Consider the following 41,024-nt stretch of genomic DNA (forward strand, 5'->3'; position numbering starts at 1 on the left):
GTTCCGCTATGCGGTTGTCAATTTGCGAAAGAAATTATGCGTCACCATGAGCAAGACAATAGTTAGGCCCACGCTTTCACTGGGCAACCACATCTATCTGTATCGCCTGCTGCGCGATGCGATTGGATGCGGCAAGCAAACGTTTATGACGCAGGTCGAAGAGGCGCTCGCCGCTGGCGACATGACCGCTTATGACCTGGGCTTCGAATCCACGCGCGAGCTGCTCGAAGAGCTTGACGACTGCATTAAGCTGACCGTCTTTAAGGGCGGTCGCCTGTATGCCACCGTCATCGCCAACGAGGCCTGGGATGCCGCCCTTGCCAAGGGCGAGGACAAGCCCAAGACCGCCAAGGGCGCTAAGCAGTCCTACAAAAAGAAAAAGCGCGGTGAGAAGGACCTCAAGGCTGTGCGCCCCAAGCACGTTAAGCGTCCCGAACCAGAAGCCGCGGTTGAAGCTGTGCCGGAGCCCGAGCCCGAGATAGAGATCGAAGTCGCTATTGAGGTGGCAGCGGAAGCCGAAACCGAAATCGCCGCCATGACCGATCCCGAAGTCATGCCAGAGCAGGAAGCCGCTGTGGAGCTCAACGAGGCATCCAAGTCGACAACCGAAGAGGCGGCTGGCCAGCCCGAGGCGCCCGTGTTCCAGAACCACGATGTCTTTGGCGACAACACCGAGGACAATCAGTCCGACGAGCTCGCGGATCAAGATGCTGCCGAGGCAACACCGGAGCCCGAGGCGCCCCAGCCTGCCATCTCGCTCACGGTTGTCTACGACCCCGAGAACGCCAACGCCGGCATCACCACCATGGTATCCACGCCGGTCGAGGCCAAGCCGAACGTCGAGGCAGAGGACACTCCGCAGGCCGATGCCAAAACCGGGACCGAAGACACGTCCATCTCCGTGGAACCGACAGATTCCATAGCTAAGCCAGAAGCGGCATCTGAGTCTGCACCTGTCATTGAGTCCGCATCCGCACCCGCCTGTGACCAGGCTCCCACACCTGCACCGACTCCGGTCCCCAATTCAGCACCGGCCCCCGCTCCCGCAGCACCGACCATCCCCGGGGACTTCCCCATCGATTTCGCGACCGAGGTCTTCTGCCCTAGCCCGCTGCTGCACCAGCTGTCGACTTATCTCCCCTACGGCGCTGACACCCTCGGCATCGTCGGCGAGTACTACTGGATCGCTCGCGAGCGCGGTACCATCGAGGCCGGCCGTAACCGCGCGAGCTTCCCCCTGCGCTACACACAGGCCGGCAAACGCCACGAAGTCACCGTACGCATTCGCCGCAACACCACCGGCGGCCTCGGAGCCACCTGGGCCATCGACAAGGTCGAAGCCCCGGTCGAGTAAAAAACGGCCTCGGATAGCCAATTGACCATCCGAGGCCGTTTGAATTCAGGCCTTTTAGTTGTCATCGGCGCATATAGACACCAGAGAAGCAAGCTCATCCTCAAGTTGCGGAGCAAAGTATCTAAAAGAAACCTGCGCTCCGGTCGGTATCGACTCAATCATATTCGCAGCATTATCTGAAACTCGGTACGATGCAGTTTCACCTGTCTTCAAATCCTCTATTGAGCAGACAGCGTCTTCAGCATCATTCGACCTAAGCACGCCTTTTCCTTGTAACATCACATCGGCATGCCCGCCAGCTATTTCTAATGAACCTGAGTCTGTCGCAGTCACTTCTCCGGAACCTCCGCGCGATATCTCTTCCTTTGTTGAACAGCCCACCAATGAAGCCATCAGCACCAAAGACAGAGCTAGACGAATCGCCCTACTTCGAAAAAGTCGTTCCATAAGTCCACGCATAATAGCTCTGATCATACTTCAGGAAGGATAAAGATGAATTCCAGCCGTCCGCTATGCCAATCATCTGCCTTGTCTCTCCAGTTTTCTTACCAGTAAGTGTGGCGTAAGCCTCCGCTGTTACAGAATGGGCTGATCCGTTGTACAAACTCGCATGTAAAACATTCGGTCTATTAGAGTTAATCTCATTTTGAATGCTCGCGATAGCCGGAGAGGAGACAGTGCGGGCGATAAGAGCACTTCCTCTGCTTGCGCAGTAATTTGTAAACCCCGTTGCACAGGTTGATATCGGCGTTCCGCCCAAAACAACGCCGGGAACAGTCTGTTCTTCAGCGGAAAGAGCATGGGTATTGGTGTAATTCCATATCTGCATATATTGCGAAGGGTCGCTATATAAATTGGCAATGCCATACAGTTCCGCAACGTTCGAAAAAGCGGTCACCATACAAGCATAGTGGGCAGTAAGCCTCTTAATCTCGCTTTCATCATATGACATAAACTGAGAAATGGAACGAAATCCAGATACTGTGTAATCCTGCATTTGAGTTGCGTAAATTACGACATCGTTCCAGCTTGAAGGTTTATTCGATAAAACGACAGGCCGTCCTTCTATGGAAACAGCCGGGATTGTTCTTCCGCAATTTGTTGTTATTGAACCGTCCAAAGATTGCACACCGAATTCGAATGGATTGATCATTACGACTGGGTTATTGAAAGAATAAGACTCAACACCAAGATCTCCTCCCCGATCCATAGGGCTGACTAAGCCGTCTCCAAAACGATATCCCGTAAGTATTTCATCATCTGAAGCATCTAAAACCAAATAGCCCGCGGCTCTATTGAATGTCACAACCGGAACAATGTAGCCAAGCGGGGACCCATCAACGTCTACAAAAGGAATAGGGTTAGAAGGCGTATACGAAGAGCCGAGGAGTCCCTTTATATATTTATCGGCAAGCTCTTGCGCAATTTCTGAAGTAAATTGTATCTGCTCACCATCAATATTGCCCGTCGAAGCAAAAACCTCTTTCGGACGTGCGGCTAAGGCGACAATTGAAGACGCGACAAGTTGCAGAAAACGACGACGCGAAAGCATATGTTCTTCTTTCTAGAGGAGCGACTTATAAGATACTCCTATTCTATAACCTTTTTTGTAACGTTACAGCACTGGTTATATTTCAATTCGATTTGCTTATGTCCTTGTAACCCAATACGTCTTTACGTTTTAAACGGAATTAGAAAATCACTCATAGCAAAAACGGGCTTTAATCCCAAAGAGATGACTTTGATTATGAATCAACCAGCAGCCAGGGCATAGCTGCAGTGCAATTGCTACAAGAAAGGCCGCCCTTGCTGGCGGCCTTTCTACTTGCTACTAGTCACGCGTGAGCTTGCGGTGAATACGATGCGGCTGGGCTGCGTCCTCGCCCAGGCGCTCGATGCGGTTGGCCTGATAGGCCTCGAAGTTGCCCTCGAACCAATACCAGTTGCCCGGATTCTCGTCGGTGCCCTCCCACGCCAGAATGTGCGTGGCGACGCGGTCCAGGAACATACGGTCGTGGCTAATGACCACCGAGCAGCCCGGGAACTCGAGCAGCGCCGCCTCGAGCGAGGACAGCGTCTCGACGTCGAGGTCGTTCGTGGGCTCGTCGAGGAGCAGCAGGTTGCCGCCCTGCTTGAGCGTAAGCGCCAAGTTCAGACGGTTGCGCTCGCCACCGGAGAGTACGCCAGCGCGCTTCTGCTGGTCCTGGCCCTTAAAGCCAAAGCTCGCCACATAAGCGCGGCTCGGAACCTCGGTCTCTCCGACCATCATGTGGTCCAGGCCATCCGAGACGACCTCCCACAGGTTCTTGTCGGGGTCGATGCCGGAACGGTTCTGGTCGACGTAAGAAATCTTGACGGTCTCGCCCACCTCGAGCTCGCCCGAAGTCAGCGGCTCCAGGCCCACAATCGTCTTGAACAGCGTGGTCTTACCGACACCGTTGGGGCCGATAACGCCCACAATGCCGTTGCGCGGCAGGGTGAACGAAAGGTCATCGATGAGCACGCGGCCATCGAACTCCTTGTGCAGGTGATGGGCCTCGAGCACCTTGTTGCCCAGACGCGGGCCCACAGGGATGCGGATGTCGGTCCAGTCGAGCTTCTGGCTTGCGCGGGCCTCGGCCTCCATCTCCTCGTAGCGAGTCAGACGGGCCTTGTTCTTGGCCTGGCGAGCCTTGGGCGAGCTGCGTACCCACTCGAGCTCGGCCTCCATGCGCTTGGCGAGCTTGGCGTCACGGTTGCCCTGGGCCTCGATACGCGCGGCCTTGGTCTCCAGATACGTGGAGTAATTGCCCTTGTAGGGATAAAGGTGACCGCGGTCGACCTCGCAGATCCACTCGGCAACGTTATCCAGGAAGTAGCGATCGTGTGTGACGGCAAGCACCGCGCCCTGGTAGTTGTGCAGGAAGTGCTCGAGCCACAGGATCGACTCGGCGTCCAGGTGGTTCGTGGGCTCGTCGAGCAGCAGCAGGTCGGGAGCCTCGAGCAGCAGCTTGCACAGGGCCACGCGACGGCGCTCGCCGCCAGAGAGCACGTTGACCGGCATGTCGGAATCGGGCAGCTGCAGGGCGTCCATGGCCTGGCCGAGCTTGGAATCGATATCCCAGCCGTCGGCGGCATCGATCTCGTCCTGGAGCTTGCCCATCTCGGCCATAAGGGCGTCCATGTCGCAATCCGGGTCGCACATCTCCTCGCCGATCTTATTGAAGCGATCGACCTTGGCGATCATATCGCCAAACGCCATGCGCACGTTCTCGATGACAGTCTTGTCGTCGTCGAGCGGCGGCTCCTGCTGCAGGATACCCACGGTGTAGCCGGGGGTGAGCCTGGCATCGCCGTTGGAGACCTCCTCAATGCCGGCCATGATCTTGAGCAGGGTCGACTTGCCCATGCCGTTGGGACCCACGACGCCGATCTTGGCACCGGGGTAGAAGCTCAGGGTCACGTCGTCAAGGATTACCTTGTCGCCATGGGCCTTGCGAGCCTGATACATCTGGTAGATAAACTCCGCCATATGTCTGTCCTATCCTTTCTACCTGCTGTTTCCCTATTCTTGATTCGCTTTAGTGGAAACGAAATGAGAAAACCAGCTCTGAAACTTAACGAAAAAGGGGCATGGTTGCCCACACCCCCTAATACTACCTGGGAAAAGTCCCCCGGAACATACTATGAACTGCGTACGCTAGTTTTCCGCAACCTTAGCGAACGGCTCGCTGCGATTTACGCCACAGCAGATACGAATAGGCGTAGGCAGCTCCGGCCGAACCAAACGCCAGAGCCGCAATCACCGCGGCGACGACTTCACTCGAAAGCACGCTGCCCGCCACGCCCATCACAATCAGGCCAACACCCAGCACCATAAAGCAGGCACCGCCAAAGCGCTGCGTACGGCGCCAGTTCTCGGGATCGGCAAGCGCCCAGGGCGTCTTGATACCGAGCGTATAGTTCTGCTTCACACGCGGCAAGTAGTTGCCTACGCCGATGAACAGCAAACCGACAGCACCGGAAATCAGCACGTTGACCGAACCGACCGCCGGCACCACGCCCCAGACCGTAAGCTCTCCCAGCCAGCTTATGGCGCACATGAACAAGGTGAAGGCAATTACGAAGCCCTGATAGAACTTACCCGAGGTTCGATATGCCTCACCTTTGGGATCGATGCGCGGCACCACGCAGAACATTGCGAGAAGCGCCAGAGGCAGCACGCCGAGCGCGGAGGCCATCCAGCTAGGACCCCAACCGTCGACAGCGCCGTTCGCGCCCCAGTGCGTGGGAATCTGCGCAGGCAAGCTCGGCATCACTATCAGATGCGCTGCGACATTGGCGACGCATAGAGCGACCAGCGCAATCCACACGCGCGACGATACCCCCGTGGAATGAATGCCTTTGTTTTCGTTATTCATCCTTATCACCTTCAGTGTTTGTAAAGCCCATAAACCAACCGATCAAGTCCTGCATGACGGTGGTGTTTAAGCTGTAAACGATGTTTTGGCCATGACGTTCGTCAGTCACCAACCCGGCGTTTTTGAGCGTCGCCAAGTGATGGCTCAATGATGGCTTGCTGATGTCAAAATGCTCGGCAAGCTCCCCTGCCGTGCAATTGCCCTCGCGCAGCAGTTCTAAAATGCGCCGTCGTGTAGGATCGGCCAGCGCTTTAAAACCCTCTCCCGGCATAAGACCTCCTCTCACCATCTCTCATAACGCGCACACTATACTCGATATTTAGATGTTTGTCTAACTATCTAATCGAAATGCTTCAAACCACATCAAAGTAAGCGCCATCGCAACCTATGGGCGATTACCTATAATGGCGATAGCTAAAACACGATTCGCTTCCCCATCGGAGGATGTCTATGACCGAAACCGCAGCCGCAACTCCCAACGAGACACGCGATACCAAGCTCGAGATCATCATGGGCCGCGAGGCACTCGACAAGCTCGCCAACGCCACGGTGCTGATACTCGGCTGCGGAGGCGTGGGCTCTAACTGCTGCGAGGCACTTGCCCGCGGCGGCATCGGGCATTTTGTGATTCTGGACAAGGACATCATCGCGCCCAGCAATATCAATCGCCAGGCCATCGCCTTTCACAGCACCGTCGGCAAGCGCAAGGTCGATGTTATGGAAGCCATGATCCACGACATCAATCCCGCCACCACCGCCATCAAGCGAACTGAATATCTGCTGAGCGACAATATCGACGAGTTCTTTACGAGCGTTTTTGAGCAGACGGGCGGCAAGCTCGACTACGTCGTCGACGCCATCGACACCATCTCGGCCAAGCTCACCATTGCCAAATATGCTCAGGACCACGACATTCGTTTGGTCAGTTCCATGGGCGGGGCCAACAAGCTCCATCCCGAGTGCCTCCGCTTTGCCGACATCTTCGATACGGTACGTGACCCCATGAGCCGCATTATGCGCAAAGAATGTAAGAAGCGCGGAATCAAGAGCCTGCACGTGCTGTTTAGCTGTGAGGAATCGGTTAAAACCCAACCCCGCGACCCGTCCAACATCCACGAGCGTACCGAGTTGGGTACCGCCAGCTTTATGCCGCCCATCATGGGTCAGATGATTGCCGGCGAGGTTATCCGCCAGATCAGCGGGCGCGGCACCGAGCGTGTGCGCGCCGATGGTCAGCGCTTGGACTAGCAGGATGCCTTGCGATGGAACCGCGATTCTTTGACACGCATTGTCATCTTGATTTGATGCTCAGCCCCGATGCTGCAGCCAGTGAGTCGGCGGCGTTGGGTCTGGGGCTCTTTGACTGCGGGGTCGACCCACGCGACTTCGCGGCAGCAAAAAAGCGGGCCAGCCGATACCCAAACATTATCGCGGGCGCCGGCCTCCATCCCTGGTGGCTCGCCGACGGCCGCTGCGGTCCTGCCGAAGTCAATCTGCTTTGCGAAGTTGCTGACCAAGAACGCTATATCGGCGAGGTAGGACTCGACTTTTCCGCGCGCTTTGCCGGAAGCGAACCGCTTCAAATACAGGCACTTGACCGTCTCTGCGATGCACTCGTGCAGTACCCTCTCGCCGGGCGCGTGATATCAATTCACGCTGTTCGTTCGGCAGGAACCGTACTGGACGTCCTTGAGTCATATGGATTACTCACCCCAAGCCCCAACTCCCCCGCCATCATCTTTCACTGGTTTAGCGGCACCTCGAACGAGTTCGTCCGTGCGCGAAACGCAGGCTGCTATTTTTCCGTGAACGAGCGGATGCTCGCTACCAAGCGCGGTCGTGAATACGCCCGACAGATCCCACTCGACCGTCTGCTGCTCGAAACCGACGCTCCAGCCGAACCGCAAGCAGATGCAAGCGCGCGACAGCTCATCACATCGCTAAAAAGCGCCTCCCTGCACATCGCCGAACTTAAAAACTGCGCCGAGGAGAGCGTCGAATCAACCGTTTTAGGAAATTCGCACTCCATATTTGACTTCAACTGACCCCGGTGGGCAAAAAACGCCAAATATGAGTACTGCTGCAAAGCTAGTAGCATTATATTGTGACAAAAGAACGCCTTGATAATGTACAGCTGTTCATTATCAAGGCGTTTTAGCATGGCTAAAGCCATATTTAACAGGTTATAATCGCCCCCAGGCGCTCAACCAGGGCCTTAAAAGCATAATTTCCCTGTTACTAAATTAGTGACAGTACTCATATTTGGCATTTTTTGCCCACAGGGTCCCGAGAAGACAACAATTCGACTTCCCGGGACTGCTCACCTATTCGGAAATCGGCGCTCCATGGCCCCAGGAGCCTTCCATGCCGCATACAGTCGAGGCAAACCCCGCCGCAAAGTCGAGCGCGCGCTCGATGGCCTCAGCGCCATCCTCGCCACGCTTGGCAGAATCGAGATAGCACATCAGGAACGAGGTCAGGAACGAGTCGCCCGCCCCCATGGTGTCCTTCATATCTGCCACAGGCTTGGCATGCTGCCGATAGTAACGCTCGCCGTCGTAGGCAATGCAGCCCTCAGCGCCAGCCGTGGCCGATACAAAACGCGGACCCAAGCCCTGCACCCATGCCAGACGCTCGCGAGTCTCGTCCTCACCCGCGGCATCCGCCGCACTAAAGAAAGCAAAATCGACGTAGGGCGCAATTTGCTCGTAGTACTCGTCGGTGGAATCGTCCGAAAAGTCAAAAGAGACCGTGACGCCCGCTGCCTTCAACTTGGGCAGCTCGCGCTCGGTAAAGCAATAGTTGCCCGAATGAACCACGTCGAACTGCTTCATATACGCAAGGTCAAAGCGATCGAGCACATAGCGCGCATCACCACGGATGCCGCCCTCGTTCGACCCCAGAAACACGCGGTCACCATCGACCACGGTAACACGAGCCGCACCGTTCTCGCCGATGAGTTGTTTACATTTGGCGAGCTCGACGCTCTCGTCCTCAAGGCTCGCGATGATATGCTCAGCCGCGGCGTCGTTTCCAAAGATGCCCATATACGCGGAGCGCGCGGCTCCGCATTTCCTGGCATACACGGCAAAGTTCACCGCATTGCCACCCGGATACATAGTGTGGATATGCTCGTAACGATCGACGACGTTATCGCCAAACCCAAGAGCGCTAACGTTGAATGTCATAGTGCCGCTCCCCTCTCGTCCCAACGAGATCGCTGTAATAGCCGCCGTACCACCCCGGCCCTACGCGAGTTCCAACAAATCGGGCAGCTGGTCGATAATCTTATCCGCAGCATCTTGGCTAAATCCAAAGCGCTCCTCGCGCTTGGCGATTACCGTCAGACCGGCGCGCTTACCTGCGGTAATGCCCGGAACGGAATCCTCAACGCAGCAGCAGCGATTCGCGGGCAGCCCCAGCAGGTCCAGCGCATGCAGGTAGATGTCGGGCTCGGGCTTACTCTCCTTAAACTGCTCGCCGCTCACCACATACTCAAAGGCATCCGACAGCCCGCACGCGTTGAGCACTTCCTCGATGCTACCCATGGGAGACGAGCTGGCAAGCGCCACGCGAACGCCACGGCGTGGCAGCTCTCGAATCGTATCCACGGCGCCTGGGTTAATCAAAGCCTGATAGTCGCGCGGACGCTTATGCGCCCACTCGTCCCAACGGGCCAACGCTTCCTCGCCAGTGAAATGCCCCTTACCGGCGCGCTCAAACCAATCGACCAGCATATGCAGGAAGAACTGATGCGAGGTACCGACTTGCCCATTCAACTCCTCTTGAGTCAGGTTAAGCCCAAGCTCCTTGGCAAACGCGGCAGTCTCGCCCAGGTAGTAATACTCGGTATCGACAATGACACCGTCCATGTCAAAGATAACGGCGTCGAACGGAAATGCGGACACGGCACCCTCCCTAACAAAAGGGCGCCCGCAAGCAGGCGCCCAAACCATGCATTAATCGGCGATTCTAACCCAGCAGCTTATCCAGCGCCACTGCAATACCGTCTTCGTTGTTATTGGCGGTTACCATCTGGGCAACTGCCTTAACCTCATCGACGGCGTTGCCCATGGCAACACCGGTGCCGGCCCACTCAATCATGGACTTGTCGTTCTGGCCGTCGCCAAACGAGACGACCTCGCTGGCATCGATGCCGAGCTTGAGCAGGGCACCCTCAAGCGCACGGGCCTTGTCGATACCGGGCGCCGTGTACTCAAAGTACCAGTCGGCCGTAAACATGCCCGAAAGCGTCTGCTTAAAGGGCGCATACATCTCCTCGTAATGCGCTTGCAGGTAGGCCGGGTTGCCTGCCGTCAGCAGCTTGTCTACGGGATAAGTGTCCACGACCTCATGCAAGCTCTCGACCTCGCGGATCTTAAGGTCGCAGGCATCGCGCTCGTATTTGACGATGTTTTTCTGCGAGCCGTCAGGCAGCGTGATCATGCAATGGTACGAGTCCTCGACGTGCAAATCGCGACCGAGCGAAATCATAGGGATCACGTCGAAATTGCGCAGATGATCAATCAGACGGTGCAGCTCGTCAGCCGGCATGGCCTGGTCAAAAAGGACCTCATCGGTCTGAGCGTCGACCACATGCGCGCCATTAAAGGCAACTAGCAGACCGTCATGGTTTTGAAGGTCGAGCTCCTGCGCCAAGGCGTGCAACCCCCATGCGGGACGGCCCGAAGCCAAGATGAGCTTAATGCCCGACTCCTGCGTCGCGAGCAGCTTCTCGCGCGTACGCGGGCTGATGACCTTTTGGTCGTTGGTGAGCGTACCGTCGATATCCATTGCGATGGCTTTGATTGCCATATATGCCTCCCTGTCATTGAACAACCTTGTCTGAGCCATCATACAGAACACCCACGGCGGCGCTGTTTGCAACGGGAAAAATGTCATATTGTCCCAAACATGAACGGCGCGCCTTCGACGATTGCGATGCCCGTCGAGGCGCCTCCCGATACATTCCATCCTATCCAAATAGCAAGGGGCCCGTATCCCAACGGATACGGGCCCCTTTCAGCCATAAGCCAACTCAGCCGTAAAGACTACTTGCGATGAGCGCGATAGAACTCGATGAGCGCCTGGGTCGAAGCGTCCTGCTCGGCCTTGGCGGCGTCGTCGTGGAAGGCCGGGGTGATCTGCTTGGCAAGCTGCTTGCCCAGCTCGACGCCCCACTGGTCGTAGGAGTCGATGCCCCAGACCGTGCCCTCGACAAACGTAATGTGCTCGTACAGGGCGATGAGCTCGCCAAGCGCGAACGGGGTCAGCGTGTCACCGAAGATCGAGGTCGTCGGGCGGTTGCCCTCAAAGCAACGAGCCGGGACGATCTGTTCGGGCGTGCCCTCGGCACGAACCTCGTCGGCTGTCTTGCCAAAGGCGAGTGCCTTGGTCTGGGCCAGGAAGTTGCCCAGGAACAGCTCGTGCACGTCCTGGCCGCTGTCGGTCGCAGGGTTGGCGGTATTGGCGAAGGCGATGAAATCGGCCGGAACCACCACGGTGCCCTGGTGCAGCAGCTGGTAGAAGGCGTGCTGGCCGTTGGTGCCGGGCTCGCCCCAGAAGATCTCACCGGTGTCGGAGGTCACGGCGCTGCCGTCCCAGCGGACATGCTTGCCGTTGGACTCCATGGTGAGCTGCTGCAGGTAGGCCGGGAAACGATGCAGGTACTGGCAGTACGGCAGCACGGCGTGGCTCTTGGAACCGAAGAAGTTGACGTACCAGACGTTGAGCAGACCCATCAGCGCGACGGCGTTGTTCTCGAGCGGCGTGTTGCAGAAGTACTCGTCGATGGCGTGGAAGCCCTCGAGGAACTGCTGGAAGCGCTCGGGGCCGAGCACGACGATCAGCGACAGACCCACGGCGGAGTCGACGGAATAGCGGCCGCCGACCCAGTTCCAAAAACCGAAGGCGTTGGCGGGGTCGATGCCGAAGGCCTCGACCTTCTCGAGTGCGGTGGAAACGGCGACAAAGTGCTTGGCCACGGCCTCGGCGTTCTGCTCATCGGAGCCGTCGATGGCACCCTGAGCCTTGAGCTGCTCGAGCATCCAGGTCTTGACCTCACGAGCGTTGGTGAGGGTCTCGAGCGTGGTGAAGGTCTTAGAGACGATGATCACGAGCGTGGTCTCGGGATCGAGACCCTTGAGCTTCTCTGCCTGATCGTTGGGGTCGATGTTGGAGATGTAGCGGCAGTCAATACCGGCGTCGGCGTAGGGACGCAGGGCCTCGTAGGCCATGACCGGGCCCAGATCGGAGCCGCCGATGCCGATGGACACCAGGTGCTCGATCTTTTTGCCGGTAACACCCTTCCACTCACCGGAGCGCACGCGCTCGGCGAAGGCATACATGCGGTCGAGAACCTCGTGCACGTCGGCGACGACGTCCTGGCCGTCGACGATGAGCTGGCCCTTCTCGCTTGCCGGGCGGCGCAGCGCGGTGTGCAGGACGGCGCGGTCCTCGGTGGTGTTGATGTGCTCGCCGGAGAACATGGCGTCGCGGCGCTCCTCGAGCTTCACCTCGCGGGCAAGATCGCACAGCAGCTTGACGGTCTCATCAGTCACCAGGTTCTTGGACAGGTCGAAGTGCAGGTCACCGGCGTCAAAGCTCAGCTTGTTCACGCGCTCGGCATCGGCGGCGAACCAGGCCTTGAGGTCGATACCCTCGGCCTCGAGCTTCTCCTGATGGGCCTCGAGCGCCTTCCAAGCGGCAGTCGACGTAGCATCGATAGGTGCGGCAACAGTTGCCATAGAGTCCTCCTCAGCATACGGGCGCACGCCTCCATGCGCCCGGACATTCAGATGCCACTATTCTAGCGCAGGTCAAGACTATAATCAGCGAGCGTTGCCAATCGGCCCCCAAACGGCAACCGACCAAAAAGGGACAGGTTTAATTTGGCAGGTCAAACGCTTTACCAATCAAAAATAACCTATCCCTTTATGCCAAATATTAGGCCGCAGCGCAGACGCTACCGAGCAACTCACGCAGAGGAGACCCGATGCCCTCCAGCAGTTCGGGCGCGATGATGGCAAAAACGGGAACCTCGCCGGCCCCCACGACGGCAGGCACCTTGCCCTCCGAGACGATACATCCATAAGGGACAAAACCGTCTTCGCCGACATCGAACGCCGCCATGCGACGGGCGAGCTCGCGCGCAAAGCCGGCAGTATCGGCATCGCCAATCGCCAAGACAAAGTCCACGCCTTCGTCGGTCGCCAGGGCCACGGCTTCGTCGATCAGCTCGTCTCCTCCGTCGCCTTCAACCGAGCCGCAGCGGAAAAGCACGCGCTCGAGCAGGGCGCGATCGAGCGAGCCCAGCGCCGCCGAAACGAGCTCATCACGCGTGTGCTTGTCGCCTCCCAGCACGACCAGTGCCTTGGTGCCGCCATAGTGGGCAACCAATCGCCCGCACCAGCGAGCCACATCCCCATCCGCAACCAAGCGCGTCGGCATACCAAACCCATAGTTGACCATTATCCCCACAACCCTTCCGTGCTTTATGGTGGTATCAATCGTTAGCCTCATGCTACGAAGCGAGCTTTTCCGAGCTGTTTCGCGCTCTTTAGGGCTGCGTTAAAAACCCGATGCAACCGCACGACCATACCTGCCAAATAGGGACAGGTTTTGACGGTGTCCGGTCGAGCAGGTATTATCGAACAGGTATTCAATAAGAACATGTGTTTGATGGGAGGCTCGGATGGAGCACGAGCAGCACACCTACATCTGCATCGACCTCAAGACGTTTTATGCCAGCGTCGAGTGCGTCGATCGTGGGCTCGATCCGCTCACCACCAACCTGGTCGTTGCCGACGAATCGCGCGGACGCACGACCATCTGCCTCGCCATCACGCAGGCCATGAAAGACCTCGGGATACACAACCGCTGCCGTCTGTTCGAGATTCCCGACGGCATCGGCTACATCAAGGCCATACCGCGCATGCAGCACTACATGGAGGTGTCGGCGAAAATCTACGGCATCTATCTGGAATACGTGAGTCCGCAAGACATTCACGTCTACTCCATCGACGAATGCTTTATCGACGTGACGCCCTATCTGGACCTCTATCACACCGATGCGGAAGGGTTCGCCTGCACGCTGCGCGACGAGGTCTTGGCGCGCACCGGCATCACGGCGACGGTCGGCATCGGCCCCAACCTATTCCAGGCCAAGGTAGCGCTCGACATTACCGCCAAGCACGTACCCAGCCGCATCGGCATACTCGACGACGGGACCTTTCGCAAGGAGATCTGGCCCCATCGCCCCATCACCGACATCTGGGGCATCGGCCCCGGCGTGGCGGCCCGTCTCGAGAAATACGGCGTCTACGACCTGATGGGCGTCGCCGCACTCGACGAGAACCTGCTCTACGACGAACTCGGCGTCAATGCCGAATATCTCATCGACCACGCCTTCGGGCGCGAGCCGACAACCATCGCCGATATCCAAGCCTATCGCCCGCAAGCGACCTCGACCACCACAGGACAGGTGCTCTCGAAGGGCTATGCCTACGAGCAGGCCTACACCGTCTTACGCGAGATGGTCGACAACGCCGTACTGGACTTGATCGATAAGCACGTGGTGTGTGACAGCATCTCGCTCTTCGTGGGCTACGCGAGCGAGCGAGCCGACATACGCCGCCTCGACGCCAGCGGTACAGCGCAATATGTGGACGGATGCGGACACCTACGCTCGAGCACGTCGAGTATCGAACCCACCGCAACCGCCGGCCCCGAACTCGCGCCCCGTGCGCCCAAGCCCGTCCAACGCGATGACGAACGGCACCGCTTGGTGCGCGAGGCGCAGGCAATCGACGGCATCTTTGTGGGGGAACACGGCGGCAAACCGCGCGGTGGCTATGCCGCACTCTTCGCGCACTCCAACGCCTCGCGAAAACTGCCCGAGCGCACCAATTCATTTAAGAAGATCATGGGCTATTTCGATGAGCTCTGGGCGCAGACTGTCAATCCCAAACGACCGGTCAAGCGCATCAACCTGGGATTTGGCAATCTGGTACCCGAAGAATTTGCCACCATCGATCTGTTCAGCGATATCGAGGCCGATGAGCGCGAGCGCGACCTGGCGCGCGCCGTCCTGGCCGTGAAAGGCAAGTACGGCAAGAACGCGCTCGTCAAGGGATTAAGCTTTACCGCCGGCGCCACCGCGCGCGAACGCAACGATCAGGTAGGAGGGCACCGTGCCTAAGCCCCAACAGCAGCCGATGCGGCCACCGACACCTTTTGAACGCCTAGCGGACCCCGAGGGAAGACGTCGCTCCGCCGACCCCAAGCTCACCGCTAACGGCGCCGTCCGTGCCGGCCGTGCCGCGCAGTTTATGCCCTTTGCCGCCCTCACGGGATACTACGAACTCGTGCGCAAGCAGGAAATCACCGTCGAGCCAAAACGTGAGCTCACGGAAGAAAAAGCCCTCGCGCTTTCTAAAAAGCTCGAGGGTCTCAAACGTGGCGACTTGATTCGTGTCACCTATTACGATACATACGGCTATCGCAGCCGCACCGGCATCCTCGACGAGGCGCTCCCCGCCTTCAAGCTCCTCAAACTCCGAGACATCGCCATCGACTTCGACGACATCCAAGACATCGAACTGCGCGGACGAGCCTAGCCAAGGAAGCGCATCCAGGGCGGCGCTTACAGAGTCATGACGTAGTAGCCCGCGTCTTTCACGGCCGTCTCGAGGACACCACGATCAACCGGCTGCTTAGAGCGCACGCGTGCCGTGTGGTCCGCATACGTCACCGTTGCCCACACGCCATCCAGCGCATTGAGGGCATTGGCTACGTTCTGAGCGCAGCCGTCACAGTTCATGCCGCCGATGAGCAGCTCATCGCTATAGGGATAGTGTGACGCATCGGTATCCACCACAACAACCTTTTTGGCCTTCTTGCCGCTCGTACCATCGCTGCAGCAACTCTTCCCGTGTGTCGAAGCGGCAATGCGACGCAGTCCAAAAAACATGCCGACGGCAATGACGGCCAGCACGATGAGATTCGCAGGGTTGAGCAAGTCACTCATGCGCTCCCCTTTCAAGTAGCACTATCTAGATACCCCCATGGGGTGCCCCAATCTTAACCCAAAATCATGTCTGTTCGGTCAATTAGTTTCCATCTTCAAACTTTTTTGTTGACCATGGCTTACTTTCGTGTATAAGTTTTCCTAGGCTAACAGTTTAGATCCGTAAGGAGCGCCGTGACTCGAACCATAGACATCCCAACGTTTCAGGCGGCAGTCGTGCGCAACTGCTCTCCCACGCTCGCGGGCATCAAGCCGGCATCGCTCTTTACCTATCCAGGCACCTACGCCCACGGGGACGGCTCGACCACAACCGAAACCATTGCAGAACGCCGAGCACGCCTGCTCAACGTTATCGCCCAGTGCAATCGCGAGCTTGACCCGCTCGGCATCCACCTGAGTGTTTTGGTCTGGCGGCCCTGCGGAGCGCTCGTGTACGCGTACCGAGCCAAAAGCCTCACCACCTATTTCGCAGACCCTCGCGTCCAAACGGCGCTCACCTCGGAAGGCTACGACACGAGAGACCTTTCGGCATGCCTTGTGCATTTGGCATCACGCATCACGCTCGCGAGCAATAACGTCGCGGAATGCGCCTGCAGCCAGACTCGATGCGCACTACCCCAGCAAGCTAGCTGCAGCAAAGACTGCACCTGCGAGTTTCCGCACGAAATAGGCTACTTCCTTGGATATCCCTACGACGACGTGCACGAGTTTATCGTCCAGCGCGGCGAGAACTACAAGGTCTTTGGAGCTTGGAAGGTCTACACGAATGTCGAGCAAGCGCTTGCGATGTTTGACGCCTACCGCGCTTGCACTCAATACCTCACCTTTGTCTATCAGCAGGGCTGCAGCTTGGCGCAACTTGCCCAGGCAACCCGATAGAACATAGAAGCCGCGGCAACCTGCCGCACAACTGAAAGGACTCAACATGAGCAAGATCGCCGTCGTCTACTGGAGCGGCACGGGCAATACCGAGGCCATGGCAAACCTCGTCGCCGAAGGCGCCACGTCCGCGGGGGCCGAGATTGAGGTCATCCCCTGCGCCGACTTCTCTGCCGACAAGGCCGCCGAATATGATGCCTTCGCCTTCGGCTGCCCCGCCATGGGCTCCGAGGAGCTTGAGTATGACGAGTTTCAGCCTATGTGGGACGAGGTCAAGGAGACCCTCGGCGACAAGAAGGTCGTCCTCTTTGGCTCCTATTCGTGGGCCGAGGGCGAGTGGATGGACAACTGGAAGGCCGACGCCGACGAGGCCGGCGTCAACGTCGTGGACTCCGTCATTTGCTACGATGCGCCCGACGATGAGGGCGAGGCGGCCTGCAAGGCCCTCGGAGCCGAGCTCGCGTAACGAAACCAGGCCTCCAAAAGAGCCTGTATCACAGCGCATCCCCATCCCTACAAAAGAGCGGGGGCTGGATTCAAGTCCAGCCCCCGCTCTTTTGTAACGGCAGTTACATCAACCGGCTACGAGATATTTCCCAAGAACGCCTTGGTGCGCTCGCTCTTGGGGTGGTCGAAGACCTCGCTCGGCGTACCCTCTTCCACAATGACGCCGCCGTCCATAAAGACGACGCGGTCGGCGACATCGCGGGCAAAGCCCATCTCGTGCGTCACGACGATCATGGTCATGCCGTCGCGTGCCAGGTCGCGCATGACACCCAGGACGTCGCGCACGAGCTCGGGGTCGAGCGCCGAGGTGGCCTCGTCAAAGAGCATGACGTGCGGGTTCATCGACAGGGCGCGGGCGATGGCAACGCGCTGCTGCTGACCGCCCGAGAGCTGGCTCGGCATAAAGTCGATACGCTCGGCAAGACCGACCTTGGTCAGCTCCTCGACGGCAATCTTCTCGGCCTCTTCCTTGCTGCGCTTGAGCACCTTCTGCTGCGCGAGCATGACGTTCTTTTTGACTGAGAGGTGCGGGAACAAATTGAACTGCTGGAACACCATACCCAGATGCGTGCGCACCTTGTTAAGATCGACGCCCTTGGCGCACACGTCCACACCCTCAACGACAATCGAGCCACTCGTGGGATGCTCAAGACGGTTGATGCAGCGAAGCATCGTCGACTTACCCGAGCCCGAGGGACCCAGAACTACGACGACCTCGCCCTTGTGCACATCCAGATCGATATCGCGCAGGACCACGTTATCGCCAAAGGCCTTCTGGAGGTTCTTGATGCTGACGACGACCTCGTTCGAGTTATTGGTTTCGCTCATGATAGGACCTCCTTACAGACCGGCGATGTGATCGGCGGGCGTCGCGACGACCTGTCCGGCGCTCTTGGCGGGACGCTTCTTCTTAGTTTCGGCCGTGCCCAAAAGCCTCGCCTCAAGGCCGCTCACCAAGCGAGCGAGCGGCAGGGTGATGACCAGATAGAACAGGGCGGCAACCACGTACGGTGTAATAGAGCCCGTCGTGGCCACGATGGTGCGGGCGTTCATGACGATCTCGACCACGCCCACGGCCGCGAGCAGCGACGTATCCTTGTAAAGCAGGATGAACTCACTGGTCAACGTTGGCAGAACATTGCGGAACGTCTGCGGAATCATAACGTAGAGCAGTGTCTGGAAGGCGTTCATGCCCAGCGAGCGCGCAGCCTCGTTCTGGCCCTTGGGGATCGACTGAATACCGGCACGGAAGATCTCGCACAGGTAGGCGGACGAGTTCATGGCCATGACGATGACGCCCAGCACATAGTCGTCAACCTTGACGCCGGCCAGCGGCAGGCCAAAGAACGCGATGTAGATCTGCAGGAACGCCGGCGTACCACGAATGATATTCACATAGATACCGGCAAGGCAACGCAGGATGCGCGACTTGGAGATGCGCATGAGCGACAGGGCGAAACCAAAGGGAATTGCCAGCGGAAACGCCACGAGCACGATCGAGAGCGACATGAGGAAGCCTTTGAAGACGATCGGCAGGCTCTGGACCAAAATGACCGGGTTCAGGAACAGGCGCAGGAACATGTTGGAATTCCATGCCTCGACCCACGGCTGCTCCTTAAGGTCGGCCAGGAAGTTATCGAATGCCGTCACGCCCTTGATCTCCACCGACGGAATCTTGGAGATCTTCTTGGTCGAACCATCGGCCAAAGTGTAGGTGCCGCTAAAGGCCTCGTCGCCGCCCTCGACGGGGAAGGTCACGCCGTAGACCTCGACACGGAAATAACCGCCGGCGGGCACCGTCTCACCAAAATCGATCTTGAGCGTCTGACCATCGACCTTGCACGTGGGCTTCATGGGCGTACGGTCCATAAGGTCATCGCCCGAGAGCATCGTCAGACGTGTGTCGTCCGCACCAAAGGTCGTGCCATCGACAAACGTCAGCGAAAGACCGCTCAGCTCCTCATCGGCATCGGCCTGGACCTCCCAGGTGATACGAGTCTCGGTGCCACCGACCACGTCGCTACCCGAACCGGTATTGGGTCGGGCGGTGATCTTTGTGGTCTCAAGTGCCTGAGCAGTCGAGGGCACGCAGGCCCCCGCGCATACCAGGGCGAGCGCCACAGCCAGGGCACAGGCCAGCTTTTGGAGCATCGAGGGCAGTGGATGGCTCTTGCCCATGGCTCCTTGGTTCAATCGAGACAAGGTGGCTCCTAACGTTTAAGTTGCCGACATAACGGGGCGGGATGACGCCCATTCAAGAAACGCAAAGGCCCTCTCCGCCAAAACGGAAAGGGCCCGCGTGCAATCAAGTAGCTATTTTACTTGATGTTGTACTTAGCCATAAGGGTGTCAACGGTACCGTCATCGGTCAGGTCCTTGATGGCCTGGTTGACGTCGTCCTTGAGCTTAGTGTTGCCCTGGTTGATGGCGATGGCGTACTCCTCGCCGGTGCTGATCTGCTTGATGGTCTGGCAGGTGTTGAACTGCTCGGCGGTCAGCTGGCTGGCGACGGAGCGGTTGGTCACCACGGCGTCACCCTTATCGGACTGCAGGGCGCTGAAGCACTCGGTGGCGTCCTTGTAGGGAACAATCTTGGCCTTGGGGAAGTTCTCCTGGGCAAAGGCCTCGGCGGTCGAGCCAGACTGGACGATGATGGTAGCGTCGGCGTTGTTGAGCTTCTCGCTGTAGTTGTCGGCCGTGATGTCGGTGTTATCGACCTTGGTCACGATAGCCTGATCGTCCATGTAGTAGGAATCAGAGAAAGTGACTTCCTTCTCACGCTCGGGCGTGTCGGTGATAGCCGCGATGGAAACGTCATACTTGGCGCCCGAAGCGACGCCCGGAACCAGCGTGTCAAAGTCATTGTTGACATACTCGACATCCAGGCCCAGCTTGTCGCCGATAGCCTTGATGAGCTCAAGGTCAAAGCCCTGGTAGTCGCCGTTGTCGTCCTTGTACTCAAACGGAGCGTACTCGGCAGAGGTGCCGACGGTCAGCGTACCGTCCTTGACGAGCGCGTACTCCTTGGAGCCATCGACCTTCTCGACCTTCGCGTCGTCAGAGCTGCTGGAACCGGCATCGGAACCAGAGGTGGCGTTGGACGAGCCGCAACCCGTCAGTGCAAGAGCGAGTGCCATGGCACCCGTGGCGGCAAATGCGCCAAGCTTCTTCAGCTTCATAATCAGTCTCCTTCCGGTGACCCCGTTTGATTCAGAGGTCTGCAAAAACTGTTGGATATTATGCGCCCGTTTGGAAGAATCCGCAATTAGAAAACTGATTGAAACAAACCCATAACGTGAATGGAACACTCCACTTTATGACAGTCATTACTGCTGCAACGACCTTAACAGTTTGATTTCAGCCGCATAACCTGCAAGTTCGTTCGGTGTCTCCAAAATGAATGGCAATGCGCGCAAGCGGCCGTTCGATACAATATTCTGCATAACCTGCATACCGCCGCCAAACTCCTCGCTGCCAAGGTATCCCTTGCCGATGCACTCGTGACGATCTTTATGGGCACCACAGGGGTTCTTCGAATCGTTGATGTGTACGGCACGCAAGCGGTCGATACCCACCACGCGGTCGAACTCGTCGAGAACGCCGTCCAGATCATGGATGATGTCGTAGCCGGCATCGCTCACATGGCAGGTGTCCAGACACACGCCCAGCTTGTCCGATAGCTCTGGACGCCTGGCGGCAGCACCCTCGATAATGCGCGCCAGCTCTTCAAAGCTACGGCCCACCTCGGTACCCTTTCCCGCCATGGTCTCGAGCAGCACCGTCGTCTGCTGGCCCTCAAACATCACCTGGCACAGGGCTTCGACGATCATCTGAATGCCGGCGTCGGAGCCCTGCCCCACATGCGCGCCGGGGTGGAAGTTGTAGTAGTTGCCGGGCAGTGCTTCCAGACGCTGCAAGTCCTCGGCCATTGCCTCCAAGGCGAACTCGCGCGCCCGCTCTTTAGCCGAACAGGGGTTATAGGTATACGGAGCATGAGCCACAAGCGGGCCAAAATCGTTTTGCTCCATAAGCTCGCGCAGGGCCGCCACATCATCCATATCAAGGTCTTTCGCCTTGCCGCCGCGCGGGTTGCGCGTGAAGAACGCAAAGGTATTGGCGCCAATGGACAGCGCCGTCTCCCCCATTGCCCGATAGCCCTTCGTCGTCGAAAGATGACACCCAATCGTTAGCATCTCCAGCTCCCCCTCATCAGTTGCGGTGAAATACGGTCTATTGGTGCCTTATTTTGGCGCAAACAGACCGTATTCCACCGCAAGTTATAAAAGGGTCATGAGGAGCGCGTTTTGCAAAAGGCTTTAAGCGCAGCCGTTACGGGGCCAGGCTGGAAACGTCGGCGCACATCGTCGAGACGCTCGGGAATATCGATGTGCTGCGGGCAGTGACGTGCGCATTTGCCGCACTTGACGCAATTGCTCGCCAGCTTGGGCTCGTTCGTTCGCACCGCACTCGCCGTAAAGTACTGAGACAGCCCCGTAAACCAACTATGCGCGTAGCTCGCGTTGTAGGCGCCAAAGCAGCCGGGAATATTGATGCCCTTGGGGCACGGCATGCAGTAGCCGCACCCCGTACAGGGCACGCGATTCGATTTCTCAAACTCTCCCAGCACACGTGCGATGGTGTCGAGCTGCTCTGTCGTCATCGAATTCGGAAGTGCGCGATCCGCCAATGCCGCGTTCTCGTCCACCTGTGCGGTATCGGTCATGCCCGAAAGCAGCATCGTGACCTGAGGATGGTTCCACACCCACGAAAGTCCCCAGGCGGCAGGAGTGCGCAAATGCGGGTCACGGGCGTCATCGAGCACGGCGCGGGCCCGCGGAGGCAGCTTGCCCGCCAGGCGTCCGCCCAAAAGCGGTTCCATCACAAACACCGCGAGCCCGCGCTCGGCGGCTGCTATAAGTCCCGCCGCTCCCGCTTGGTAGCGCTCTCCAGCGTAGTTGTACTGAATCTGGCAAAAATCCCAGTCATACGCGTCGAGCATCGTCAGGAAGTCCGCCGCACTGCCGTGATACGAAAAACCTATCTGGCGAATACGCCCCGCAGCATTTTGGTGCGCAATCCAGTCCTCGATACCCAACGCCACCACGCGTTCCCACTGGGCGGGCGAGGTAATGTTGTGCATAAGGTAATAGTCGATATGATCGGTCCGCAGGCGGCGCAGTTGTTCGTCGAAAAACCGGTCGAAATCCTCCGCGCACTTGCACGAAGCGTGCGGCAACTTAGTCGCCAGCAACACCCGGTCGCGCAGCCCCAAGCGCTCAAGTGAGGCGCCCACGCACACCTCGTTACCGGGATAGAGATACGCGGTATCCAGATAATTAATCCCCTGCTCCACCGCACGGGAAATGATGGCATCGGCTGTCTTCGCATCGGGGTGTCCCGGCGCACCGGGAAATCTCATGCAGCCCAGACCCAGAGCGGATATTCGGTTACCACTTTTGGGGTCAACGCGATATTGCACGGCCCCTCCTTTCGCCATCAGCGCCCCGGCAAGGCGAAACACAATGGTCACGCGGCCGAAACATCGTGGAATCGCAATCGAGAACGTATCGTAACGCAGCAGAAATCGAGCTGTCACGGCACCGCTTTAACATCAGCAAAAAGCCCGATGAAAGGAGCCGCCCATGCCCGCGCTCGACCTTTGGAACCTCGCCTCCCAGCTCAAAAGCAACGATTATCGCTGGGTCGACCTCACCCACACGCTCTCATGCGACACCCCGCACTGGTTTGGCTTTAAGCCATTTGAGTCCACCAAGCTCTTCGACTACCTGCCCGGCACGCCCGAGGACATGCTCGCGCCCATGCGTTGCTTCCAGTATTCGGTCGCCTCGCAGTACGGCACCCACGTCGACGCGCCGCGCCACTTCCATGTCGAGGGTCGTTCCCTTGGAGAGATTGAACCCATCGAGTTTATGCATCCGCTCTGCGTGATCGACAAGCATGAGGAGTGCGCCGCGAATCCCGACTTTATCCTGACCATCGAGGACCTCAAAGCCTGGGAGGATGAGCACGGTCGCATTCCCGAGGACGCTTTCGTCGCCTTCCGCTCCGACTGGTCCAAGCTCGCCGACCTCGAGAACAAGGACGAGGACGGCCAGCCCCACTACCCCGGCTGGGACCTCGGCGCCATCAAGTGGCTCGTTGAAGAGCGCGACATCGGCGCCATCGGCCACGAGCCGGCTGACACCGACCCGGCGAGCGTGACCACGCGCGAGGACGCCTACCCCTACCCCGGCGAACAGTACATCCTCTCGGTCGACCGCTATCAGATCGAGGTCATGGACCATCTAGACGAGCTTCCCGCCACGGGCGCCGTCATCTTCTGCACCTTCCCCAAGGTGCGTGATGGCGTCGGATATCCCGCACGTGTCTTTGCGGTCTGCCCCGCGTCATAAGTTCCCATGCGTTTGTTCTTCTAAATACGGCCATCCGGTGCACGCGACATGGCCCGGCGGCATACAATCCATCAGGCGCCCCATACGCGGGCGCCTTTTTATGGGGAGATGATTCACATGCAGATCAACAAGGTCGCCTTCATCGGCAAGGGCGGCGTGGGCCTGCTCTACGGCAGCATGATCACCCAAGCGCTCGGCAACGACGCCGTCGAATACGTTATGGACGACGCGCGCTTTGAGCGCCACGCGGGTGATGCGCTCACCGTCAACGGCAAGCCCTGCGCGCTCAAGTCCGTCCGCGCGAGCGAGGCGACGCCCGTCGACCTGGTCATCCTCACGGTCAAGACAACCGGGCTCGATGTGGCGCTCAAAACCCTGGAAAGCGTCGTGGGACCCGACACGCTGATCGCGTCGCTGTGCAACGGCATCACGAGCGAGCAGAAGATTGCCGAGCGCTTTGGCTGGGAGCACACCGTCCTTGGTATCTGCCAGGGCATGGACGCCGTATTCCTCAACGGGGAGCTCACCTATACCAATGCCGGCGAGATCCGCTTTGGTGCGGCAGCGGGCACCGACCCCGCAACCGTTATCGCCATCGACGAGCTCTACACGCGTTGCGGCATCGCCCATACCGTCGAGCACGACATCGCACATCGCATGTGGGCCAAACTCATGCTCAACGACGGCATCAACCAGACCTGTATGGCCTACGGCGGCACCTACGGAAGCGCTACGGAGCAGGGCTCCGAGCAGCTCCGCAGTTTTGTCTCCGCCATGCGCGAGACGCTTGCAGTCGCCAATGCCGAGGGCATCGAGCTCACCGAGGCAGACCTAACGCAGATGGTGCGTCTCATAAAAGGGCTCGATCCCGCCGGCATGCCCTCGATGGCGCAAGACCGCATCGCTCAACGCAGAACCGAGGTCGAGGAATTTGCGGGTACCATCTGCCGCCTCGCGGCCAAGCACGGTATCCAGGTGCCGCAAAACGAATGGCTCTATTCGCGCATCCGCGAAATCGAGGCCAGCTGGTAACGCCGCCGCACCGCATCCAACAGTCTCAATAGCAAAAACCGCCGCAAAGGGCACTCCCCTTGCGGCGGCTTCCTTCTTCATCTATGGGCAAAACCAGCTTCACAACGGCTAGCGCCGCACCTGCGGCGTCTCGTCCTCGTCATCGCGGCAAAGGGTCACGCCCGCACTTCCCAGCAGCGCTGCTGCGATGAGCGCGCCGACCACAATAGGAGCAGCCCCGCACGAGCCCTGCATGCCTGCGACAAACGCAGCTGTAGGGCCAAGACAGCCAAGTACCAATGCGACGGCGGCGATAGCGATATCTCGAGCGTTCATGAGACCACTTCCTCCACGAGAAAGACCTTATTTCTCATGAACCAGTGTGCCCAGCATGCATACGCCCAGCGTACCGCCACGGTAAGGGCTCTGTTAACTCAAACGCACATAAAGAAAGGGCGGCTTTACGTTGCCTAAAAGCTCAGCAAAGACGCCCGCCCATCATGTGCCTATTTTGCTCTGATGGCAGATTACCAACCGGTATAGTAGTCGGTGGTTCCGGCAGCACAGCCGGAGTCATAGACCTTGCACTCGCCCTTGGAACCGGTAAACGTGGAGCCTTGGGCCTTATCGCCCGCGGCAACGACGTAGTAGCCATCGGAATCGCGCCAAAAGCCCTCGGAATCCTGCGTCCATTCGCCCGTGCGGTGGTGATACAACACGTTGCTGCTGTAATAGGTCTCGCGGCGGCCGTTATAGTTATTGACGCCGCTCAAGCGCGTCAGACCCGAGCCGTTCGCGTAATACGCAGCAGACGTGTAAGACGGGCTGGAGCCGGCGTTGCAATACGAAGCCTGGGCGGCCGCGGCCTCGGCCTCGACGGCCTCAAACTCAAGCGCCTCACGCTTGGCATCCTCGAGCGTGGCGCGCAGCTCGTCGAGCTCGGTCGACTTGGCGTCGACCTCCTCCATCGTCAACAGGTTGCCCGCACCGTCGATGCAACCCTGCAACACAGTGCGCTCGTCATCGGTGGCATAGTCACCGTACATGTTCATGATGATCTGGGCGCGGACCTCTAGGGAATCGCGCTTGGCCCCCATAGAGGCGTTCCACTCCTGCATAGAGCCATAACCGTCGCCGCGGTAGTCGACGGGCTGCACCAGCGTCGCCTCGGACGGCGTAGATCCGACCGTATCGGATAGTGTTGCCGCGTGGGCATCAGTTGCGCCGGCGCCCATCAAAAGTGCCACGGTCAGAGCAGCGGAAAGGGCGGCGGCTTTCGGTTTTCGTGAATCGATCCTCATGTAGCTGGAAACCTCCGTAGTGCGTTTTTGCTGCGTTTAAGCTGCGTGTGATTCGATCGTGCTGCATAGTACCCCGAGCAAATCGCGACCTGCGGTTTTTCTCAAAAGGTGCACGTCATTTGCGTAAAACTCACATCCGCTCAACAGGAGTTTTCCACAACTCGAATGCATAAAGCGTGTCAAAAACCCTGTTTTTGCACCCTCTCTATGCAAAAAAGGCGCCTGTGCAACCATTGTTCGCACAGGCGCCTTGAGCAGGCATTTTATGCAGTTATACCTATCGAGACGCAAGGGGTCCTTGCACAAGTCGCCTTACTCGTCCAGCGCGGCGAAGGCCTGCTTCAGATCCCAAATGATATCCTCGGCGTTCTCGGTACCGATGGAAAGACGGATCGTGGAGGGCGTGATGTTCTGCTCGGCGAGCTCCTCGGCAGAGAGCTGGGAGTGCGTGGTGGTAGCCGGGTGCACGACGAGCGACTTGACGTCGGCCACGTTGGCGAGCAGCGAGAACACCTGCAGGTGATCGATGAACTTCCATGCAGCCTCCTGGCCGCCCTTGATCTCAAAGGTAAAGATTGAGGCACCGCCACGGGGGAAGTACTTCTGATAGAGCTCGTGATCGGGGTGCTCAGGCAGGCTCGGGTGATTCACCTTGGCAACGTGGCTGTCGCCGGCAAGGGACTCAACGACCTTCTTGGTGTTCTCGACATGGCGGTCGACGCGCAGCGACAGAGTCTCGGTGCCCTGGAGCAGGACCCAGGCGTTGAACGGGCTGATGCAGGCACCCTCGTCACGCAGCAGGATGGCGCGGACATAGGTTGCGAAGGCGGCGGGACCGGCGGCCTCGGCAAACGAAACACCATGGTAGGAGGGGTTGGGCTCGGCGATCTGGGCGTACTTTCCGCTCGCCTTCCAATCGAAGTTACCGCCGTCGACGATCACACCGCCCAGCGAGGTGCCGTGGCCGCCGATGAACTTGGTCGCGGAGTGGACGACAATGTTGGCACCATGCTCCAGCGGACGGAACAGATACGGGGTGCCGAAGGTGTTGTCGACGACAACCGGCAGACCGTGCTTCTTGGCGATCTCGGAGATGGCGTCGATGTTGGGGATGTCGGAGTTGGGGTTTCCGAGCGTCTCGAGATAGATGACCGTGGTGTTGTCCTTGATGGCACCCTCAACCTCTTCCAGGTTATGGGCATCGACAAACGTGGTCTCGACGCCAAACTGGGAGAGCGTATGCTCCAGCAGGTTGTAGGAGCCACCGTAGATGGTCTTCTGAGCCACCACGTGGTCACCGGCCTGGGCAAGGGCCTGCAGGGTATAGGTGATGGCAGCAGCGCCGGAGGCGACGGCAAGACCTGCCACGCCGCCCTCGAGTGCGGCGATACGGTCCTCGAAGACACCCTGGGTGGAGTTGGTCAGACGGCCGTAGATGTTACCGGCGTCGGCAAGACCAAAGCGGTCGGCGGCGTGCTGGGAGTTGCGGAACACATAGCTCGTGGTCTGGTAGATGGGCACGGCACGGGAGTCGGATGCGGGATCGGCGCTCTCCTGGCCAACGTGCAGCTGCAGGGTATCGAAACCAAAGGTGTGCTCAGGGTTGTTGATGAACTGGCTCATGATGATCTCCTTGATCGAACGAAAGTAAATAAAAAGAGAGAAGTAATTCGCTGTCTCCTGATCACGCCGACGGGCGCAAACAGGAGCCCGGCATTCGTCTTGGTAAGCAATTCATATGCAGGCCTCCTTTCGCGTCCCGGTTCCGTAGTTGGCTTAATTACCTACCGCCTTTGTGTGTTTTGAATAGTACGGGCATTGTCTCCCTCGGTCAATCACTTAAATGCGCTAACTTGTTATCGGTTTTTTAGATAGCTATCGAAAGGACGGGCGCCAATGACCCTCCAGCAGCTTCGCTTTTTGATCGCCGTGGCAGAGTCCGGATCGATCAACGCCGCAGCCCAGCGCCTCTATACGGCACAGTCCAATATCTCCAATGCCGTCAAAAGCCTAGAGCAGGAGCTCCATCTGGAGATCTTTACGCGCTCCAGCCGCGGCGTCACGCTCACCAACGACGGCACCGAGCTTTTGGGCTATGCGCGCCAGGTCGTAGAGCAGGCCGACATGCTCGAGGCGCGCTACGAGGACGGCGGCACCCCGCAAGCCCGCCTCGCCATTTCCGCCCAGCACTACGCCTTTTCGGTCGAGGCCTTTGTCAACGTGGTCGAGCGCTGCCGCGACAGCAAGTTCGAGTTCATCATGCGCGAGACCACCACAGCGCAGATCATCGACGACGTACGCGCGTTTCGCAGCGATATCGGCATTCTGTATCTGGACGACTTTAACGCCCGCGTTCTGCAGAAGGCCTTCGCCGATGCCCGTGCAAGCTTCCATCCCCTATTCGACGCGACGGTCCACGTCTTCGTGAGCGAGCGCCACCCGCTCGCACGCCGCCCGCAGCTGTCCCTTGCCGACCTCACGCCCTATACGCGCTACAGCTTTGAACAGGGGACCTCAAACTCCTTCTATTACGCCGAGGAACCTTTTAGCTATATCCCTTGCGACCGCAACATACGAATCTCGGACCGCGGAACACTTACTAACTTACTTATCACGTCGAACGGTTACACCCTGTCGACCGGTGTCCTCTCCAATGAAATGCAATGGGGTATGGCATCGATCCCGTTAGCAGACGCCCCAACGATGCACGTAGGCTATATCATGCACGACGAGCGCAAGCCCTCTCCCCTCTTGCAGCAATACCTCGACGAGCTCAACCGCATCATCCATGCCAACTAACTGTCGGAAGACGGGGTAGAAATCGTAGATTGCCAGCCCCCGGCGGGCATGGCGCTACAATGGTCACTCACATGAAACGCACTCAACGAAAGGAAGCCCGTGAAGGTCATCATCTATACCGACGGCTCGGCCCGATCAAATCCGGGGCGCGGCGGCTACGGCGCCGTGCTCAAATACACCAACCCCGCCGGCAAGACCTTTACCTCCGAGCTTTCGCGCGGCTACGCCAAGACCACCAACAACCGCATGGAACTCATGGCGGTTATCGTGGCGCTCGAGGCGCTCAACCGCCCCTGCGAGGTCGAGGTCCATTCCGATTCGCAGTACGTCGTCAACGCCTTCAACAAGCACTGGATTGACGGATGGAAAAAACGCGGCTGGAAGACCGCCAACAAGCAGCCCGTTAAGAACCGCGACCTGTGGGAGCGTCTGCTTGCCGCAAAGAGCCAGCATAAGGTGGAGTTCATCTGGGTGAAGGGGCATGCCGGCCATGAGCTCAACGAGCGCTGCGACGAGCTTGCCACCACCGCAGCCGACGGAGCCAACCTCGATATCGACGCCGGCTTTAACGAGAGCGACCTGTAGCGGCGTTTTCGCACGCTTTTGCGTCCCCCTCGCGCTACACTCGTCCTGTAGACCAAACAATGCAAGGGGGACACATGCTGCGCATAGCGACCATCGGCACATCCATGATCACCGACGACTTTATCCAAGTCGTCAATGCAAACGACCAGGCTGTATTCGTAGGCACGCTCTCGCGCAACGCCGAGCGCGGCGCTGCCTTTACCGCTGAGCGCGGCGGCGAGCGCAACTTCACCGCACTTGACGAGCTTGCGTCCACCGACGACGTCGACGCCGTCTACATCGGCAGCCCCAATGCGCTCCACTACGAGCAGGCGCTCGCCTGTATCGCCGGAGGCAAGCACGTTATCGTCGAAAAGCCCTTTTGTGCCACCGAGGCGCAGGCGCTCGAGGTCTTTCGCGCAGCCGAGGCGGCGGGCGTCGTAGCCCTCGAGGCCATGCGCCCGCTTCACGATCCCGCTTTCCACGCCATTGAGGACGCTCTGGGCGAGATCGCCCCCATCCGCCGCGCCTCATTGCGCTTTGGCAAGTATTCTTCGCGCTACAACGAGGTTCTCGTGGGGCGCGCCACCAATATCTTCGACTGCCACATGGCCTCGGGCTCCCTCATGGACATCGGCGTCTATACCGTCGAGCCCATGGTCGAGATCTTCGGCATGCCCTCCGGTCTCACCAGCATGACCACGCTGCTCGATCCCTCAACGCAAGAGCTCACCCATGGCCCCATCGACGGTTGCGGCTCCATTCTCGCCAGCTATGGCGGAGGCCGCATCTCCGTCGAACTTGCGCATTCAAAGATCACCAACGACCTGCTGCCCTCGCAAATCGAAGGCGAGCGCGGCACCATCCAGATTGACCATCTGTCCACGCCCCGCAACGTACGCATCGATTATCGCGGCGACGTCGTGCGCGGATCGGCGACCGAGGCGCCGCGCGAGCAAGGCGACAACGGACGCGCGCTCGACCTTCCCAAATCGAGCAACACCATGGAGTACGAGCTCGCCGACTTTATCACCGCCATCGTCGGCATCGATAGCATTAAGGACGAGATCTGGGAAACGCCTGCCGGGCGCCATGAGCTTGGCCACTATCGCGATGTCACGCTTGTCTCGCTGCGTATCATGGATGCCGTGCGCCAGCAGGCCGGCATTACCTTTCCCGCTGATTCAGTCAAGCAGGCCTAGCGATGGGCTTCTTCGAAACGTTCTTCTCCAGCGTCACCGGCGGCAGTCGAGAGCCTCAAAAACCATCAAACGTCGAGCTCGAGCTGCGCCGCAGGCTTACTGTGCTCGCAAGCGACGAGGCCACTCAAGACACTCCCCTGCGCTATTTCCTACGCTGGGAGGGGCAAGTCCAAGGCGTTGGTTTTCGCTTTACCAACACCAACCTCGCACAGGCACGCGCACTCACCGGCTGGGTGAGTAACATGGAAGACGGGTCAGTCGAGATGGAGATACAGGGAGCTCCGGCAAACATCCTGTCTCATCTCGAGGCGCTTCATGCCTCCTATGAGCGCATGGGAACGCGTTTTCGCCTCGTAGACGCCCAGACCCGAGCCCCATTTGCCCATGAAGACGGTTTCATTCCTCGTTATTAGTATTGTGTGCTAAATACGGTATCATTTACCTACGACCGTTGATAGAAAAGAGGCGAGGCGCATGGCGGTGCAAAGAAGGAATACCAAGCAGCGAAAGCTGGTTCTTGACGCTGTGCGCCAAAGCTATAACCATCCCACCGCCGACGAAATCTACAACGCCGTACGCGAACAGGATGACAAGATCAGCCGCGGCACGGTCTACCGCAACCTCAATCTCTTAGCCGACGCAGGGGAGATTCTCTCTATTAAGACGCCGGGCGGCAGCCGCTTCGATCGCACCATCGAGCCGCACGCACATATCATCTGCACCTCGTGCAGCCGCGTCATCGACGTGCCGCTCCCCTTCGATGCCCAACTCGACGACAAGGCGTCCGAGCAAATCGGCTGGGACGTCACCTCGCACTACACCATCTTCGAGGGCCTCTGCCCCAACTGCCGGTAGATGTTTGGGACATGCCTTAAAATCTCCCTTTCCACCGATGGCGGCAAAAAGTAGATTTCTAGGCATGCCACATATATCTACTCGGCGAGCAGGCGATGCAGTTCCTCTTCGACCGTGCGCACGTAGCGGACGCGGTCGTTGATGCCACGCATAGAGGGATTGCAGTTCTCCATTAGATAGGGATGGCCCACTACATTGAGCATGTCGCGGTCGTTTTCGTTATCGCCAAACGCCATCATCTCATCGGGCGAAATTCCCAGGACACGACCATAATCGGCAAGCGCGGACCCCTTGCCCGAGTCAAAGCCGATAAAGTCAGTCCATTCGGTTCCCGACGTCATCACATCGACTCGGTCGCTAAAGAGACGCTCGAAATACTCCAGGGCCACCGGCTGATCAATTTCGGGCGTCTGGAAGGCAATCTTAATGACATCCTCGTCGATGTCCTCGGGACGGTCGACCACCGCCACATCGCAGTGGACCTCATAGCGCAAATGGTCGACGAACGCATCGTTGCCGCTCATGGTGTAGAGGTGCCCCTCGCACGAAAGGGTCACGTCGGCATGGGGATACGCAACCACGGCATTCGCGATATCCATAGCAAGGCTACGCTCCATGGAACGCTTGACAACGGCATGCCCCTCGCTCATCACCAGGGCTCCGTTTTCGCATACATAGGCGAGCTCATCGGCCACCGGGGCAAACAGGTAGCGCAGGCTCGCATATTGACGGCCGCTCGCCGGCATAAACACAATGCCGCGACGATGTAGCTCATCGATGAGCTCAAACGCCTCGGAACGCGGCTCGCGCTCCCCCGGATGCAGCAACGTGCCATCCAAATCGCAGGCGATCAGCTTGATTCCCTCAAGACCCATATGTTTCCCCCAAAACATCTCATCAACAGCAAGACGGACTTTGAATCGTTGCCTCTCAAAGTCCGTCTTGCATATATGCGCGTTAACCACGCGCCGCCTTTACGATTGTAAAGTCGGGAGCCATACTCACGACAACATCCGCCGCGCTCGACGCAAAGCGCCGACTGGCATCGAGCTCGCGCGTAACCACCGAGAGCCGAACACCCTCGACACCCCGGAGCATGCGGCCCAAAACAGGCTGCACCGGCGTATACATGCGCACGGTATGCTCGTCCGAGTCGCCTCGGAAAAGCGGCGCGTGCATATTGCCGATCTCCCAGCACGCATGCGCGAGCGCAATCGGGTCCATGCGGTCAACTTCGACTAAATAAACCTCGGCGCTGCGCAGGCGCACGACAACCGCCACGGGCGCCATGCCCGAACGGTCAATGGCGAGCACGTCGCCGTCGGCAAGACGACCGCCGTCGGACGCCAGCCGAACATCGACCGTGCGCCCCAGCTCCGTCACGCCCGCAAACGCGCATACATCAGCCTGGTCCCAATCGAGCAGCAGCTCGTCAACTTCAAAGACACCACCCAGCTCCCGGCGAAGCAGGAGTTCATAGGACGGATCGTTGAGATTTCCCAAGCATGTCGTCGAAACCAAGCGTTCAGGCATGCTCTAGCCCTCGACCTCGACGAGCTCGATATCAAAGTTGAGGTCCTTGCCGGCCAGCTCGTGGTTGGCGTCGAGCGTCACAGCCTCGGGCGTCACGTCAATGACGACGGCGGGGACGGGCATACCGCTCGGCGTGGACAGGAAGAGCTTCATGCCCTTCTCGATCTGCTCGATGTTGGGAACCTGCTCGGCCGGGAAGGTCAGGACCATCTCGGGGTTGTGCTCGCCGTAGGCATCGGCAGCCGGGATGTGCACAGTCTTCTTCTCGCCCACCTGCATGTCGACAACAGCAGCGTCGAAGCCCTTGATCATCTGGCCGGCGCCGCAGGTGAACTCCAGCGGCTCGCCGCGATCGTAGGAGCTATCGAACTGCGTGCCGTCATCGAGCGTGCCGCGATAATGAGTCTTAACCTTCTTGCCCTGGTTGGACATGGTAACCTCCGTGATAAGGGCGGCGCACAACGCGGACCGCCATGAACATATGGCGCTAACTATACCCTAGTCATACAATTCAAGGACAGTTTGCAAAGAAACGCTGCAACCGGAGGAACTATGGCATTTCCCGTATTTGACCTACACTGCGACACCGCCGATCGCATCGGCTGGGCCACGCTCGATCTCGACCTGCGCTTTACCGCGGGCACCGACGGGTATTTCCCCGGCGACGAAACGCATCCGCAGGATTTCGACCTCATCGAGGGCAACGCCTGCGCCATCTCGCTCGCAAAGATCGGCAATACGCCGTGGGCACAGTGCTTCGCCACGTTTGTCCCCGACGAGATTCCCACCGCCCACGCCGCGCGCTTCCAGGCGCAGATCATGGCGCACATGAGCGGCCAGGCAATGCTCAACCACGACCGCATGGTCAACGTACGCAGCGCCGCCGACATTCGCCCTGCGCTCAAGGGCGGCAAGGTCGCCTGCATCCACACTATCGAAAACGCCACGTTCTTTGCCGAGGACCCCGCGCTGATCGAGGTGCTCAAGAGCTTGGGCGTGCTCATGTCATCACTCAGCTGGAATGCGCAGGGACCGCTCGCGAGCGGACACGATACCCACGCCGGCCTCACCGCCGCCGGCATCGAGGCGCTTACGCAGATGGAGCACGCCGGCATGGTGCTTGACGTCTCCCATCTTAACGACGAGTGCTTTGACGAAGTTGCCGCCCGCGCCACGCGCCCCTTCGTCGCCAGCCACTCCAACTCCCGTGCGGTTTGCGGCGTCAAGCGCAACCTTACCGACGACCAGTTCCGCACCATTCGCGACATGGGCGGCATCGTCGGCCTCAACTACTGCAGCGAGTTCCTGTCTAACGAAGCAACCGACGAGACCGCTGCAGATGTCACCTTCGACCAGCTGGCGGCCCATATCGAGCACTGGCTCGACCTGGGCGGCGAGGACGTCATCGCGCTCGGCGGCGACTGGGACGGCGCCACGGTGCCCGCTTTCCTCTCCGATGCCAGCATGATGCCCGAGTTCCAGAACATGCTCTCCAAGCACTTTGGCAAGACCGTGATGCAAAAGCTCTGCAGCGACAACGCGCTTGCCTTCTTTGAGCGTTATTAGTTTCACATCCCTTGAGCGGGCCGGCATGCCGAACGGTCGACATGCCGGCCCGTCCCCAACCCAAAGGACCGCTTTTGACGCAGCAATTTACGATTTCCGTATCTCGACCGGATGGGACGGCCTTGCCCGTCATCGTTACCAAAAAACGCGTCAAGAACTTCAACCTACGCGTCACATCGAGCGGTGAGGTCCACGCCAGCGCACCGCTCGGCGCCGGTCGCGAGCGCATCGAAGCGTTTGTGAAGCGCAACAGCGCCTGGATTATCGGCCGACTTGCCCAGCGCGAGCAACGTCAGGCGACGGCGCGAGGGCCGCTCAGCCCCTCGTCCATCATTGCACTTTGGGGCAAGCCCATCACGGTACAGGACGCACTCGATCACAACTTTGCATCGCCCGCACCGCGGCCCAAGCAGGCCACCTTCGCAAGTTTTATGGGTACCGACGAATCGGACGAAGGCCCACAGGCCAAGCGGCGCGCAATCCTCGACGGCCTAACGTCCGACGAGCTCCAAGCCCACATCGACCAGCTCTATACGTCCGAGGTCACATCGGCGCTGCGCGATATGGTGCACGCGTACGAAATCGCAATGGGTGTCGCCGTCTCCCGCGCCTCCGTGCGCAGCATGAAGACGCGCTGGGGCTCATGCACGCCCAAAACCGGCGCCATTCGCATCGCACGCGAACTGGCCGCCTACCCTGTCGAATGCCTCGACATGGTTGTCGCCCACGAGCTCGTTCATCTGCTCGAGCCGAGCCACAATCAACGGTTCCATGCCCTGCTCGACACGTACTGCCCCGACAATAGAGCCCTGTCGCAGCGGCTCAAAAAACCGCCCGCCGACGAGCTCTAGCGTCGCCTAACGCACGCGCTCGATCTCGACACCGCAGCTTGCCAGGGGCAGGCCAACAGGAGCCCACGGCTTATCGAGCTTTATGCGCACACCAAGCAGCGAGGGATAACGGCGCAGCAGCATCTGGGCCGCCCCCTCGGCTGCCGCCTCGATGAGTTTAAACGTATGCTCGCGCAGATAGCCATCGACATCGTGGCACACCGAGCCGTAGTCAATCGAGGCGTCCAGGTTATCGTGCTCCCCCGCTGCACGCAGGTCGGCATAGAGCACCAAGGACACGATGAACTTCTGACCCAGCGCGTTCTCCTCGGGATACACGCCATGGTTGGCAAAAACCTCTAGGCCGTCAATGACAATACGATCGGCATGGCGCAGATCGTCATAGTTCACGTGAGGCACCGCCGTCGCAGTAGAAATTTCACCCCTACCACGACGGGCGAGCTCAGCACCCTCAGTCTTGGTTGCATTCTCGGGCAGCTTCTTGTTACTCATCGCGATCGTCTCCTTCGTTTAGAACCCCGACCGCGCAAATTAACTACACGCGAATCGACAGGTTCTTTTTATCATCGCTCCAGTTGCAAGCATTGCGCGCGGGGCATGCAAAGCAGGCGCGCGACGCTTTGTCGGCTGCATAGAGCAGACGCTCAAGCGGTTGGCTGTTCACGCGCAGCTTTCGATGACCCAGAATGGCCGTCTTAATGGCTGCGGCATCGGCCGACTCAAACGCCACGTCATCGGGCATGCCGGCGAGTATTGCATCAGCGACGCGCTCGCTTGCAACATCATGGGATATACCCGATTCGTACTGTTCATCTTTGCCGATATCGTGAAGAAGTGCCGTGGCGTAAATGACCTCGCGGTCAAATTCGAGCTGCTCCTCGAGATTCTTGATCCACATAATGCGAGCGACATCAAGCAGATGGTCAATACCGTGGCGGCAGAAGATGCGCCCCGATTCCAACTGTGCAATGTTGCCCAGGTGCCGCCGGAACAGCCCGTTGGCACAAATGTAATCAATGCGAGGCATGGCGCCAAAGGGGGCCAGGCCCGAAGCCATAAAGCCGCGACGCGACGTCCCCTCATCGGTCTTCGATGTAAAGTCGTTGACGACTCTCATGGTTAGCGGTCCAGCATCCTAAAGAAACGCTCCTCGAGCGCGGGATCGGTCTCAAAGACGCCGCGGCGAGCGAGCGTCACGGTCTTGGTGCCGGGCTTTTGCACGCCACGCATCGTCATGCACATATGCTCGGCCTCCATCAACACAATCGCTCCCTGGGGAGCGAGATACTCCATGAGGGCATCGGCAACCTGCGCACACAGCTGCTCCTGCAGCTGCAGACGGCGGGCATAAACCTCAACCGTGCGAGCAAGCTTGGAAAGCCCGGCCACCCGACCGTTAGGGATATAACCAATGGCGGCCTTGCCATAAAACGGCAGCAGATGATGTTCGCACAGCGAGTAGAACGTGATGTCGCGCTCGATAACCAAATCGTTCGAAGCGACGGCAAAGGTTTTGGACAGGTGCTCCTCGGCACTCTGGTCCACACCGCCGGCGATCTCGCCATACATACGGGCAACGCGCGCCGGGGTCTCCAGCAGGCCCTCACGAGTTGGATCCTCGCCTATGCCCTCAAGCAACAGCTTAATGGCGGCCTCGACTTTTTCCTGATCGACCATCTGGGCCTCACTTTTCCGATTTCACGTTCGCACTATGGTACCACGCCCTCCGGCATCGACCACAAGCTACATAGTATGGGTCGAATAGACCGGATCATCGCGCCAAAGTTCAACCGCATCACAAAGCGCAACGCCCTCGCGCTCAGCACGGGCGCGCGTAGCGTTCATATCGATCACGCGCTGGTTGCTCGAGCCCCTAAAGCGCAGCGTGATATCGTACAGGTCCTGAACAAACGGGCCGTCCACCAACATGTCGAGGCAGGCAAGAATGCGGTCCGTCACCTCGGTATGATGACGACCACCCGGCATAAGCTCCTCGAGCACGTCACCGGTAAAGCACCAAATGGTCTTCCCCGACCCCACTGGATAGGCCGCGCGAACACGCTCGACAAACTCAACGAGCCCCGCCTGATTCTCGGGCTCCATGGGCTCGCCGCCCAGAATCGTCAGACCATCGATAAAGGGATGATCGAGACTCTTGATAATCTTGTCCTCGACGGCACGATCGAACGGCTCACCCGCAGCAAAGTCCCACGCAACAGAGTTAAAGCAATTCTTGCACCCACGACGGCACCCGCTTACAAACAGAGAAGTACGAACGCCTTCTCCATCAGCAATGTCGAAATACTTAATGTTCGCGTAGTTCATAGGTAACCTTCCTGGGGGTCTGGAGTATATCATCCCGTCCTCAAACATTCTCGGCCTTCGGCCTGCGAAACTGCGGGCGGGACGATATACTCCAGACCCCTCGCGAGCGATACTCAATGAACTCAGCGAACATCGAGTATAGGGTTCGAGGTCCAATAAAAACAATGCTGCAGCTCAACCGTTATCGCAAGCAAAGCGTTGTTGCAAGTCAACTCATTTCCGCTAAAAACTTCGAGGAGTGAGCAGACCGCGTGCTGCATCTCAGCTACATCAACTTGGCTGAGCCGAGAGGGCCGCTTGGGCTTTTGCTCGATATGAGTTCCGCACGCAAAGAAGGCCACTTAATGTGGCCTTCGTCTTGCGCAGGACTGTCCGAAATAGCGAGCAAATGCCCAAGCGGCCCTCTCGGCTCAGTCCCGGAGCGGTATTAGAGATGCAGCACGCGGTCGCGGATCTCCTCGGTTCGACCCTGGTTCCAGAACTGGGTACCGATGTAGCCGCACGTACGACGAGCGACGTTCATTTTCTCCTGGTCGCGGTTGCCGCAGTTGGGGCACTCCCACACCAGCTTGCCATCGTCCTCAACAATCTTGATCTCGCCATCGTAGCCGCACACCTGGCAGTAGTCGCTCTTGGTGTTGAGCTCGGCGTACATGATGTTGTCGTAGATGTACTGCATCACGCGAATGACAGCCTTGAGGTTGTCCTGCATGTTGGGAACCTCGACGTAGGAGATAGCACCGCCCGGCGAAAGCTGCTGGAACATGCCCTCGAACTTGAGCTTGTCGAATGCGTCGATCTCCTCGGACACGTGGACGTGGTAGCTGTTGGTGATGTAGCCCTTGTCCGTCACGCCCGGGATAATGCCAAAACGACGCTGCAGGCACTTGGCGAACTTGTAGGTCGTCGACTCAAGCGGGGTGCCGTACAGCGAGAAGTCGATATCGCTTTCGGCCTTCCACTCGGCGCACTTGTCGTTCATGCGCTGCATGACGGCCATGGCAAACGGCGTGCCCTCCTTCTCGGTGTGGCTGTGACCCGTCATGTACTTGACGCACTCATACAGACCGGCATACCCCAAGCTGATGGTGGAATAGCCGCCCACGAGCAGCTTATCGATCGTCTCGCCCTTCTTCAGACGCGCCAGGGCACCGTACTGCCAAAGAATCGGCGCGGCATCCGAAAGCGTGCCCATCAGACGCTCATGACGGCACAGCAGGGCACGATGGCACAGCTCAAGGCGCTCATCGAAGATCTTCCAGAACTTGTCCATGTCCTGATGCGAGCTCAGCGCGACATCGGGCAGGTTGATGGTCACAACACCCTGGTTAAAGCGACCATAGTACTTGGGCTTGTTCGGGTCATAGTTCAGCGCGTTGGCCACATTGTTAAATCCGTTACCGGAGCGGTCGGGCGTCAAGAAGCTGCGGCAACCCATGCAGGTGTAGCAATCGCCGTTGCCAGCGGTCTCGCCCTTAGACAGCTTGAGCTCGCGCATCTTCTTCTCGGAGATGTAGTCGGGCACCATGCGCTTGGCGGTGCACTTGGCAGCCAGCTGGGTCAGGTAGAAGTACGGGGAATTCTCGTGAACATTATCGTCCTCGAGTACATAGATAAGCTTGGGGAATGCCGGGGTAATCCACACACCGGCTTCGTTCTTAACGCCCTCATAGCGCTGACGAAGCGTCTCCTCCACGATCATGGCAAGGTCGTGCTTCTCCTGCGCTGAGCGAGCCTCGTTGAGATACATAAAGACCGTCACAAACGGCGCCTGGCCGTTTGTGGTCATAAGGGTCACAACCTGATACTGAATCGTCTGGACGCCGCGACGGATCTCGTCACGCAGACGGTCCTCAACGACCTCACGGACCTTTTCGGCAGATGCCGAAACACCGAGCTCCTCGAGCTCGCGGGCAACCTCGCCGCGAATCTTTTGACGGCTCACCTCAACAAACGGGGCGAGATGGGTCAGTGAAATAGACTGGCCGCCGTACTGGGAGGAAGCAACCTGGGCGATAATCTGCGTCGCGATGTTGCAGGCAGTCGAGAAGCTGTGCGGCTTCTCGATCAGCGTGCCCGAGATAACGGTGCCGTTCTGGAGCATGTCCTCCAGGTTCACCAGGTCGCAGTTATGCATGTGCTGGGCAAAGTAGTCAGAATCGTGGAAGTGGATCAGGCCCTCATTGTGGGCATCCACGATCTCCTGGGGCAGCAGCACACGCTGAGTCAGATCCTTTGAAATCTCGCCGGCCATATAGTCGCGCTGGACGGAATTGACGGTCGGGTTCTTGTTAGAGTTCTCCTGCTTGACCTCTTCGTTATTGCACTCGATCAGCGACAGAATCTTGTCGTCGGTCGTGTTCTTCTGGCGCTTCAGGCTCTGAACATAGCGATAGATGATGTAGTGGCGGGCGACCTCGTAGCAGTCGAGACGCATGATCTCGTCCTCGACCAAATCCTGGATCTCCTCGACCGAAACGGTGTGGCCCGCGTTCTCGCATGCCTCGGCGACGTTTTGCGCCGCATAAACCACCTGGCGGTCGGTAAGACGAGAGCTCTCCTCGACCTCCAAGTTTGCGGCGCGGATGGCATTGACGATCTTATCGATGTCAAAGACAACCTCGGTGCCGCTGCGCTTGATGATCTTCATCCTCTTGCCTCTTTCGCGTCGTAGCCTCATTGCGCTTCAGAGCCAAACGATGCCCGGCAGGGCCTGCCCCTGCCTTGCGGCGCCGTCGCGCAATCTGTGTTCTCGATAAACCATAAGCCTCCATGCGGACATTCCCTAGAGCCAATCAAGCGGTTCAAGGACACGTTCAAAAGAGGCAGTTAAGGTCTTCGTTCTCTGTCCGCCATCTATCATACGACAAAGAAGCATCTATATCCTGTATTCTTTTTTTAGGTCAAACACAACATATAGTGTTTCAGCAGGTCAAAGCAATTGGTCATTTTGCAGACGCATTAAAAATGAGGGGTATTTGACAAGTCGGTAAAACGTTACCAACACGGCTACCTGCATGGCAGTTATAAAACCCCCTTAGTCAAGCCGCTGACAAATCCTACCAAAACCAAGCCGCTCACGCCAAAAGAATCCAAAAGATTATGCTTGACCAACATGTTGCGGTCGTGCCTTGCCGAGCTCCATGCAACCGCGGCACGAATCCTTGAAAGATATGTGCATGCAAACGGAGAAGATGGGAGTTTTCTCGGATGACTACTGAGAAGCATTCCGGAAGATCAAAAACTCGATATTTGGTGACGTATTTGGCGACCCATTTGGCGACGTAAAACAAAACAGCCCAGAGGCGTTGCCTCTGGGCTGCGAACATTTGGTGGGCGTTAGAAGATTTGAACTTCTGACCTCTTCCGTGTCAGGGAAGCGCTCTCCCCCTGAGCTAAACGCCCAAATGGAGCGGACAACGGGGCTCGAACCCGCG

43 protein-coding genes and 1 tRNA gene are annotated in these 41,024 nt (G+C 58.6%); 16 read left to right on the top strand and 28 right to left on the bottom strand.

What is annotated here, in order from left to right; genetic code table 11:
- Positions 1-46: 46 nt before the first annotated feature.
- Positions 47-1,354 carry a hypothetical protein gene (locus DXD24_RS09180; RefSeq protein ID WP_117648318.1) on the top strand — a complete coding sequence of 436 codons (1,308 nt, stop codon included), beginning with the start codon at positions 47-49 and terminating at the stop codon, positions 1,352-1,354.
- 54 nt (positions 1,355-1,408) lie between these two features.
- On the opposite strand, the gene DXD24_RS10045 is transcribed toward DXD24_RS09180, so the two are convergent.
- The 5 genes from DXD24_RS10045 to DXD24_RS09200 all read right to left on the bottom strand — a co-directional run bounded on the left by DXD24_RS10045 (position 1,409) and on the right by DXD24_RS09200 (position 6,025).
- Entirely contained in the window at positions 1,409-1,747 is a 339-nt protein-coding gene (locus tag DXD24_RS10045; protein WP_147326362.1) for a hypothetical protein, read from the bottom strand.
- A 31-nt stretch (positions 1,748-1,778) separates the two neighbouring features.
- The gene (locus tag DXD24_RS10050) at positions 1,779-2,906 is read right to left on the bottom strand and encodes a hypothetical protein (RefSeq protein WP_147324150.1); all 1,128 of its coding nucleotides are present in this window, start codon (positions 2,904-2,906) and stop codon (positions 1,779-1,781) included.
- Between the two features lie 279 nt (positions 2,907-3,185).
- Complete coding sequence (gene ettA / locus DXD24_RS09190) at positions 3,186-4,865, bottom strand: energy-dependent translational throttle protein EttA (RefSeq protein WP_117646567.1); 1,680 nt, start codon at positions 4,863-4,865, stop codon at positions 3,186-3,188.
- A 184-nt stretch (positions 4,866-5,049) separates the two neighbouring features.
- Complete coding sequence (locus DXD24_RS09195; RefSeq protein ID WP_117646568.1) at positions 5,050-5,754, bottom strand: SdpI family protein; 705 nt, start codon at positions 5,752-5,754, stop codon at positions 5,050-5,052.
- Complete coding sequence (locus DXD24_RS09200; RefSeq protein WP_022094448.1) at positions 5,747-6,025, bottom strand: autorepressor SdpR family transcription factor; 279 nt, start codon at positions 6,023-6,025, stop codon at positions 5,747-5,749. Before DXD24_RS09200 ends, DXD24_RS09195 begins: the two co-directional genes overlap by 8 nt.
- A gap of 179 nt (positions 6,026-6,204) precedes the next feature.
- On the opposite strand from DXD24_RS09200, the gene DXD24_RS09205 reads away from it, so the two are divergent.
- A complete protein-coding gene (locus DXD24_RS09205) occupies positions 6,205-7,002 on the top strand; it encodes a ThiF family adenylyltransferase (protein WP_117564420.1) in 798 nt (265 codons plus the stop codon).
- Positions 7,003-7,016: 14 nt separating this feature from the next.
- The gene (locus DXD24_RS09210) at positions 7,017-7,799 is read left to right on the top strand and encodes a TatD family hydrolase (protein ID WP_117564421.1); all 783 of its coding nucleotides are present in this window, start codon (positions 7,017-7,019) and stop codon (positions 7,797-7,799) included.
- Between the two features lie 279 nt (positions 7,800-8,078).
- On the opposite strand, the gene DXD24_RS09215 is transcribed toward DXD24_RS09210, so the two are convergent.
- The 5 genes from DXD24_RS09215 to DXD24_RS09235 form a co-directional block, all read right to left on the bottom strand.
- Complete coding sequence (locus DXD24_RS09215; protein ID WP_117564422.1) at positions 8,079-8,942, bottom strand: PfkB family carbohydrate kinase; 864 nt, start codon at positions 8,940-8,942, stop codon at positions 8,079-8,081.
- A gap of 60 nt (positions 8,943-9,002) precedes the next feature.
- Positions 9,003-9,662, bottom strand: a complete 660-nt coding sequence (locus DXD24_RS09220; RefSeq protein WP_370446256.1) for an HAD family hydrolase — start codon at positions 9,660-9,662, stop codon at positions 9,003-9,005.
- 64 nt (positions 9,663-9,726) lie between these two features.
- Positions 9,727-10,569, bottom strand: a complete 843-nt coding sequence (locus DXD24_RS09225; RefSeq protein ID WP_199407912.1) for a Cof-type HAD-IIB family hydrolase — start codon at positions 10,567-10,569, stop codon at positions 9,727-9,729.
- Positions 10,570-10,805: 236 nt separating this feature from the next.
- Positions 10,806-12,500 carry a glucose-6-phosphate isomerase gene (gene pgi, locus DXD24_RS09230; RefSeq protein ID WP_117564424.1) on the bottom strand — a complete coding sequence of 565 codons (1,695 nt, stop codon included), beginning with the start codon at positions 12,498-12,500 and terminating at the stop codon, positions 10,806-10,808.
- A gap of 199 nt (positions 12,501-12,699) precedes the next feature.
- Complete coding sequence (locus DXD24_RS09235) at positions 12,700-13,224, bottom strand: iron-containing alcohol dehydrogenase (RefSeq protein WP_158550178.1); 525 nt, start codon at positions 13,222-13,224, stop codon at positions 12,700-12,702.
- Between the two features lie 223 nt (positions 13,225-13,447).
- On the opposite strand from DXD24_RS09235, the gene DXD24_RS09240 reads away from it, so the two are divergent.
- On the top strand, positions 13,448-14,953 hold the full coding sequence (locus DXD24_RS09240; RefSeq protein WP_117646571.1) for a DNA repair protein: 1,506 nt from the start codon (positions 13,448-13,450) through the stop codon (positions 14,951-14,953).
- On the top strand, positions 14,946-15,371 hold the full coding sequence (locus tag DXD24_RS09245; protein WP_233502380.1) for a hypothetical protein: 426 nt from the start codon (positions 14,946-14,948) through the stop codon (positions 15,369-15,371). The genes DXD24_RS09240 and DXD24_RS09245 overlap by 8 nt, the downstream gene beginning before the upstream one ends.
- Positions 15,372-15,397: 26 nt before the next feature.
- Here the strand turns inward: DXD24_RS09245 and DXD24_RS09250 are convergent, their stop codons facing one another.
- A complete protein-coding gene (locus DXD24_RS09250; RefSeq protein WP_117583897.1) occupies positions 15,398-15,781 on the bottom strand; it encodes a heavy-metal-associated domain-containing protein in 384 nt (127 codons plus the stop codon).
- A 174-nt stretch (positions 15,782-15,955) separates the two neighbouring features.
- On the opposite strand from DXD24_RS09250, the gene DXD24_RS09255 reads away from it, so the two are divergent.
- On the top strand, positions 15,956-16,660 hold the full coding sequence (locus tag DXD24_RS09255) for a DUF3793 family protein (RefSeq protein ID WP_117646573.1): 705 nt from the start codon (positions 15,956-15,958) through the stop codon (positions 16,658-16,660).
- A gap of 46 nt (positions 16,661-16,706) precedes the next feature.
- Complete coding sequence (locus DXD24_RS09260; RefSeq protein ID WP_117646574.1) at positions 16,707-17,126, top strand: flavodoxin; 420 nt, start codon at positions 16,707-16,709, stop codon at positions 17,124-17,126.
- Between the two features lie 116 nt (positions 17,127-17,242).
- Here DXD24_RS09260 and DXD24_RS09265 read toward each other — a convergent pair whose 3' ends face one another.
- The 5 genes from DXD24_RS09265 to DXD24_RS09285 all read right to left on the bottom strand — a co-directional run bounded on the left by DXD24_RS09265 (position 17,243) and on the right by DXD24_RS09285 (position 22,646).
- Positions 17,243-17,995, bottom strand: a complete 753-nt coding sequence (locus tag DXD24_RS09265; protein WP_055251428.1) for an amino acid ABC transporter ATP-binding protein — start codon at positions 17,993-17,995, stop codon at positions 17,243-17,245.
- Positions 17,996-18,007: 12 nt separating this feature from the next.
- On the bottom strand, positions 18,008-19,345 hold the full coding sequence (locus DXD24_RS09270) for an ABC transporter permease subunit (RefSeq protein WP_233502381.1): 1,338 nt from the start codon (positions 19,343-19,345) through the stop codon (positions 18,008-18,010).
- A gap of 140 nt (positions 19,346-19,485) precedes the next feature.
- Positions 19,486-20,346 (bottom strand): ABC transporter substrate-binding protein, encoded by an 861-nt coding sequence (locus DXD24_RS09275; RefSeq protein ID WP_117583895.1) that lies wholly within the window; start codon positions 20,344-20,346, stop codon positions 19,486-19,488.
- 147 nt (positions 20,347-20,493) lie between these two features.
- The gene (locus DXD24_RS09280) at positions 20,494-21,360 is read right to left on the bottom strand and encodes a deoxyribonuclease IV (protein ID WP_117646575.1); all 867 of its coding nucleotides are present in this window, start codon (positions 21,358-21,360) and stop codon (positions 20,494-20,496) included.
- A 95-nt stretch (positions 21,361-21,455) separates the two neighbouring features.
- Positions 21,456-22,646 (bottom strand): aldo/keto reductase, encoded by a 1,191-nt coding sequence (locus DXD24_RS09285; RefSeq protein ID WP_117646576.1) that lies wholly within the window; start codon positions 22,644-22,646, stop codon positions 21,456-21,458.
- 163 nt (positions 22,647-22,809) lie between these two features.
- Here DXD24_RS09285 and DXD24_RS09290 point away from each other — a divergent pair, with 163 nt between their 5' ends.
- Together DXD24_RS09290 and DXD24_RS09295 are read left to right on the top strand one after the other, a co-directional pair.
- Positions 22,810-23,580 carry a cyclase family protein gene (locus tag DXD24_RS09290; protein WP_117646577.1) on the top strand — a complete coding sequence of 257 codons (771 nt, stop codon included), beginning with the start codon at positions 22,810-22,812 and terminating at the stop codon, positions 23,578-23,580.
- Positions 23,581-23,697: 117 nt separating this feature from the next.
- Complete coding sequence (locus tag DXD24_RS09295; protein WP_233502382.1) at positions 23,698-24,612, top strand: ketopantoate reductase family protein; 915 nt, start codon at positions 23,698-23,700, stop codon at positions 24,610-24,612.
- 108 nt (positions 24,613-24,720) lie between these two features.
- Here the strand turns inward: DXD24_RS09295 and DXD24_RS09300 are convergent, their stop codons facing one another.
- The 3 genes from DXD24_RS09300 to DXD24_RS09310 form a co-directional block, all read right to left on the bottom strand.
- The gene (locus DXD24_RS09300) at positions 24,721-24,927 is read right to left on the bottom strand and encodes a hypothetical protein (RefSeq protein WP_117564436.1); all 207 of its coding nucleotides are present in this window, start codon (positions 24,925-24,927) and stop codon (positions 24,721-24,723) included.
- Positions 24,928-25,118: 191 nt separating this feature from the next.
- Positions 25,119-25,892 (bottom strand): hypothetical protein, encoded by a 774-nt coding sequence (locus DXD24_RS09305; RefSeq protein ID WP_117646579.1) that lies wholly within the window; start codon positions 25,890-25,892, stop codon positions 25,119-25,121.
- 312 nt (positions 25,893-26,204) lie between these two features.
- Entirely contained in the window at positions 26,205-27,515 is a 1,311-nt protein-coding gene (locus DXD24_RS09310; RefSeq protein WP_117646580.1) for an O-acetylhomoserine aminocarboxypropyltransferase/cysteine synthase family protein, read from the bottom strand.
- Positions 27,516-27,788: 273 nt separating this feature from the next.
- Between DXD24_RS09310 and DXD24_RS09315 the strand changes: the two genes are divergently transcribed.
- From DXD24_RS09315 to DXD24_RS09335, 5 genes are all read left to right on the top strand, one after another.
- Positions 27,789-28,691, top strand: a complete 903-nt coding sequence (locus tag DXD24_RS09315) for a LysR family transcriptional regulator (protein WP_117646581.1) — start codon at positions 27,789-27,791, stop codon at positions 28,689-28,691.
- 99 nt (positions 28,692-28,790) lie between these two features.
- Positions 28,791-29,276 carry a ribonuclease HI gene (rnhA, locus tag DXD24_RS09320; protein ID WP_117646582.1) on the top strand — a complete coding sequence of 162 codons (486 nt, stop codon included), beginning with the start codon at positions 28,791-28,793 and terminating at the stop codon, positions 29,274-29,276.
- 74 nt (positions 29,277-29,350) lie between these two features.
- Positions 29,351-30,457: a Gfo/Idh/MocA family protein gene (locus DXD24_RS09325; protein ID WP_117646583.1), complete on the top strand. Its 1,107-nt coding sequence runs from the start codon at positions 29,351-29,353 to the stop codon at positions 30,455-30,457.
- A 2-nt stretch (positions 30,458-30,459) separates the two neighbouring features.
- On the top strand, positions 30,460-30,870 hold the full coding sequence (locus DXD24_RS09330; RefSeq protein WP_117646584.1) for an acylphosphatase: 411 nt from the start codon (positions 30,460-30,462) through the stop codon (positions 30,868-30,870).
- Between the two features lie 61 nt (positions 30,871-30,931).
- The gene (locus DXD24_RS09335) at positions 30,932-31,312 is read left to right on the top strand and encodes a Fur family transcriptional regulator (protein ID WP_199407998.1); all 381 of its coding nucleotides are present in this window, start codon (positions 30,932-30,934) and stop codon (positions 31,310-31,312) included.
- Between the two features lie 77 nt (positions 31,313-31,389).
- On the opposite strand, the gene DXD24_RS09340 is transcribed toward DXD24_RS09335, so the two are convergent.
- The 3 genes from DXD24_RS09340 to DXD24_RS09350 form a co-directional block, all read right to left on the bottom strand.
- On the bottom strand, positions 31,390-32,187 hold the full coding sequence (locus DXD24_RS09340; protein ID WP_158550179.1) for an HAD-IIB family hydrolase: 798 nt from the start codon (positions 32,185-32,187) through the stop codon (positions 31,390-31,392).
- Between the two features lie 82 nt (positions 32,188-32,269).
- Complete coding sequence (locus DXD24_RS09345) at positions 32,270-32,845, bottom strand: urease accessory protein UreE (RefSeq protein ID WP_117646586.1); 576 nt, start codon at positions 32,843-32,845, stop codon at positions 32,270-32,272.
- A 3-nt stretch (positions 32,846-32,848) separates the two neighbouring features.
- A complete protein-coding gene (locus DXD24_RS09350; protein WP_035138874.1) occupies positions 32,849-33,277 on the bottom strand; it encodes a peptidylprolyl isomerase in 429 nt (142 codons plus the stop codon).
- 120 nt (positions 33,278-33,397) lie between these two features.
- Here DXD24_RS09350 and DXD24_RS09355 point away from each other — a divergent pair, with 120 nt between their 5' ends.
- A complete protein-coding gene (locus DXD24_RS09355; RefSeq protein ID WP_117646587.1) occupies positions 33,398-34,411 on the top strand; it encodes a dipeptidase in 1,014 nt (337 codons plus the stop codon).
- Positions 34,412-34,533: 122 nt separating this feature from the next.
- Positions 34,534-35,262: a M48 family metallopeptidase gene (locus tag DXD24_RS09360; RefSeq protein WP_233502383.1), complete on the top strand. Its 729-nt coding sequence runs from the start codon at positions 34,534-34,536 to the stop codon at positions 35,260-35,262.
- Between the two features lie 6 nt (positions 35,263-35,268).
- On the opposite strand, the gene folB is transcribed toward DXD24_RS09360, so the two are convergent.
- From folB to DXD24_RS09390, 6 genes are all read right to left on the bottom strand, one after another.
- Positions 35,269-35,754, bottom strand: a complete 486-nt coding sequence (folB, locus tag DXD24_RS09365; RefSeq protein WP_117646589.1) for a dihydroneopterin aldolase — start codon at positions 35,752-35,754, stop codon at positions 35,269-35,271.
- A 43-nt stretch (positions 35,755-35,797) separates the two neighbouring features.
- Positions 35,798-36,379 carry an HD domain-containing protein gene (locus DXD24_RS09370; protein WP_192934622.1) on the bottom strand — a complete coding sequence of 194 codons (582 nt, stop codon included), beginning with the start codon at positions 36,377-36,379 and terminating at the stop codon, positions 35,798-35,800.
- Between the two features lie 2 nt (positions 36,380-36,381).
- On the bottom strand, positions 36,382-36,939 hold the full coding sequence (gene folE / locus DXD24_RS09375; RefSeq protein WP_117564447.1) for a GTP cyclohydrolase I FolE: 558 nt from the start codon (positions 36,937-36,939) through the stop codon (positions 36,382-36,384).
- Positions 36,940-37,005: 66 nt separating this feature from the next.
- On the bottom strand, positions 37,006-37,587 hold the full coding sequence (gene nrdG, locus DXD24_RS09380; protein WP_117564448.1) for an anaerobic ribonucleoside-triphosphate reductase activating protein: 582 nt from the start codon (positions 37,585-37,587) through the stop codon (positions 37,006-37,008).
- A gap of 427 nt (positions 37,588-38,014) precedes the next feature.
- Positions 38,015-40,237 carry an anaerobic ribonucleoside-triphosphate reductase gene (gene nrdD / locus DXD24_RS09385; RefSeq protein WP_117564449.1) on the bottom strand — a complete coding sequence of 741 codons (2,223 nt, stop codon included), beginning with the start codon at positions 40,235-40,237 and terminating at the stop codon, positions 38,015-38,017.
- Between the two features lie 680 nt (positions 40,238-40,917).
- Positions 40,918-40,992 (bottom strand) — tRNA-Val (locus DXD24_RS09390).
- Between the last annotated feature and the right edge of the window lie 32 nt (positions 40,993-41,024).

The sequence above is a fragment of the Collinsella sp. TF12-2AT genome (assembly GCF_003436735.1).
Classification (GTDB): domain Bacteria; phylum Actinomycetota; class Coriobacteriia; order Coriobacteriales; family Coriobacteriaceae; genus Collinsella.

Excerpts from the sequence above, each read along its gene's own strand:
- DXD24_RS09260 (WP_117646574.1), top strand. The coding sequence starts at position 16,707 with ATGAGCAAGATCGCCGTCGTCTACTGGAGCGGCACGGGCAATACCGAG.
- pgi (WP_117564424.1), bottom strand. The coding sequence starts at position 12,500 with ATGGCAACTGTTGCCGCACCTATCGATGCTACGTCGACTGCCGCTTGG.
- DXD24_RS09350 (WP_035138874.1), bottom strand. The coding sequence starts at position 33,277 with ATGTCCAACCAGGGCAAGAAGGTTAAGACTCATTATCGCGGCACGCTC.
- DXD24_RS09215 (WP_117564422.1), bottom strand. The coding sequence starts at position 8,942 with ATGACATTCAACGTTAGCGCTCTTGGGTTTGGCGATAACGTCGTCGAT.
- DXD24_RS09240 (WP_117646571.1), top strand. The coding sequence starts at position 13,448 with ATGGAGCACGAGCAGCACACCTACATCTGCATCGACCTCAAGACGTTT.
- DXD24_RS09325 (WP_117646583.1), top strand. The coding sequence starts at position 29,351 with ATGCTGCGCATAGCGACCATCGGCACATCCATGATCACCGACGACTTT.
- ettA (WP_117646567.1), bottom strand. The coding sequence starts at position 4,865 with ATGGCGGAGTTTATCTACCAGATGTATCAGGCTCGCAAGGCCCATGGC.
- DXD24_RS09295 (WP_233502382.1), top strand. The coding sequence starts at position 23,698 with ATGCAGATCAACAAGGTCGCCTTCATCGGCAAGGGCGGCGTGGGCCTG.
- DXD24_RS09330 (WP_117646584.1), top strand. The coding sequence starts at position 30,460 with ATGGGCTTCTTCGAAACGTTCTTCTCCAGCGTCACCGGCGGCAGTCGA.
- DXD24_RS09310 (WP_117646580.1), bottom strand. The coding sequence starts at position 27,515 with ATGAGCCAGTTCATCAACAACCCTGAGCACACCTTTGGTTTCGATACC.
- DXD24_RS09200 (WP_022094448.1), bottom strand. The coding sequence starts at position 6,025 with ATGCCGGGAGAGGGTTTTAAAGCGCTGGCCGATCCTACACGACGGCGC.
- DXD24_RS09280 (WP_117646575.1), bottom strand. The coding sequence starts at position 21,360 with ATGCTAACGATTGGGTGTCATCTTTCGACGACGAAGGGCTATCGGGCA.
- DXD24_RS09275 (WP_117583895.1), bottom strand. The coding sequence starts at position 20,346 with ATGAAGCTGAAGAAGCTTGGCGCATTTGCCGCCACGGGTGCCATGGCA.
- DXD24_RS09300 (WP_117564436.1), bottom strand. The coding sequence starts at position 24,927 with ATGAACGCTCGAGATATCGCTATCGCCGCCGTCGCATTGGTACTTGGC.
- folE (WP_117564447.1), bottom strand. The coding sequence starts at position 36,939 with ATGGTCGATCAGGAAAAAGTCGAGGCCGCCATTAAGCTGTTGCTTGAG.
- DXD24_RS09270 (WP_233502381.1), bottom strand. The coding sequence starts at position 19,345 with ATGGGCAAGAGCCATCCACTGCCCTCGATGCTCCAAAAGCTGGCCTGT.
- nrdD (WP_117564449.1), bottom strand. The coding sequence starts at position 40,237 with ATGAAGATCATCAAGCGCAGCGGCACCGAGGTTGTCTTTGACATCGAT.
- DXD24_RS09265 (WP_055251428.1), bottom strand. The coding sequence starts at position 17,995 with ATGAGCGAAACCAATAACTCGAACGAGGTCGTCGTCAGCATCAAGAAC.
- DXD24_RS09340 (WP_158550179.1), bottom strand. The coding sequence starts at position 32,187 with ATGGGTCTTGAGGGAATCAAGCTGATCGCCTGCGATTTGGATGGCACG.
- DXD24_RS09180 (WP_117648318.1), top strand. The coding sequence starts at position 47 with ATGAGCAAGACAATAGTTAGGCCCACGCTTTCACTGGGCAACCACATC.
- DXD24_RS09195 (WP_117646568.1), bottom strand. The coding sequence starts at position 5,754 with ATGAATAACGAAAACAAAGGCATTCATTCCACGGGGGTATCGTCGCGC.
- DXD24_RS10045 (WP_147326362.1), bottom strand. The coding sequence starts at position 1,747 with ATGGCTTCATTGGTGGGCTGTTCAACAAAGGAAGAGATATCGCGCGGA.
- DXD24_RS10050 (WP_147324150.1), bottom strand. The coding sequence starts at position 2,906 with ATGCTTTCGCGTCGTCGTTTTCTGCAACTTGTCGCGTCTTCAATTGTC.
- DXD24_RS09290 (WP_117646577.1), top strand. The coding sequence starts at position 22,810 with ATGCCCGCGCTCGACCTTTGGAACCTCGCCTCCCAGCTCAAAAGCAAC.
- DXD24_RS09225 (WP_199407912.1), bottom strand. The coding sequence starts at position 10,569 with ATGGCAATCAAAGCCATCGCAATGGATATCGACGGTACGCTCACCAAC.
- DXD24_RS09370 (WP_192934622.1), bottom strand. The coding sequence starts at position 36,379 with ATGAGAGTCGTCAACGACTTTACATCGAAGACCGATGAGGGGACGTCG.
- DXD24_RS09315 (WP_117646581.1), top strand. The coding sequence starts at position 27,789 with ATGACCCTCCAGCAGCTTCGCTTTTTGATCGCCGTGGCAGAGTCCGGA.
- DXD24_RS09210 (WP_117564421.1), top strand. The coding sequence starts at position 7,017 with ATGGAACCGCGATTCTTTGACACGCATTGTCATCTTGATTTGATGCTC.
- nrdG (WP_117564448.1), bottom strand. The coding sequence starts at position 37,587 with ATGAACTACGCGAACATTAAGTATTTCGACATTGCTGATGGAGAAGGC.
- DXD24_RS09335 (WP_199407998.1), top strand. The coding sequence starts at position 30,932 with ATGGCGGTGCAAAGAAGGAATACCAAGCAGCGAAAGCTGGTTCTTGAC.
- DXD24_RS09250 (WP_117583897.1), bottom strand. The coding sequence starts at position 15,781 with ATGAGTGACTTGCTCAACCCTGCGAATCTCATCGTGCTGGCCGTCATT.
- folB (WP_117646589.1), bottom strand. The coding sequence starts at position 35,754 with ATGAGTAACAAGAAGCTGCCCGAGAATGCAACCAAGACTGAGGGTGCT.
- DXD24_RS09355 (WP_117646587.1), top strand. The coding sequence starts at position 33,398 with ATGGCATTTCCCGTATTTGACCTACACTGCGACACCGCCGATCGCATC.
- DXD24_RS09305 (WP_117646579.1), bottom strand. The coding sequence starts at position 25,892 with ATGAGGATCGATTCACGAAAACCGAAAGCCGCCGCCCTTTCCGCTGCT.
- DXD24_RS09345 (WP_117646586.1), bottom strand. The coding sequence starts at position 32,845 with ATGCCTGAACGCTTGGTTTCGACGACATGCTTGGGAAATCTCAACGAT.
- DXD24_RS09205 (WP_117564420.1), top strand. The coding sequence starts at position 6,205 with ATGACCGAAACCGCAGCCGCAACTCCCAACGAGACACGCGATACCAAG.
- DXD24_RS09235 (WP_158550178.1), bottom strand. The coding sequence starts at position 13,224 with ATGGTCAACTATGGGTTTGGTATGCCGACGCGCTTGGTTGCGGATGGG.